General features: G+C 59.1%; 52 protein-coding genes and 1 pseudogene (1 of these 53 cut by a window edge). 31 read left to right on the top strand and 22 right to left on the bottom strand.

Annotation, left to right across the window (positions count from 1 at the left end):
• Both tamB and QLG03_RS24110 read left to right on the top strand, forming a co-directional pair.
• Window positions 1–1767, top strand: the 3' end of a protein-coding gene (tamB, locus tag QLG03_RS24115; RefSeq protein ID WP_233673138.1) for an autotransporter assembly complex protein TamB. Its footprint begins 2010 nt before the window's first position; the window shows 1767 of its 3777 coding nt (coding positions 2011–3777); its start codon lies beyond the left edge, outside the window; it ends in the stop codon at window positions 1765–1767.
• 2 nt (window positions 1768–1769) lie between these two features.
• The gene (locus QLG03_RS24110; RefSeq protein ID WP_002886724.1) at window positions 1770–2114 is read left to right on the top strand and encodes a gamma-glutamylcyclotransferase; all 345 of its coding nucleotides are present in this window, start codon (window positions 1770–1772) and stop codon (window positions 2112–2114) included.
• A 114-nt stretch (window positions 2115–2228) separates the two neighbouring features.
• Here the strand turns inward: QLG03_RS24110 and QLG03_RS24105 are convergent.
• Window positions 2229–2432 (bottom strand): annotated as a pseudogene (locus QLG03_RS24105) (hypothetical protein); the annotation flags it as partial.
• Between the two features lie 74 nt (window positions 2433–2506).
• Window positions 2507–3037, bottom strand: coding sequence for an inorganic diphosphatase (ppa, locus tag QLG03_RS24100; RefSeq protein ID WP_255989739.1), 531 nt, complete (start codon window positions 3035–3037; stop codon window positions 2507–2509).
• 403 nt (window positions 3038–3440) lie between these two features.
• Here ppa and ytfQ point away from each other — a divergent pair, with 403 nt between their 5' ends.
• The 4 genes from ytfQ to yjfF all read left to right on the top strand — a co-directional run bounded on the left by ytfQ (window position 3441) and on the right by yjfF (window position 8044).
• Window positions 3441–4397: a galactofuranose ABC transporter, galactofuranose-binding protein YtfQ gene (gene ytfQ, locus QLG03_RS24095; protein WP_002886769.1), complete on the top strand. Its 957-nt coding sequence runs from the start codon at window positions 3441–3443 to the stop codon at window positions 4395–4397.
• Between the two features lie 123 nt (window positions 4398–4520).
• Entirely contained in the window at window positions 4521–6023 is a 1503-nt protein-coding gene (gene ytfR / locus QLG03_RS24090; RefSeq protein ID WP_008807146.1) for a galactofuranose ABC transporter, ATP-binding protein YtfR, read from the top strand.
• 10 nt (window positions 6024–6033) lie between these two features.
• A complete protein-coding gene (gene ytfT / locus QLG03_RS24085; protein ID WP_023291747.1) occupies window positions 6034–7059 on the top strand; it encodes a galactofuranose ABC transporter, ATP-binding protein YtfT in 1026 nt (341 codons plus the stop codon).
• Window positions 7046–8044 (top strand): galactofuranose ABC transporter, permease protein YjfF, encoded by a 999-nt coding sequence (gene yjfF / locus QLG03_RS24080; RefSeq protein ID WP_002886825.1) that lies wholly within the window; start codon window positions 7046–7048, stop codon window positions 8042–8044. The genes ytfT and yjfF overlap by 14 nt, the downstream gene beginning before the upstream one ends.
• A gap of 44 nt (window positions 8045–8088) precedes the next feature.
• Here the strand turns inward: yjfF and fbp are convergent, their stop codons facing one another.
• Complete coding sequence (fbp, locus tag QLG03_RS24075) at window positions 8089–9087, bottom strand: class 1 fructose-bisphosphatase (protein ID WP_255989738.1); 999 nt, start codon at window positions 9085–9087, stop codon at window positions 8089–8091.
• A 175-nt stretch (window positions 9088–9262) separates the two neighbouring features.
• Here fbp and mpl point away from each other — a divergent pair, with 175 nt between their 5' ends.
• Together mpl and QLG03_RS24065 are read left to right on the top strand one after the other, a co-directional pair.
• A complete protein-coding gene (mpl, locus tag QLG03_RS24070) occupies window positions 9263–10636 on the top strand; it encodes a UDP-N-acetylmuramate:L-alanyl-gamma-D-glutamyl-meso-diaminopimelate ligase (RefSeq protein WP_023291748.1) in 1374 nt (457 codons plus the stop codon).
• A 66-nt stretch (window positions 10637–10702) separates the two neighbouring features.
• Complete coding sequence (locus QLG03_RS24065) at window positions 10703–11230, top strand: GNAT family N-acetyltransferase (RefSeq protein ID WP_048336505.1); 528 nt, start codon at window positions 10703–10705, stop codon at window positions 11228–11230.
• 42 nt (window positions 11231–11272) lie between these two features.
• Here QLG03_RS24065 and QLG03_RS24060 read toward each other — a convergent pair whose 3' ends face one another.
• Both QLG03_RS24060 and yjgA read right to left on the bottom strand, forming a co-directional pair.
• A complete protein-coding gene (locus QLG03_RS24060; RefSeq protein ID WP_110237815.1) occupies window positions 11273–12481 on the bottom strand; it encodes an aldose 1-epimerase family protein in 1209 nt (402 codons plus the stop codon).
• A 641-nt stretch (window positions 12482–13122) separates the two neighbouring features.
• On the bottom strand, window positions 13123–13674 hold the full coding sequence (gene yjgA, locus QLG03_RS24055) for a ribosome biogenesis factor YjgA (RefSeq protein ID WP_004206498.1): 552 nt from the start codon (window positions 13672–13674) through the stop codon (window positions 13123–13125).
• A gap of 95 nt (window positions 13675–13769) precedes the next feature.
• Between yjgA and pmbA the strand changes: the two genes are divergently transcribed.
• The 14 genes from pmbA (at window position 13770) to QLG03_RS23985 (ending at window position 25088) form a co-directional block, all read left to right on the top strand.
• Window positions 13770–15122, top strand: coding sequence for a metalloprotease PmbA (gene pmbA / locus QLG03_RS24050; protein WP_032429082.1), 1353 nt, complete (start codon window positions 13770–13772; stop codon window positions 15120–15122).
• A 36-nt stretch (window positions 15123–15158) separates the two neighbouring features.
• The gene (gene cybC / locus QLG03_RS24045; protein WP_002886893.1) at window positions 15159–15545 is read left to right on the top strand and encodes a cytochrome b562; all 387 of its coding nucleotides are present in this window, start codon (window positions 15159–15161) and stop codon (window positions 15543–15545) included.
• A gap of 288 nt (window positions 15546–15833) precedes the next feature.
• On the top strand, window positions 15834–16172 hold the full coding sequence (locus QLG03_RS24040; RefSeq protein WP_004206500.1) for a PRD domain-containing protein: 339 nt from the start codon (window positions 15834–15836) through the stop codon (window positions 16170–16172).
• A 10-nt stretch (window positions 16173–16182) separates the two neighbouring features.
• Window positions 16183–16545, top strand: a complete 363-nt coding sequence (locus QLG03_RS24035; RefSeq protein ID WP_032454653.1) for an SFCGS family glycine-rich protein — start codon at window positions 16183–16185, stop codon at window positions 16543–16545.
• A gap of 2 nt (window positions 16546–16547) precedes the next feature.
• Window positions 16548–16847, top strand: coding sequence for a DUF4312 family protein (locus tag QLG03_RS24030; RefSeq protein WP_004206503.1), 300 nt, complete (start codon window positions 16548–16550; stop codon window positions 16845–16847).
• A gap of 21 nt (window positions 16848–16868) precedes the next feature.
• Complete coding sequence (locus tag QLG03_RS24025) at window positions 16869–17645, top strand: DUF4311 domain-containing protein (RefSeq protein ID WP_002886897.1); 777 nt, start codon at window positions 16869–16871, stop codon at window positions 17643–17645.
• 13 nt (window positions 17646–17658) lie between these two features.
• Window positions 17659–18303 (top strand): DUF4310 family protein, encoded by a 645-nt coding sequence (locus QLG03_RS24020; RefSeq protein WP_004206504.1) that lies wholly within the window; start codon window positions 17659–17661, stop codon window positions 18301–18303.
• A gap of 112 nt (window positions 18304–18415) precedes the next feature.
• Entirely contained in the window at window positions 18416–19549 is a 1134-nt protein-coding gene (locus QLG03_RS24015; protein WP_255989734.1) for an amidohydrolase/deacetylase family metallohydrolase, read from the top strand.
• A complete protein-coding gene (locus QLG03_RS24010; protein ID WP_282473674.1) occupies window positions 19533–20651 on the top strand; it encodes a DgaE family pyridoxal phosphate-dependent ammonia lyase in 1119 nt (372 codons plus the stop codon). The genes QLG03_RS24015 and QLG03_RS24010 overlap by 17 nt, the downstream gene beginning before the upstream one ends.
• Window positions 20648–21388: a KDGP aldolase family protein gene (locus tag QLG03_RS24005; RefSeq protein ID WP_101995764.1), complete on the top strand. Its 741-nt coding sequence runs from the start codon at window positions 20648–20650 to the stop codon at window positions 21386–21388. The genes QLG03_RS24010 and QLG03_RS24005 overlap by 4 nt, the downstream gene beginning before the upstream one ends.
• A gap of 66 nt (window positions 21389–21454) precedes the next feature.
• Entirely contained in the window at window positions 21455–22606 is a 1152-nt protein-coding gene (locus QLG03_RS24000) for a lactonase family protein (protein ID WP_182962315.1), read from the top strand.
• A 22-nt stretch (window positions 22607–22628) separates the two neighbouring features.
• The gene (locus QLG03_RS23995) at window positions 22629–24539 is read left to right on the top strand and encodes a PRD domain-containing protein (protein ID WP_044525201.1); all 1911 of its coding nucleotides are present in this window, start codon (window positions 22629–22631) and stop codon (window positions 24537–24539) included.
• Between the two features lie 77 nt (window positions 24540–24616).
• Window positions 24617–24859 (top strand): type II toxin-antitoxin system RelB/DinJ family antitoxin, encoded by a 243-nt coding sequence (locus QLG03_RS23990; RefSeq protein WP_023291757.1) that lies wholly within the window; start codon window positions 24617–24619, stop codon window positions 24857–24859.
• The gene (locus QLG03_RS23985) at window positions 24849–25088 is read left to right on the top strand and encodes a type II toxin-antitoxin system RelE/ParE family toxin (RefSeq protein ID WP_023291758.1); all 240 of its coding nucleotides are present in this window, start codon (window positions 24849–24851) and stop codon (window positions 25086–25088) included. The genes QLG03_RS23990 and QLG03_RS23985 overlap by 11 nt, the downstream gene beginning before the upstream one ends.
• Window positions 25089–25136: 48 nt before the next feature.
• Here the strand turns inward: QLG03_RS23985 and nrdG are convergent, their stop codons facing one another.
• From nrdG to treR, 5 genes are all read right to left on the bottom strand, one after another.
• On the bottom strand, window positions 25137–25601 hold the full coding sequence (nrdG, locus tag QLG03_RS23980) for an anaerobic ribonucleoside-triphosphate reductase-activating protein (RefSeq protein ID WP_012969085.1): 465 nt from the start codon (window positions 25599–25601) through the stop codon (window positions 25137–25139).
• A gap of 395 nt (window positions 25602–25996) precedes the next feature.
• Window positions 25997–28135, bottom strand: a complete 2139-nt coding sequence (gene nrdD / locus QLG03_RS23975) for an anaerobic ribonucleoside-triphosphate reductase (protein ID WP_023291759.1) — start codon at window positions 28133–28135, stop codon at window positions 25997–25999.
• A 385-nt stretch (window positions 28136–28520) separates the two neighbouring features.
• Window positions 28521–30176, bottom strand: a complete 1656-nt coding sequence (gene treC / locus QLG03_RS23970; RefSeq protein WP_044525203.1) for an alpha,alpha-phosphotrehalase — start codon at window positions 30174–30176, stop codon at window positions 28521–28523.
• 51 nt (window positions 30177–30227) lie between these two features.
• A complete protein-coding gene (gene treB, locus QLG03_RS23965) occupies window positions 30228–31646 on the bottom strand; it encodes a PTS trehalose transporter subunit IIBC (protein ID WP_023291762.1) in 1419 nt (472 codons plus the stop codon).
• 130 nt (window positions 31647–31776) lie between these two features.
• Window positions 31777–32724 carry a trehalose operon repressor TreR gene (treR, locus tag QLG03_RS23960; RefSeq protein WP_004206520.1) on the bottom strand — a complete coding sequence of 316 codons (948 nt, stop codon included), beginning with the start codon at window positions 32722–32724 and terminating at the stop codon, window positions 31777–31779.
• A gap of 379 nt (window positions 32725–33103) precedes the next feature.
• Here treR and mgtA point away from each other — a divergent pair, with 379 nt between their 5' ends.
• Window positions 33104–35812 (top strand): magnesium-translocating P-type ATPase, encoded by a 2709-nt coding sequence (gene mgtA / locus QLG03_RS23955; protein ID WP_255989729.1) that lies wholly within the window; start codon window positions 33104–33106, stop codon window positions 35810–35812.
• A gap of 73 nt (window positions 35813–35885) precedes the next feature.
• Here mgtA and ridA read toward each other — a convergent pair whose 3' ends face one another.
• The 5 genes from ridA to QLG03_RS23930 form a co-directional block, all read right to left on the bottom strand.
• A complete protein-coding gene (ridA, locus tag QLG03_RS23950; protein ID WP_002886926.1) occupies window positions 35886–36272 on the bottom strand; it encodes a 2-iminobutanoate/2-iminopropanoate deaminase in 387 nt (128 codons plus the stop codon).
• 153 nt (window positions 36273–36425) lie between these two features.
• On the bottom strand, window positions 36426–36887 hold the full coding sequence (gene pyrI, locus QLG03_RS23945; RefSeq protein ID WP_002886927.1) for an aspartate carbamoyltransferase regulatory subunit: 462 nt from the start codon (window positions 36885–36887) through the stop codon (window positions 36426–36428).
• A 13-nt stretch (window positions 36888–36900) separates the two neighbouring features.
• On the bottom strand, window positions 36901–37836 hold the full coding sequence (pyrB, locus tag QLG03_RS23940) for an aspartate carbamoyltransferase (protein WP_004206522.1): 936 nt from the start codon (window positions 37834–37836) through the stop codon (window positions 36901–36903).
• Between the two features lie 2 nt (window positions 37837–37838).
• Window positions 37839–37898: a pyrBI operon leader peptide gene (locus tag QLG03_RS23935; RefSeq protein WP_227650304.1), complete on the bottom strand. Its 60-nt coding sequence runs from the start codon at window positions 37896–37898 to the stop codon at window positions 37839–37841.
• The gene (locus tag QLG03_RS23930; RefSeq protein WP_002886930.1) at window positions 37873–37977 is read right to left on the bottom strand and encodes a pyrBI operon leader peptide; all 105 of its coding nucleotides are present in this window, start codon (window positions 37975–37977) and stop codon (window positions 37873–37875) included. The genes QLG03_RS23935 and QLG03_RS23930 overlap by 26 nt, the downstream gene beginning before the upstream one ends.
• 194 nt (window positions 37978–38171) lie before the next feature.
• Here QLG03_RS23930 and QLG03_RS23925 point away from each other — a divergent pair, with 194 nt between their 5' ends.
• Window positions 38172–38624 carry a YhcH/YjgK/YiaL family protein gene (locus QLG03_RS23925; RefSeq protein ID WP_023291766.1) on the top strand — a complete coding sequence of 151 codons (453 nt, stop codon included), beginning with the start codon at window positions 38172–38174 and terminating at the stop codon, window positions 38622–38624.
• A 69-nt stretch (window positions 38625–38693) separates the two neighbouring features.
• Here the strand turns inward: QLG03_RS23925 and argF are convergent, their stop codons facing one another.
• Complete coding sequence (gene argF / locus QLG03_RS23920) at window positions 38694–39698, bottom strand: ornithine carbamoyltransferase (protein WP_255989727.1); 1005 nt, start codon at window positions 39696–39698, stop codon at window positions 38694–38696.
• Between the two features lie 163 nt (window positions 39699–39861).
• Here argF and rraB point away from each other — a divergent pair, with 163 nt between their 5' ends.
• Window positions 39862–40284, top strand: coding sequence for a ribonuclease E inhibitor RraB (gene rraB / locus QLG03_RS23915; protein ID WP_023291768.1), 423 nt, complete (start codon window positions 39862–39864; stop codon window positions 40282–40284).
• 57 nt (window positions 40285–40341) lie between these two features.
• Window positions 40342–41106 (top strand): tRNA isopentenyl-2-thiomethyl-A-37 hydroxylase MiaE, encoded by a 765-nt coding sequence (miaE, locus tag QLG03_RS23910; protein WP_023291769.1) that lies wholly within the window; start codon window positions 40342–40344, stop codon window positions 41104–41106.
• A 283-nt stretch (window positions 41107–41389) separates the two neighbouring features.
• Here miaE and QLG03_RS23905 read toward each other — a convergent pair whose 3' ends face one another.
• Window positions 41390–41893, bottom strand: a complete 504-nt coding sequence (locus tag QLG03_RS23905) for a GNAT family N-acetyltransferase (RefSeq protein ID WP_023291770.1) — start codon at window positions 41891–41893, stop codon at window positions 41390–41392.
• 186 nt (window positions 41894–42079) lie between these two features.
• Between QLG03_RS23905 and QLG03_RS23900 the strand changes: the two genes are divergently transcribed.
• Window positions 42080–43273 (top strand): DUF898 family protein, encoded by a 1194-nt coding sequence (locus QLG03_RS23900; protein WP_282473673.1) that lies wholly within the window; start codon window positions 42080–42082, stop codon window positions 43271–43273.
• Window positions 43274–43320: 47 nt separating this feature from the next.
• Here QLG03_RS23900 and QLG03_RS23895 read toward each other — a convergent pair whose 3' ends face one another.
• The 3 genes from QLG03_RS23895 to pepA form a co-directional block, all read right to left on the bottom strand.
• Entirely contained in the window at window positions 43321–46176 is a 2856-nt protein-coding gene (locus QLG03_RS23895) for a valine--tRNA ligase (protein WP_044525210.1), read from the bottom strand.
• Window positions 46176–46619 (bottom strand): DNA polymerase III subunit chi, encoded by a 444-nt coding sequence (gene holC / locus QLG03_RS23890; protein ID WP_004206530.1) that lies wholly within the window; start codon window positions 46617–46619, stop codon window positions 46176–46178. The genes QLG03_RS23895 and holC overlap by 1 nt, the downstream gene beginning before the upstream one ends.
• A gap of 121 nt (window positions 46620–46740) precedes the next feature.
• Window positions 46741–48252, bottom strand: coding sequence for a leucyl aminopeptidase (gene pepA, locus QLG03_RS23885; RefSeq protein WP_004206531.1), 1512 nt, complete (start codon window positions 48250–48252; stop codon window positions 46741–46743).
• A gap of 389 nt (window positions 48253–48641) precedes the next feature.
• On the opposite strand from pepA, the gene lptF reads away from it, so the two are divergent.
• The gene (gene lptF / locus QLG03_RS23880) at window positions 48642–49739 is read left to right on the top strand and encodes an LPS export ABC transporter permease LptF (protein WP_023291773.1); all 1098 of its coding nucleotides are present in this window, start codon (window positions 48642–48644) and stop codon (window positions 49737–49739) included.
• Complete coding sequence (gene lptG, locus QLG03_RS23875) at window positions 49739–50821, top strand: LPS export ABC transporter permease LptG (protein WP_002886956.1); 1083 nt, start codon at window positions 49739–49741, stop codon at window positions 50819–50821. The genes lptF and lptG overlap by 1 nt, the downstream gene beginning before the upstream one ends.
• A 50-nt stretch (window positions 50822–50871) precedes the next feature.
• Here the strand turns inward: lptG and QLG03_RS23870 are convergent, their stop codons facing one another.
• Together QLG03_RS23870 and QLG03_RS23865 are read right to left on the bottom strand one after the other, a co-directional pair.
• Window positions 50872–52374 (bottom strand): helicase HerA-like C-terminal domain-containing protein, encoded by a 1503-nt coding sequence (locus QLG03_RS23870; RefSeq protein WP_132136272.1) that lies wholly within the window; start codon window positions 52372–52374, stop codon window positions 50872–50874.
• A gap of 97 nt (window positions 52375–52471) precedes the next feature.
• Complete coding sequence (locus tag QLG03_RS23865; protein WP_132136274.1) at window positions 52472–53293, bottom strand: TIM barrel protein; 822 nt, start codon at window positions 53291–53293, stop codon at window positions 52472–52474.
• A gap of 351 nt (window positions 53294–53644) precedes the next feature.
• Between QLG03_RS23865 and QLG03_RS23860 the strand changes: the two genes are divergently transcribed.
• Together QLG03_RS23860 and iolB are read left to right on the top strand one after the other, a co-directional pair.
• On the top strand, window positions 53645–55150 hold the full coding sequence (locus QLG03_RS23860) for a CoA-acylating methylmalonate-semialdehyde dehydrogenase (protein ID WP_023291776.1): 1506 nt from the start codon (window positions 53645–53647) through the stop codon (window positions 55148–55150).
• A gap of 18 nt (window positions 55151–55168) precedes the next feature.
• Window positions 55169–55978: a 5-deoxy-glucuronate isomerase gene (gene iolB / locus QLG03_RS23855; RefSeq protein ID WP_023291777.1), complete on the top strand. Its 810-nt coding sequence runs from the start codon at window positions 55169–55171 to the stop codon at window positions 55976–55978.
• The last annotated feature ends 186 nt before the right edge of the window (window positions 55979–56164 follow it).

The following is a 56164-nucleotide window of genomic DNA, read 5'->3' as shown; positions in this document are numbered from 1 at the left end:
GATACCCGCTTCCAGACGCCGGTGGGGCCGGTAGCGCTGACGCGCAGTATTGCGCTGGACTACCGTAACCAGGAGCAGAAAATCAGCATCGGGCCACACTGCTGGACCAACCCGAACGCCGAACTCTGCGTGCCTGAGACCATTGACGCGGGCGCCAGCGGGCGGGCGCGGGTGAATCTCAACCGCTTCGACCTGGCGATGCTTAAGCCGTTTATGCCGGAGGCGACCCAGGCCAGCGGCGTGTTTACCGGTAATGCCGATGTCAGCTGGGACACCACCAAAGAGGGGCTGCCGCAGGGCAAAGTGACCCTCAGCGGGCGCAACGTCAAAGTGACCCAGGTGGTCAATGACGCCCCGCTGCCGGTGGCGTTCGATACGCTGAACCTCAGCGCCGATCTGCACAACAATCGCGCGGAGCTGGGCTGGCTTATCCGCCTGACCAACAATGGCCAGCTGGATGGGCAGGTGCAGGTCACCGACCCGCAGGGGCGGCGTAACCTCGGCGGCAACGTCAATATCAGCAACTTCTCGCTGGCGATGATCAACCCGATTTTCGCCCGCGGTGAAAAGGCGGAGGGACGGCTCAATGCCCGTCTGCGCCTGGGCGGCAACGTGAAAAGTCCACAGCTGTTCGGCCAGATGCAGCTAAGCGGGGTGGATATCGACGGCAACTTTATGCCGTTTGATATGCAGCCGAGCCAGCTGGCGATGAACTTCAACGGTACGCGCTCGACCCTGCAGGGGACGGTGAACACCCGTCAGGGGCAAATCGCCCTTAGCGGGAACGCCGACTGGACGCAGATCGATAACTGGCGGGCGCAGATTGCGGCGAAAGGCAGCCGGGTGCGGATCACCGTGCCGCCGATGGTCCGTCTCGATGTATCGCCGGACGTGGTGTTTACCGCCACGCCAAGCCTGTTCAACCTCGATGGCAAGGTGGATGTGCCCTGGGCGCGGATCGTGGTCAACGAGGTGCCGGAGAGCGCGGTCGGCGTGTCGTCGGACGAAGTGATGCTCGACAAAAACCTCAAGCCGATTAAGCAGCAGAGCGCCGGGATCCCGATCAACAGCAACCTGACGATCCACGTCGGCAACAACGTTCGTCTGGAAGCCTTCGGTCTGAAAGCGCGTCTGACCGGCGATCTGAAAGTGGCGCAGGACAAGCAGGGGCTGGGACTCAACGGGCAGATCAATATTCCGGACGGCCGCTTCCACGCCTATGGCCAGGATTTGATTGTGCGCAAAGGGGAGCTGCTGTTCTCCGGTCCGCCGGATCAGCCGTTGCTGAATATCGAAGCGATTCGTAACCCGGATGCCACCGAAGACGACGTGATCGCTGGCGTTCGCGTCACCGGCTCCGCCGATCAGCCGAAAGCGGAGATCTTCTCCGACCCGGTTATGTCCCAGCAGGAAGCGCTGTCTTATCTGCTGCGCGGCCAGGGTTTGAGCAGCGGACAGAGCGATAGCGCCGCGATGACCTCAATGCTTATTGGTATGGGGGTTGCACAAAGTGGTCAGGTTGTGGGTAAAATCGGCGAGACGTTTGGCGTAAGCAATTTGGCGTTGGACACCGAAGGGGTAGGCGACTCTTCCCAGGTGGTGGTCAGCGGCTATGTACTGCCGGGTCTGCAGGTAAAATACGGGGTCGGTATCTTCGATTCCCTGGCGACGCTGACTTTACGTTATCGCCTGATGCCTAAGCTATATGTGGAAGCGGTGTCTGGCATCGACCAGGCGCTCGATTTGCTCTATCAGTTTGAGTTTTAGCAATGCGAATATTTGTTTACGGCAGTTTACGACGCAAACAAGGCAACAGCCACTGGATGACCAACGCCCAGTGGCTGGGCGCTCATAGTGTCGACGATTATCAGCTGTACAGCCTGGGCCACTATCCAGGCGCGGTGCCCGGCGAAGGCACAGTACATGGTGAAGTTTATCGTATTGATGCATCGACGCTGGCCGAACTGGATGCGCTCCGCACCAAGGGGGGCGAGTATGCGCGCCACCTGATTCAGACGCCTTACGGCAGCGCATGGATGTATGTCTATCAACGTTCCGTTGAGGGTTGTACGTTGATAGCGAACGGCAACTGGTTGGATCGCGACCAGTATTAACCACGACAGCGCCACCTTCGGGTGGCGTTGTTTTTTCTGCGCCCGCCTCTTACCAGAGCGGCAGATAATCTCTCGCCAGCCACATCGTGGAAGCCAGCGTCGTCAGCGCGTGGAATAACTGCCGTTGTCCAGGCGGCGGGCGCCAGGATGCAGAGGCTGATGAGTCTTCAGGCGGTCAAAAAGCAAGGGGTCGTTAAAATAGCGTTTATCGGTATAAAAGACATGGTCGCCGGCGATAAGGCGCAGATACCCCTGTTTTTCAGAGGCGGCGGTTGTGAAGCCAGAAAAGTTAAGCGTGAAATAGCGAACGCTTTTCACGGGACACCCTCCATGGTGTTATCGCGGCTATCCGTGCCGCAATCAGGCAGGGTATGACCCTGCCTGAGACAGAATTACTTCTGCTTAGCGCGCTCGAAAGAGGAAACGATTTCAGCTTTCGCCGCTTCTGCGTTGTCCCAACCGTCGACTTTAACCCACTTGCCTTTTTCCAGATCTTTGTAGTGCTCAAAGAAGTGAGTGATCTGGGCTTTCAGCAGTTCCGGCAGGTCGTTCACATCGTTGATGTGATCGTATTCTTTGCTCAGCTTGGTGTGCGGTACCGCAACCAGTTTCGCATCTTCACCGGATTCGTCGGTCATCTTCAGAACGCCAACCGGACGGCAGCGGATCACGGAGCCCGGCTGCAGCGGGTACGGGGTCGGGACCAGCACGTCAACCGGGTCGCCGTCCAGGGACAGGGTGTGGTTGATGTAGCCGTAGTTGCACGGATAGAACATCGCTGTGGACATGAAACGGTCAACGAACAGTGCACCGCTCTCTTTGTCGACTTCGTATTTGATGGGATCTGCGTTCGCCGGGATCTCGATCACGACGTAGATGTCTTCCGGCAGATCTTTGCCCGCAGGTACGTTGAGTAAGCTCATGTCTGTTTCCTTTAAAATGTATGGCAAACAAGTGCTCGGTATTATAGCCAACTCACATCGAATGTCTTCGCTTCTTTTTCCCGATCTCGCCGTGGAGTGCTCTGAATTTTGCGCGCAATAATGGCATGAAAATCCATAAACATAGCCACATCATGAATAAATTTATGTAACCGTTTTCATTGCATGTGATTGATTTATCAAACCGCTTAAAAAAACGTCATAAACCGCAACAGCCGCGCTCCCTGCGAAGCCTTATCGGCTCTCCGCTGGGCAATGGGGCCGTCATTAACATCTCATTTACTTTTTTGAAGTGTGATGTAACGCATTCAGTTACATCACCGATTGTCTATAGTTTGTCCGCAGGTGAGACTTTAACCAACAATAACCCTACGAGGATACCCTTATGTGGAAGCGCTTACTTCTTGTCACAGCAGTTTCCGCAGCTATGTCGTCTATGGCGATAGCTGCCCCGCTAACCGTAGGTTTTTCGCAGGTCGGTTCTGAATCCGGCTGGCGTGCGGCAGAAACCAGCGTCGCGAAAGAGGAAGCCGCCAAGCGCGGTATCACGCTGAAGATCGCCGATGGTCAGCAAAAACAGGAAAACCAGATCAAAGCGGTGCGCTCCTTTATCGCCCAGGGGGTAGACGCGATCTTCATTGCGCCGGTGGTGGCTACCGGCTGGGAGCCGGTGCTGAAAGAGGCGAAAGAGGCCAAAATCCCGGTCTTCCTCCTCGACCGTTCTATTGATGTGAAAGATAAAGATCTCTACATGACCACCGTGACCGCCAACAACGTGCTGGAAGGTCAACTGATTGGCGACTGGCTGGTGAAAACCGTCGACGGTAAGCCGTGTAACGTCGTGGAACTGCAGGGCACCGTCGGGGCCAGCGTGGCCATCGACCGTAAGAAAGGCTTCGCTGACGCCATCGCCAAAGCGTCGAATATCAAAATCATCCGCTCTCAGTCCGGCGACTTCACCCGCAGCAAAGGGAAAGAGGTTATGGAGAGCTTTATCAAGGCTGAGAATAACGGCAAAAACATCTGCATGGTATTCGCTCATAACGACGATATGGCCATCGGCGCCATCCAGGCCATTAAAGAAGCTGGCCTGAAGCCGGGCAAAGATATTCTGACCGGCTCCATCGACGGCGTGCCGGATATCTATAAAGCGATGATCGCCGGTGAAGCCAACGCCAGCGTCGAGCTGACGCCAAATATGGCCGGCCCGGCGTTTGATGCGCTGGAGAAATACAAAAAAGACGGCACCCTGCCGGAGAAGCTGACCATTACCAAATCGACGCTGTATCTGCCGGATACGGCGAAAGAAGAGTTAGAGAAGAAGAAAAATATGGGCTACTGAGTGGATAGCCCCTCATCCCGCCCCTCTCCTCAGCCGGAGAGGGTAACAGGCAGCGTTCCAGCAACCCCGGCAAGCACAGCGCGAGCCGGGGCAACCTGACATCATTTGAAGGTGATATCGATTATGAGCGCCGAGGCACACCAGGAGATCCTTCGCACCGAAGGACTCAGTAAATTCTTCCCCGGCGTTAAGGCGCTGGATAACGTCAACTTTAGCCTGCGGCGCGGCGAAATCATGGCCCTGTTGGGCGAAAACGGCGCCGGGAAATCGACGCTGATCAAAGCGCTTACCGGCGTTTACCATGCCGATCGCGGCACTATCTGGCTGGAAGGCCAGGCCATTTCCCCGAAAAATACCGCCCATGCCCAGCAGCTGGGGATCGGCACTGTCTACCAGGAAGTGAACCTGCTGCCCAATATGTCGGTGGCGGATAACCTGTTCATCGGCCGTGAGCCGCGGCGGTTTGGCCTGCTGCGGCGGAAAGAGATGGAGGCCAGGGCGACGGCGCTGATGGCCTCCTACGGCTTTTCCCTCGATGTGCGCGAGCCGCTGAACCGCTTTTCAGTGGCGATGCAGCAGATCGTCGCTATCTGCCGGGCCATCGACCTGTCGGCCAAGGTGCTGATCCTCGACGAGCCCACCGCCAGCCTCGATACCCAGGAGGTGGAGATGCTGTTTACCCTGATGCGCCAGCTCAGGGATAACGGCGTCAGCCTGATCTTCGTCACCCATTTTCTCGACCAGGTCTATGCGGTCAGCGACCGCATTACCGTGCTGCGCAACGGCAGCTTCGTCGGCTGCCGCGAGACCCGCGAACTGCCGCAGATTGAGCTGGTGAAAATGATGCTGGGCCGCGAACTGGACCACAACGCCCTGCAGCGGGCGGGCCGAACCCTGCTGAGCGATAAGCCGGTGGCGGCATTTGAAGGCTACGGTAAAAAAGGCACCATCGCCCCGTTCGACCTGCAGGTGCGTCCGGGCGAAATCGTTGGCCTCGCCGGCCTGTTGGGTTCCGGCCGCACGGAAACCGCCGAGGTGATCTTCGGTATTAAAACGGCGGACAGCGGGAAGGCGTGGATCAAAGGCAAACCGCAAACCCTGCGTTCTCCGCATCAGGCCTCCTGCCTCGGGATCGGCTTCTGTCCGGAGGATCGCAAAACCGACGGCATTATCGCCGCCGCCTCGGTGCGGGAAAATATCGTCCTCGCTCTGCAGGCGCAGCGCGGCTGGCTGCGGCCGATACCCCGGCGCGAACAGAACGAGATCGCCGAGCGCTTTATTCGCCAGCTGGGGATCCGCACCCCCAGCGCGGAGCAGCCGATCGAGTTTCTCTCCGGCGGCAACCAGCAGAAGGTGCTGCTTTCGCGCTGGCTGCTGACCAAACCGCAGTTCCTGATCCTCGATGAGCCGACCCGCGGCATCGACGTCGGCGCCCATGCGGAAATCATTCGCCTGATTGAAACCCTCTGCGCCGATGGCCTGGCGCTGCTGGTCATCTCCTCTGAACTGGAGGAGCTGGTGGGTTACGCCGATCGGGTCATTATCATGCGCGATCGCCGGCAGGTGGCCGAGATCCCGCTCGCCGAGCTCTCTGTACCGGCGATCATGAACGCAATTGCGGCATAAGGAGTAACCCATGATGCCTCGATCTCTTTCGCAAACCGGCCCGGAGAAGCGACGCTTCACCTGGCCGAAGGGCACCCCGCAGATCATTGCCCTGCTGCTGGTTCTGCTGGTCGACAGCCTGGTGGCGCCCCATTTTTATCAGGTGGTGCTCCAGGATGGCCGCCTGTTTGGCAGCCCAATCGATATTCTCAACCGCGCCGCCCCGGTGGCGCTGCTGGCCATTGGCATGACGCTGGTGATCGCCACCGGCGGCATCGACCTGTCGGTGGGGGCGGTGATGGCGATAGCCGGCGCGACGGCCGCCTCGATGACCGTCGCCGGTCACAGCCTGCCGGTGGTGCTGCTGGCCTCGCTGGCGGCGGGCGCGCTGGCCGGGCTGTGGAACGGCATTCTCGTGGCGGTCCTTAAGATCCAGCCCTTTGTGGCGACGCTGATCCTGATGGTGGCCGGACGCGGGGTGGCGCAGTTGATCACCGCCGGGCAGATCGTCACCTTTGATTCCCCGGCGCTGGCGTGGCTCGGCAGCGGATCGTTCCTCCTGTTTCCGACGCCGGTGATCATCGCCGCCGCGACCCTGCTGCTGTTCTGGCTGTTTACCCGCAAAACGGCGCTGGGCATGTTTATCGAAGCGGTAGGGATCAATATCCGCGCGGCGAAAAACGCCGGCGTCAATACCCGCATCGTGGTGATGCTGGCCTATGTCCTGAGCGGCGTCTGCGCGGCGATCGCCGGGATCATCGTGGCAGCGGACATTCGCGGCGCGGATGCCAATAACGCCGGGCTATGGCTTGAGCTGGACGCCATTCTGGCGGTGGTCATCGGCGGCGCTTCGCTGATGGGCGGGCGCTTCAACCTGCTGCTGTCGGTGGTGGGGGCGCTGATTATCCAGGGAATGAACACCGGGATTTTGCTCTCCGGCTTCCCGCCGGAGCTCAACCAGGTGGTGAAAGCGGTGGTGGTGCTGTGCGTACTGATTGTCCAGTCGCCGCGCTTTATCGGTTTACTGAAAGGGGTACGCGGCCATGATAAAACGTAATTTACCGTTGATGATCACCCTCGCGGTGTTTGTGCTGGGCTATCTCTACTGCCTGACGCAATTCCCCGGCTTTGCCTCGACGCGGGTGATCTGCAATATCCTGACGGATAACGCCTTCCTCGGGATCATCGCCGTGGGCATGACCTTCGTGATCCTCTCCGGCGGGATCGATCTGTCTGTCGGGTCGGTGATCGCCTTTACCGGCGTCTTTCTCGCCAAAGCGATTGGCTTTTGGGGAATATCACCGCTGGTGGCGTTTCCGCTGGTGCTGGTGATGGGCTGCGCCTTCGGCGCGTTTATGGGGCTGCTGATTGACGCCCTGAAGATCCCGGCCTTTATCATCACCCTCGCCGGCATGTTCTTCCTGCGCGGCGTGAGCTATCTGGTGTCAGAGGAGTCGATCCCGATTAACCACCCGGTGTACGACACCCTGTCCGGGCTGGCATGGACCATTCCCGGCGGCGGACGCCTCAGCGCCATGGGGCTGCTGATGCTGCTGGTGGTGGTGGCCGGTATTTTTGTCGCCCACCGCACCCGCTTCGGCAACCAGGTGTATGCCATTGGCGGCAACGCGACGTCGGCGAATTTAATGGGGATTTCCACCCGCAGCGCCACGATCCGTATCTATATGCTCTCCACCGGGCTGGCGACGCTGGCCGGGATCGTCTTTTCCATTTATACCCAGGCGGGCTATGCGCTGGCGGGCGTCGGCGTGGAGCTGGACGCCATTGCCTCGGTGGTGATCGGCGGCACGCTGCTTAGCGGCGGCGTCGGCACTGTGCTGGGAACCCTGTTCGGGGTGGCGATCCAGGGGCTGATTCAGACCTACATCAACTTCGACGGTACCCTCAGCTCATGGTGGACCAAAATCGCCATCGGCATTTTGCTGTTTATCTTTATCGCGCTGCAGCGTGGGCTGACCGTGCTGTGGGAAAACCGGCAGAATGCGGCGGTCACGCGGGTGAGCGGGGCGGGGAGTCGCTAAGAGAGAGGCTCCTCCCGCAGGCGCGGGAGGAGCGGGCAGGGCACTTAGGCGTCCGGGAACGACTTAATAAAGTTCTCGACGTCTTCCACCATGTGGTTGTTGCCGACGAAAAAGGAGCGGCGCTGGTGCAGGCTTTCCGGAACAATATCCAGAATACGCTCTTTACCATCGCTGGCCTTACCGCCCGCCTGTTCGGCGAGGAAGGCCATCGGGTTGCATTCATACAGCAGGCGCAGCTTGCCGTCCGGGTGGCTGGCGGTGCTTGGATAGAGGTAGATGCCGCCTTTCAGCAGGTTGCGGTGGAAGTCCGCCACCAGCGAGCCGATATAGCGTGAGGTATAAGGACGCTGAGTCGCTTTGTCCTCTTCCTGGCAGTACTTAATGTACTTCTTCACGCCCTGCGGGAATTTGATGTAGTTGCCTTCGTTAATGGAGTAGGTATTGCCCTTCTCCGGGAAGCGCATGCGCTCCTGGCACAGACAGAAGACGCCGAGGGACGGGTCGTAGGTGAAGGCGTGGACGCCGCAGCCGGTGGTATACACCAGCATCGTCGAAGAGCCATAGACCACATAGCCCGCTGCCACCTGTTTGTTGCCCGGCTGCAGGAAATCTTCTTCTGTCACCGGCGTGCCAACAGGCGTCACGCGGCGGAAGATAGAGAAGATCGTACCAACAGAGACGTTAACGTCGATGTTAGAGGAGCCATCCAGAGGGTCCATCAGCACCACGTATTTGGCGTGTTCACACCCTTCGAAGACGACAATCTCATCTTCTTCTTCAGAGGCGATCCCGGCAACAATATCGCGTGCTCGCAGTGCGGCTTTTAATTTTTCATTCGCGAACAGATCGAGTTTTTGCTGCACCTCGCCCTGAACGTTTTCAGCACCGCTGGCACCCAGGATATCGACCAGACCGGCCTTGTTGATATCGCGGTGGATGATCTTGGCGCCCAACTTTATTGCTGACAACAAAGCAGTCAGCTCACCGGTGGCGTGGGAGAACTCGTGCTGCTTTTCAACAATAAACTCACCTAACGTTTTCATAACTCGTTCCCTGCATTTTTATGTTGAGTAAAACGAACGCAACAATCTTAACAAAGAATCAAAAAAGTGCGCACTAGTGAATCGCGCCAGCAAAATACAGATTCGCCTGAAATGCATTTCGCCAGGGCCCGGGATATGGGTAAAATGTGCCCCGGATAAGAGAAGGAAATGACGAATGCGCATTCATATTTTAGGAATCTGTGGCACGTTTATGGGGGGCCTGGCCATGCTGGCGCGCTCCCTCGGTCATGAGGTAACGGGGTCGGATGCTAACGTCTATCCGCCGATGAGCACCCTGCTGGAAAACCAGGGGATTGATTTAATTCAGGGCTATGACCCCAGCCAGCTGGAGCCCCGGCCGGACCTGGTGATCATCGGTAACGCCATGACTCGCGGCAACCCGTGCGTTGAAGCGGTGCTGGAAAACAATATTCCCTATATGTCCGGCCCGCAGTGGCTGCACGACTTCGTGCTGCGCGATCGCTGGGTGCTGGCCGTCGCCGGGACCCACGGCAAAACCACCACCGCCGGCATGGCGACCTGGATCCTTGAAGCCTGCGGTTACCAGCCGGGCTTCGTGATCGGCGGCGTGCCGGGCAATTTTGACGTCTCTGCGCGCCTGGGCGACAGCCCGTTCTTCGTCATTGAAGCGGATGAATACGACTGCGCCTTCTTCGACAAGCGCTCCAAATTTGTTCACTACTGCCCGCGGACGCTGATCCTCAACAACCTTGAGTTCGACCACGCGGATATCTTTGACGACCTGAAGGCGATTCAGAAGCAGTTCCACCATCTGGTGCGCATCGTGCCGGGCAAAGGCAAAATTATCCTGCCGGAGAACGACATCAACCTGAAGCAGGTGATGGCGATGGGTTGCTGGAGCGAGCAGGAGCTGGTGGGCGAGCAGGGCCACTGGCAGGCGAAGAAGCTGAACGCTGACGCCTCGCAGTGGGAAGTGCTGTTCGACGGTGAAAAGGTCGGCGAGGTGAAGTGGACGCTGGTCGGCGAGCATAATATGCATAACGGCCTGATGGCCATTGCCGCGGCGCGTCACGTCGGGGTACTGCCGGCGGATGCCGCGAACGCGCTGGGCAGCTTTATCAACGCCCGCCGTCGCCTGGAGCTGCGCGGCGAAGCCAACGGCGTCACCGTGTATGACGATTTCGCTCATCATCCGACGGCCATCCTCGCTACGCTGCAGGCGCTGCGCGGCAAAGTGGGCGGCACCGCGCGCATTCTCGCCGTGCTGGAGCCGCGCTCTAACACCATGAAAATGGGCGTCTGCAAGGACGATCTGGCGCCGTCTCTTGGCCGCGCCGATGAGGTGTTCCTCCTGCAGCCGCAGCATATCCCGTGGCAGGTGGCGGAAGTGGCGGAAGCCTGCGTCCAGCCGGCTCACTGGAGCGCCGACGTCGATACCCTGGCGGAGATGGTGGTCAAAACCGCCCATCCTGGCGACCATATCCTGGTGATGAGCAACGGCGGCTTCGGCGGCATTCATCAAAAGCTGCTGGATAAACTGGCGCAAAAAGCGGCCGCGACAGAGTAACGTCCCGCCTCCGGTCACTGCCCTCCGCGTGAGGGCAGTTTTGTTTTTACCAACAGGGATGGTGTGATGCTTACCCGCGAAAGCGTACTTTCTACCGACTCGCCCCATTTCGCCATGCTGGACGCGCTCTACGCGCGCGCCTTTCCTTGGCACGAGCAGCGCGAAAGCGAGGCCAAGCGTCAGGCGCTGAGCAACGCGCACTACGCGCTGGAGGCGTGGTTCGATGAGGAGGTATTTATCGGCCTCAGCGGCTGCTGGCAGTTTGCCGGCTACTGTTATGTCGAACATTTGGCGATCGACGATACGCTGCGCTCCCGCGGCTATGGTAAACAGCTGCTGGCGCAGATCCTGACGCGCGCGCCGCTGACCATTCTGGAAATCGATCCGCTGAGCAGCGAGATCGCCCATAAACGGCTGCGCTTTTATCAGTCGATGGGATTCCACGCTAACCCCTGGGCGCATCGTCATCCGACCTATCATCAGGGCATCGCGGATCATGAACTGCTGGTGCTGAGCTACCCGCAGCCGATCGATGAGCGACAGTATCAGCAGTTTGCCCGGGATCTCGGGCGCGAGGTGATGGGGCGGGCGTAGCCCGGCGCGGCGTACCGCTCCGGGCGTTCGGCTGGGGTATTTTTACTCTTTGGCGATCGGCGTGTCGTTCTCCGCCACTTTATTGTCGCCCTGAATCTGCGCGATTTTCTGCTCGACGGCGGCCACCTGGGCACTGTCATGCAGCAGGGTGTAGGTCAGATCAAACTGCGCGCTGGCGCCCGGCTGCAGCTGTTTTACGCGTTTTTGCTCGCGTTCAATGGTCACCGGATAGGCGTAGCTGGTCCCCGGCTCGATACCGGTGACATAGCCCTGTTTGACGGTGTCGGTGTTTTTCCACAGTGTCAGGACCGGCAGCTGGCGGGTGTCGAACTGAATGGAGGCTCCTTTATCGCCCGCTTTGTTGATCACGGCGGCCAGCGTCTGGTGATTTTCATCGGCCAGCGGCTGAATATTAAACACCATCTCGTCAAAGTCTTTGGTCGGCCCCTGATAGGTTTGCCAGGTTTTTAATCCGCTCTTAGCGTAATCATTGAACGGGCTGATGCTGGACATCGGGGCGAGGAAACGCGCGCCTTCTTCCAGAATCGGGGTGCCGAAGTTGCTGTGGTAGATGATCTGGTAATCATGCGGATAGTCGGCGTGATTGGTTAAGACATCGTGCAGGCTGAAGCTGTTGCTACCCGGGATATAGCGCAGCTCGGTCATGGTTTGCAGATCGGCTTTTTTGAAGGTGCTCTCTTTCACCAGCCCGCGGACGCGAATTTCATACGGCGCGCTGTCGGCCACCTCTACCTCCACCAGAGAGGCCGGCGTGTTGCCTGCCTTGCCGTGCAGGGTATAAATTTGCCCGTCCGCAGTCACCGGATGGCCGGTCCACTCGTAGCCGCAGCGGACCATCATTTCGTTGAACCCTTCCAGCCAGCCGAGCCCGTTGCGACTCTCCAGGTTGATAAACGCCGGGTTAACAACCTCTTTGACCGGCGAATCCCAACCCATCCGGCTGCCGAAGCCTTCCACTCGCAGCAAGTTCATGCCGCGCGTCGGGCTGAGGGTGATGGTCAGGCCGTCTTTACTGCGAATGGTGAGGATTTTGCTGCCTTCCTGCTTGCCGCCGTGCAGGACTTTCTGCTCAATGCTGAACGCATGGTCTTTCACCTTCAGCTGATCGCTGCCGATCTGCCAGTTTCCTTTATCCATGCCCTCTTCAGCATTCGTCAGCACCCATGTTTTTGCCGCGGCGGAGCCAGAAACCAGCAGAGCGATAGCCGTCAGAACCAGTGTCTTTTTCATTTTCATTCCCTTTTTGCTGAATCGATTGTGTCATTGACGTGTGAAATCTACCGGCATGGGGGTGATTAAAATGTGAAGCGCCTCACCTGGTGAGAAAGTGGCCGTTTTTAAGATGTTAAATGCGATAGGCGTCGTATTATTGTGATAAAACATGCTTAATTATCACCACAATATGTGATCTGCATTGCTTTTAGCTTTAACGATTCAGCTTAAGAGAAGGCAATAAACGACAGTCTCGTTGTGTGGACTTGGGGTTCAGGGGAGGCAGCGGGGAACCCCCTGCTGGCGCAATGCTTGCGTTGAAGAAGGGGAAGGTAGGCCGGATACAGCCTGCCCGGCGGCGCTGCGCTTGCGCGGGCCTACAGAGTTGAGCAACTGTTTGATAACTCAGGTTCAGCAGCCTTCCGTAGGCCGGATAAGGCGTAGCCGCCATCCGGCACAAGGACGGGAACGCGCCGGATACAGCCTGCCCGGCGGCGCTTGCGCGGGCCTGCGGAGTCGAGCAACTGTTTGATAACTCAGGTTCAGCAGCCTTCCGTAGGCCGGATAAGGCATAGCCACCCACCAGACAAAGCGGAGTAGCCCGGATAAGGCGCAGCGCGCCGCCATCCGGGTGACTTGTGCGGCAAAAGCGGCGGGAATTAGCCTTCGTTTTCCGCCAGTTCGCGCAGATACTGGAAGATCAGGCGCGCGGATTTCGGCGGTTTGTTGCCTTCTTTCTCTTTCTTCGCATTGCGGATCAGGGAACGCAGCTGCTGACGGTCAGCATCTGGCCACAGGTTCAGCACTTCAGCTACGGCGTCATCCCCGTCGTCAATCAGTCGGTCACGGATCTGCTCCAGCTTGTGGAACAGCGCAACCTGCTGGTTGTGGCGGTTTTTCAACTTATCCAGCGCCTGACGAATCGGATCGACATCGCGATTGCGCAGCATCTTACCGATAAGCTGCAGCTGGCGGCGGCGACCCTCTTTTTTGATTCGCTGGGCGAGTTCGATGGCGTCGCGCAGGTCAGTATCCAGCGGAATTTTATCCAGCGCGTTTTTCCCCAGGTCAACGAGTTCCGCGCCAAGACGCTTCAGTTCTTCCGCGTCGCGCTTAATTTCACTCTTACTGACCCAGATAATTTCATCGTCTTCATCCTCGATATCATCACCGGGAACGTCGTCGAGCCAGTCTTCGGGCTGCTTTGTCATCTCAGGCTCCTTAAAAAAAGAGGCTAATGTTACCAGTTAAGGCGCGCACTGAAAAACGGTTCTCTGTTAGACTTCAGTTAACTCCTTCTTACATTATGGCATTAGCAATGAAAGTGATCTCTCAAGTTGCCCAGCAACGTAAGACGCTGGAAGAGGCCGTGACCACGGCGCTGGAACTGGCGGCAGGTAAATCCGATGGCGCGGAAGTCTCCGTCAGCAAGACGACGGGCATCGGCGTCAGCACCCGCTATGGCGAAGTGGAGAATGTAGAATTCAATAGCGATGGGGCGTTAGGCATCACGGTTTACCATCAGAACCGCAAGGGCAGCGCCTCTTCCACCGATCTCAGCCCGGACGCCATCGCCCGCACCGTGCAGGCGGCGCTGGATATCGCCCGCTACACCTCCCCGGATCCCTTCGCCGGCGTGGCGGATAAAGAGCTGCTGGCCTTTGACGCCCCGGATCTGGACCTGTTCCACCCGGCGGAGGTCTCCCCGGATGAGGCCATCGAACTGGCCGCCCGCGCAGAGCAAGCGGCGCTGAAGGCCGATAAACGCATCACCAACACCGAAGGCGGCAGCTTTAACAGCCACTACGGCATCAAAGTGTTCGGCAACAGCCATGGCATGCTGCAGAGCTACTGTTCGACTCGCCACTCCCTTTCCAGCTGCGTGATCGCGGAAGATGACGGCGACATGGAACGCGACTACGCCTATACCATTGGCCGGGCGATTGAGGATCTGCAGTCCCCGGAATGGGTCGGGGAAGAGTGCGCCCGCCGCACCCTGTCGCGCCTCGCGCCGCGTAAGCTGTCGACCATGAAGGCGCCGGTGATTTTCGCCAATGAAGTGGCGACCGGGCTGTTTGGCCACCTGGTCGGAGCGATTGCCGGTGGTTCGGTATACCGCAAATCCACCTTCCTGCTCGATTCGCTGGGCAAACAAATTTTGCCGGAGTGGCTGACCATTGAAGAGCATCCGCACCTGCGTAAAGGACTGGCCTCCACGCCGTTCGACAGCGAAGGCGTGCGCACCGAGCGTCGCGATATCGTCAAAGACGGCGTGCTGACCCAGTGGCTGCTGACCAACTACTCCGCCCGCAAGCTGGGGATGAAAAGCACCGGCCACGCCGGCGGCATCCATAACTGGCGCATCAACGGCCGCGGCCTGAGTTTTGCAAAGATGCTTAAAGAGATGGGCACCGGTCTTGTGGTTACCGAACTGATGGGGCAGGGTGTCAGTGGCGTCACTGGCGACTACTCACGCGGCGCATCCGGCTTCTGGGTAGAAAATGGCGAAATTCAATATCCTGTCAGTGAGATCACCATTGCAGGAAATCTGAAAGAAATGTGGCGTAATATCGTGACCATCGGCGATGATATTGAAACGCGCAGCAACATTCAGTGCGGTTCTGTGCTGCTGCCGGAGATGAAAATCGCCGGGCAATAACACCTGTTTGCTTAAATAATAAAAAGGAAGTGAGCAATGCGTAAAAAACTGTTAGCGATGCTGGCTGTCTCTGCTTTTGCGCTCGGTTCAGCCTCGGCCTTCGCCGACCTGGGCGAAGACATGGACACTCTGGCAGAAAATCTGCAAGTGGTACAGAAAACCTCCGACGCCGGCGAGCTGAAAGCGGCGCTGAATAAGATGCGTACCGCCGCGGTTGATGCCCAGAAAGAGACGCCGCCGAAGCTGGAAGGCAAAGCGGCCGACAGCGCTGAGATGAAAGATTACCGTCACGGTCTGGATATTCTGATCGGCCAGATCGACGGCGCGCTGAAGCTGGCGAATGAAGGCAAGGTGAAAGAGGCGCAGGCCGCCGCGGAGGAGTTTAAAACCACCCGCAACACCTACCATAAGAAGTACCGCTAACTGCCGTTTTCGGGAGGCATCAGCCGATGTCTCCCGCCTGAAAGCCTACCGATATCACACTTTTCGATCTCTTTTTCCGGCCTTTCCGCAGCCGCGGGCTGCGCATTCACGCGCATTGTTGTGATACGTCTCACGCCATAATTGCTGTTTTTTCATTTTTCCAGTGAATGTGTGGGGTCGATCACGCCTGCCGTCTCCCTTTCCACTTCGAAGTGGAAAACAACTCGCTACAAACTCCCATCCCCCGGCGCTACTTTGATTCCCAGAGACATCAGCGGGGTATCAGAAGTGAATAACGGAGCGGTAATACACGACGTAGGGGAGCAGGCAGCGCAGACCGAACGCCTGGCTGACAAGATGCTGCAGCAGGTTTTTGCCCTGTTAAGCCGTCACGGCATCGTCCCTAACGACGTTCAGGAGCAAATGCTGACCTCCCACGTGCGGGCGATGGCCCACCGGTCAATCAGCGGGGAACCGCTGCCGGAAGTGGATGCCAGCCTGTTCGAAGAGATTTCACCAGATTCAATGACGTTGGCCCGCGAAGTGGTCGCGCAGTTCGGCAACCTGCCTGATGAAGAGGCCTGGCTGCTCTCCGTCCATTTCGAAGTCGCAAAAGAAAACCTGTAAGGAGCAAAACATGGAACAAATCACCGTAGTTATTGGCGACCGTCTGGGTAAAGGCCAAAAAGTCGCCGCAGGCGCAGAGAAAGCCGGCGCACGTGCAGTGGTCGTCCCTGGCGTTGCTGCCGACATGAAGCTTGGCGACATGATGAAAGCGGAAAACGCCACCTTCGGCATCTCCTTCTGCGGCAGCGGCGGCGCCGGCGCCATCACCGCCCAGACCAAACACGGCTACAAAGCGAAATACGGCATGCGTTCCGTGGAAGAGGGCGTCACCGCCATCAACGAAGGCTGCAACGTGCTGGGCTTCGGCTTTATGGATAAAGAAGAGCTGGGCGAGCGGCTGGTAGAGGCCTGGAAAAAGAAATACGGCGCATAAGTATGAAAGAGCAATTCACCACCACGGTGAGGGTTGCCGGCAAAGGCGAAAGCAAATCACGGGCCTTCGCCGATGCCCTGAACCATGTGCAGGCTGCGGTGATGAAAACGTCATCGCACATTCTGCTGCGTATTGAGCCACAGGACGTGACGGTTGTTCATGCGCGCGAAGCGGTACGAAAAGAGGCCTTCCTGTTTTTCTTTTTGCGCCGTGAACGACGGACCTACAGCGTGGAGCTGGACGTCACCGTCAACGTGACCGCCATCGATCTCGATAAAGTGGATTTCGTCACGCAAACCTGATTGTTAGCAAAGGGTCTGACTATGTTCCTGATAATATTAATAAAATCGCTTATCATCGGCGGCCTGGTCGGCGTCGGCGTGGGCGCCGGAGCGGCACGCATGTTTCATGCCCCTACCACCCAGGGGATGGGGGCGTTTCGAACCCTGGGCGAGCTGAACTCCTGTGAGGGCGATCCGGCTTCCCACTTCTCCTTTGGCCTCGGTTTCTTCTTTAACGCCTGGGCCTCTTCCGTTGCAGCAGGCTCCTTCACCCAGGATGTTGACCACCGCATTATCCCCAACTGGGGCGCGGCGGCGCTGATGCTGAAAAATCGTAACGTCGGCGAAACGCTGCACGATCCGAAAAAAATGGCCATCTCCTGCGGCATCATCGGCATGATCGTCGTCGCCTTCCTTAACCTCACCGCCTCGTCCGTACCGGAAGCGCTGCAGGTGACCGCGGTTAAGGTACTGGTCCCGGCGGCAAACCTGCTGGTGAACACCGTGATGCCGGTGATCTTCTGGCTGGCGGCGATCGACGCCGGTAAAAAATCAGGCTTCTGGGCGACCATCTTCGGCGGCGCGGCGCAGCTGATTATGGGCAACGCCGTACCGGGGCTGGTGCTGGGCATCCTGATCGGCAAAGGCGTTGAAGAGAGCGGCTGGAACCGGGTCACCAAAGTGATGATGGTGGCCATTGTCGCCCTGTTCGTCCTCAGCGGCTTCTTCCGCGGCTTCGACATGAAGATGATCGAATCCTTCCATCTGACCGTGCCGAACTGGCTGGACATGATCCACAACTCACTCAGCGGCAAGTAACGGGAGCCTGATAATGGAACAGAATAAAGGTTTTTGGTATGCCGACTGGTCGTTCCCGATCTTCGTTGGCCTGCTCTCCTCCGGCGTCTTCGCCGGGACCCACATGTACTACCTGTACGGCATCGGCGCCTTTAACGAAGTCGCCTTCGTGGCGATGCTGAAGTCGGGGATTGATACCGGCGTTTACGGCGCGGTGGCCGCGTTTGGCGCCAGCTTCCTGTTCGCCCGCATCATCGAAGGGTCGCTGGTGGGGATCCTCGATATCGGCGGCGCTATTCAGACCGGGATCGGTCTTGGCGTCCCGGCTCTGCTGCTCGGCGCGGGCTTTGTCTTCCCGGTGGCGAACTTCGCCGCCTCGCTGGCAACCGGCCTGATCCTCGGCCTGGCGGTGGGCTACATCATCATTCTGGCGCGTAAGTTCACCATCAACCAGAGCGACTCCACCTACGGCGCCGACGTGATGATGGGGGCCGGGAATGCCTCCGGTCGCTTCCTCGGCCCCTTGATCATCCTCAGCGCAATGACCGCCTCGATTCCTATCGGGATCGGCTCGCTGGTTGGCGCCCTGCTGTTCTACATCTGGCAGAAACCGATCACCGGCGGCGCTATCCTCGGCGCGATGATCCTCGGCTCCATTTTCCCGGTGGCGATTAGCTAATCGCCCGATGGCGCGGCGCTTATCGGGCCTACACGTCAGCGCGATTGGTAGGCCGGATAAGGCGGTACGCCGCCATCCGGCAACAGATACACTCTTTCATCAGGAGATAGCTATGTTTGATTTACTCCTGCGCCGCGCGCGCCTCGTCGACGATACCCTGACTGATATCGCCATTCAGGACGGGAAAATCGCGGCGCTGGGCGAGATTAGCGCGCCCTCCCGCAAAACCCTCGATCTGCAGGGCAACAGCTACGTCAGCGCCGGCTGGATTGACTCCCACGTTCACTGCTACCCGAATTCGCCAATTTATCACGATGAGCCGGACAGCGTCGGTATCGCCACCGGCGTCACCACCGTGATTGATGCCGGCAGCACCGGCGCCGACGATATCGATGAGTTCTATCAACTGACCCGTAAAGCGGCGACGGAAGTCTATGCCCTGCTCAATATCTCCCGCGTCGGGCTGATTGCCCAGAATGAACTGGCCAATATGACCAATATTGACGCCGAGGCGGTGAAGCAGGCGGTGCAGCGTCATCCCGATTTTATCGTTGGTCTGAAGGCGCGGATGAGCAGCAGCGTGGTGGGGGAAAACGGCATTACGCCGCTGGCGCGCGCCAAGGCGATTCAGCAGGAAAACGGCGATCTGCCGCTGATGGTGCACATTGGCAACAATCCGCCGAACCTCGATGAAATCGCCGATCTGCTGAGCCGCGGCGACATCATTACCCACTGCTATAACGGCAAACCGAACCGCATTCTGAATCCTGCCGGCGAACTGCGCAGTTCGATTACTCGCGCCCTGCAGCGCGGCGTGCGCCTCGACGTCGGCCACGGTACCGCCAGCTTCAGCTTTGAAGTGGCGCGCCGGGCGATTGCGCTGGGCATTCTGCCGCACACCATCAGCTCGGATATTTACTGCCGTAACCGCATCGACGGCCCGGTGCGTTCGCTGGCGCTGGTGATGTCGAAATTTCTCGCCATCGGCATGACCCTGCCGCAGGTGATTGCCTGCGTGACCGTCAGCGCTGCCGAGGGGCTGCGCCTGTCGCGTAAAGGGCGGCTGGAAGTGGGTTTCGACGCCGATCTCACGCTATTTCGCCTGGAGCGCCAGCCAACGCTGCTGGTGGATGCCGAAAAAGAGAGCCTCCAGGCAGACAACATTTTGGTGCCGCTGGCCGCGATCCGCGCGGGCAAAGGCTATCTGACCGAACAAGGGAGCGCGGAATATGCCTTCGATTTTTGAAAAATACCATTTAAAACAAGTTATTAACACTTCTGGCCGGATGACGGCGCTGGGCGTTTCCACGCCGCGTCCGGAAGTGGTGGAAGCCGCGATGGCCGGCATGAACCAGTACTTTGAAATGAAAGATCTGGTGAATAAAACCGGCGAGTACATCGCCAGGCTGCTGGACGTGGAAGGGGCGACCGTGGTCTCCTGCGCCTCGGCAGGGATTGCCCAGTCGGTGGCGGCGGTGCTGGTAAAGGACAGCGACTGGCTGCTTGAGAACCTGCACGTCACGCCGATAGAGCATAACGAAATCGTCCTGCCTAAGGGCCACAACGTCAACTTCGGCGCGCCGGTCGGCACCATGGTGGCGCTGGGCGGCGGCAGGCTGGTGGAAGCGGGCTACGCCAACGAATGCTCTGCCGAACAGCTGGCGGCGGCGATCACCCCGCGCACCGCGGCGATCCTCTACATCAAATCCCACCACTGCGTGCAGAAAAGCATGCTCAACGTGGCGCAGGCCGCGGAAGTGGCGCGTCAGCATCATTTACCGCTGATCGTCGACGCGGCGGCGGAGGAAGATCTGCAGGGCTACTACCGCATGGGCGCCGACCTGGTGATCTACAGCGGCGCGAAAGCGATTGAAGGGCCGACCAGCGGGCTGGTGATCGGCAAAACGCAGTATGTCGAGTGGGTTAAACGCCAGTCGATGGGGATTGGCCGGGCGATGAAAGTGGGTAAAGAGGGGATCCTCGGCCTGACCTGCGCCATTGAACACTACCTGACGGCAAGCAAAGAGAGCGGTGAAGAGATGGTGGCGAAGATGACGCCGTTTATCGAACAGCTCAATACCCTCAACGGCGTCACTGCCTGCGTGGTATGGGACAGCGCCGGCCGCGATATCGCCCGCGCCGAAATCAAATTCGACGAAGCGGTGACCGGCGTGAAGACCGGCGATCTGGTTAACGCGCTGAAGCAGGGCGAATACGCCATCTACTTCCGCGGCTATAAAGCGAATGAAGGCATTATCGAAGCCGATGTCCGCAGCGTTGACGCCCAGCAGCTGGAGGTAGTCGCCCGCCGTATCGCGGAAGTTCTGAACAAGGAGAAACAAGCATGAAACTGACCCCAAACTTTTACCGTGACCGCGTGTGCCTGAACGTCCTGGCGGGTAGCAAAGACAACGCCCGGGAAATCTACGACGCGGCGGAAGGTCATGTCCTGGTCGGCGTGCTCTCCAAAAACTACCCGGACGTCGCCAGCGCGGTGGCCGATATGCGCGACTACGCGAAGCTGATTGATAACGCCCTCTCCGTCGGGCTGGGCGCAGGGGATCCGAATCAGTCGGCGATGGTAAGCGAGATTTCGCGCCAGGTGCAGCCGCAGCACGTCAATCAGGTCTTCACCGGCGTGGCCACCAGCCGCGCGCTGCTCGGGCAGAACGAAACGGTGGTCAACGGCCTGGTCTCGCCCACCGGCACCCCGGGTATGGTGAAGATCTCCACCGGCCCGCTGAGCAGCAGCGCGGCGGATGGGATTGTGCCGCTGGAAACCGCCATCGCGCTGTTAAAAGATATGGGCGGCAGCTCCATCAAATACTTCCCGATGGGCGGCCTGAAGCACCGCGACGAGTTCGAGGCGGTGGCCAAAGCCTGCGCCGCGCACGATTTCTGGCTGGAGCCGACCGGCGGTATCGATCTGGAAAACTACAGCGAGATCCTCAAGATCGCCCTCGATGCCGGGGTGAGCAAAATCATCCCGCATATCTACAGCTCGATTATCGATAAGGCCAGCGGCAACACCCGCCCGGCCGATGTTCGCCAGCTGCTGGAGATGACCAAACAGTTAGTGAAGTAGTGCCCTTGCCCCTCGCCCTCAAAGGGTGAGGGGCAGCTTATCCCACTGAACCATCAAGGAGTTGCTATGCCTGTCGCTCGTCATCTGCTTGTCGCTTCACTGTCCCTGTTTGTCGCCGCCGCCGCCGCGCAAACTCACTATGCCTGGGTAGGCACCTATAATCCCAATGGCGAAGGTCTGTACCGCTTTACCGTTGATAGCCAAACCGGCGCGCTACGTGACAGGACGCTGGTGAGCTCGTTGCCGAACGCCGCGCAGCTGACCGTCTCGCGCGATGGCAAGACGCTGTATGCCGCCAGCGAAGTGGAGAAAGGCGTGGTGCAGGCGTGGCGCATTGAGAAGAACGGCGAGCTGACCGCACTCAATCAGGTCGCCTCCGGCGGCGCCGGTCCGGTTTATCTCTCCCTGACGCCGAACGGTAAACAGCTGCTGGTGGCCAACTACGTCAGCGGCAGCATCGCCGTGCTACCGGTGAAAGAAGACGGTAGCCTGGGCGAGGCGGTGGACAGGCATCAGGATGAAGGCCCGGCAGGGGCCGAACGCCCGGCGGCGGCCGTCGAGGGCAGCTTCGCCATCAGCGATCACAATGGCCCGCACGCCCATATGATCGCCGCCGATCCCAGCGGAAAATTTGTTTACTCCACCGATCTGGGGCTGGATCGGATCTATCAGTATCGGCTGGATAGCGCCAGCGGCAAGCTGACGCCGAACGATCCGCCGTTTATCGCCGCCTCGTCGCCGGGAGCCGGCCCGCGCCACTTCGTCTTCACGCCAAAGGGCGACGGTCTGTGGCTGATTAACGAGGAAGCGTCGACGCTGACCTTCTATCATCTGGATCAGCAAAGCGGCCTGCTGCGCGAAGGCAAAACTGTCTCCGCGCTGCCGAAAGAGTATAAGGGCACCAGCTTTGCCGCCGGCCTGGCGCTGAGCAACGACGGCAAACAGCTGTACGTCGCCAATCGTCTGCATAACAGCATCGCCCACTTTACGGTGCAGGCCGACGGCCGCCTGCGCCACCAGGAGGATATCTGGACGCGCGGAGATTACCCCCGCACGCTGACCCTGGATAATCAGGGGCAGTGGCTGTACGTCATGAACCAGCGTAGCGATAATATTACCCGCTTCAGCGTGGCGCCGAAGGATGGCAAATTGACCTTTGTCTCAGACTACACGCCGGTCGGCAGTCCATCGCAGATGGTGATTTCCGCCCAACCCTGAGCCGTAACCACAAGGAACTGACATGCGATTTCCCAACCAACGCCTAGCGCAACTCTTCACCCTGCTGCGGAATGAAACGCTGCCGCAGGATGAGCTGGCGCAACGCCTGTCGGTTTCCACTCGTACCGTGCGCGCCGATATTACCGCCCTGAATGCGCTACTGGCGCAGTATGGCGCGCAGTTTATCCTTAACCGCGGCAGCGGTTATCAGCTGAAAATTGATAACCCGGCGAGCTTCCAGGCGCTGGAGGAGACGGCGCCGAAGGCGCAGCATGTCCCGCGTACCGCCCAGGATCGCATCACTTTCCTGCTGGTGCGTTTTCTGACGTCGGCGTTCTCGATCAAGCTGGAAGACCTGGCGGATGAGTGGTTCGTCAGCCGCGCCACGCTGCAAAACGATATGGTCGAGGTGCGCGAGCGCTTCCAGCGCTATCAGCTAACCCTTGAAACCCGCCCGCGCCACGGCATGAAGCTGTTCGGTAGCGAGGTATCGGTTCGCGCCTGCCTCACCGACCTGCTGTGGGAGCTAACCCAGCAGGGCGGTATCGCGCCGCCGATCGGCGCCGAGGCCTTTGCAGAGGAGGTGCCTGCGCTGCTGGAGCCGGTGCTGCAGGAGACGCTCACGCGCCACCATATTCGTCTCACCGACGTCGGCGAGCGCTTTATCTGCCTGTACGGGGCAGTGGTGGTGCGTCGCGTCAGCGAAGGCTACCCGCTGGCGGATTTTAGTGCTGAAGATGTGGCGCAGAACGTCCGCGATGCCGCGCGCGATCTGGCGGGCGAACTGCAGCGGCTGGCCGGTAAACCTTTATCGCCCGCGGAAGAAGAGTGGCTGTGCGTGCATATCGCCGCCCGTCAGGTACAGGACGTGGACCCGGAAACCATCAGCGCCGACGATGATGAAGCGCTGGTCAACTACATCCTGCGCTACATCAACAGCCAGTATAACTACAACCTGCTGGACGATGCCCAGCTGCACGCCGATCTGCTGACCCACATAAAGACCATGATCACCCGCGTACGCTACCAGATCATGATCCCCAATCCGCTGCTGGATAACATCAAACAGCACTACCCGATGGCCTGGGATATGACCCTCGCCGCGGTCTCCAGCTGGGGCAAATATACTCCGTACACCATCAGCGAAAACGAAATCGGCTTTCTGGTGCTGCATATCGGCGTCGGGCTGGAGCGCCACTACAACATCGGCTACCAGCGTCAGCCGCAGGTGCTGCTGGTGTGCGATACCAGCAATGCGATGGTGCGGATGATCGAGGCGATCCTGCAGCGCAAATATCCGCAGCTGGAGATCGCCGCCACCATTTCCCAGCGCGAATACGAACAGCGGGACGCGATCGAGGCGGATTTTGTTATCTCCACGGTGCGGATCAGCGAAAAAGACAAGCCGGTAGTGACCATCGCGCCGTTCCCCACTGACTATCAACTGGATCAGATCGGCAAGCTGGTGCTGGTGGACCGTACCCGTCCATGGATGCTGAATAAGTACTTCGATGCCGCCCACTTCCGGGTGGTCGATACGCCGATGGATCAGCAAACGCTGTTCGCCGAGCTGTGCCAGCAGCTGCTGGAGGAAGGCTTTGTTGACGCCGAGTTTCATGCTTCGGTGGTGGAGCGTGAAGCGATTGTCAGCACCATGCTCGGCGATGGCATTGCGCTGCCGCACTCCCTGGGGCTACTGGCGAAAAAGACGGTGGTCTATACCGTCATTGCCCCGCAGGGCATCGTCTGGGGTGACGAAACCGCCCATATCATCTTCCTGCTCGCCATCAGCAAGCGCGAGTATGAAGAGGCGATGGCGATCTACGATATTTTCGTGACTTTCCTTCGCGAGCGCGCCATGAGCCGCCTCGCCGCGACCCGCAGCTTCGATGAGTTTAAAACGGTGGCGATGGAGTGCGTCAGCCGGTTTTGAGAGGCGTTTTCCAGATTCGAGTGTAATGCAAATGTAATGCTATAATGCATTACAAAATATCCCTTTCTGGAGGCATAATGGCCACGCTCAACGTTCGACTGGACGATAAACTCAAAAAAGAGGCTTATGCCGTGCTGGAGAAACTCGATATGACGCCAACGGAGGCGGTGCGCCTGCTGTTTCAATACATTGCGGAAAATGGCCGCATGCCAGTGAAAAGTATGACTATCAGCGATAGCGAAGCGGCATTATTACGCACCGTCCGCGAGCGGCTGGAAAACCCGCAGCCGGAGGTGAAGGTGAGTCTGGATGACCTATGAACTGGCGTTTGATCCGCGTGCCTGGCGCGAATGGCAGAAGCTTGGCGAGACGATCAAAAAACAGTTCAAAAATAAGCTCCAGCAGGTTGTGCAGAATCCGCGAATTGCATCGGCCAGTCTGAGTGATTTACCGGATTGCTACAAAATCAAGCTTAAGGCGTCAGGTTATCGGTTGGTGTATCAAGTACGGGATAGTGTGGTGGTGGTTTACGTTATTGCCATTGGCTAAAGAGAGAAAGCGGCCGTTTATCATCAGGCGAATAAACGGCTCTAAACGCTATCGCAAATGATGTACCACCTGGTTGCTGCTGCCGCGCCAGATCAGCGCCGGGTCTTTTAAATCCTGCACAAACTTACCGTCGACCAGCACGTTGATCAGGTTCACCACCTGCATCTGCGCCTCATTCAGCTCATCCAGTTTATAGCCGGTCCAGACCCAGATATCTTTGCCGGGGCATTCGGCACGCACGCGCTGAACCAGTTTGAGGATCTCCGCGACGTTCTGCGGATGCAGCGGATCGCCGCCGGAGAGTGAAATCCCCTGGCGTTTGATGCGGGTATCGTTGAGATCGGCAATGATGCGGTCGGCCATCTCGGCGGTAAACGGCATGCCGGAGTTCACCCGCCAGGTGCTTTTGTTGTAGCAGCCGGGGCACTCATGGACGCAGCCGGAGACAAACAGGGTGCAGCGGGTGCCGGGGCCGTTGACAATATCTACCGGGTAGTACTGATGGTAATTCATTGTTTCCTCTTCTCATTTGCCGATGTAGCGGCGTTGGCTGCGCTCGCTCGCCCGGGTCACTTACTCCAGTAAGCTCCCCGGGACTTACTCGTTTGCCGCCTTGCTACAACGCCAACTGATTTGAGGAAACCCACCTGGCTGTTTGGGATTCCCTCGTTTGCCGCCTTGCTCTGACGCTAATGGCTTTGCGAAAACGGAGGTGCTGTGCATTTGTAAAGGGAACGGCTCCCGGCGTCGCTGCGCTCGCCCGGGCTACGAAAAGCCGCATACGCGGTTGTAGCCCGGATAAGGCGCTTTGCGCCGCGATCCGGGAACGGCGCCTTAGTGGCCAAACGGCTACGGGGCCGGTTCCCTCTCCCCGTTGGGGAGAGGGGGAGGGGCTAAACCAGCTGGAATTAACCGATCTGCCCGTTGCCCAGGTGCTTCACGCGGCGCTTCACTTCTTCCTGCTTGCCGGCGTTGAACGGACGCGCGTCCGGACTGCCGAGGTAGCCGCACACCCGGCGGGTAACGGAAACGCGGGAGGCGTCGTGGTTACCGCATTTCGGGCAGGTAAAGCCCTTGCTGGTGCACTCGAACTCGCCGGTGAAACCGCACTCGTAGCACTCATCGATCGGCGTGTTAGTGCCGTAGTACGGCACATGCTGATAGCTGTAATCCCATACGTCTTCCAGCGCCTTCAGGTTGTGCTGGATGTTTGGGTATTCGCCGTAGCAAATGAAGCCCCCGTTAGCCAGCGGCGGATACGGCGCTTCAAAATCGATCTTGTCGTACGGGTTGACCTTCTTCTCCACGTCGAGGTGGAAGCTGTTGGTGTAGTAACCTTTGTCGGTCACGCCCTCCACCACGCCAAACTCGGCGGTGTCGAGACGGCAGAAGCGGTCGCACAGGTTTTCGCTCGGCGTGCTGTACAGGCTAAAGCCGTAGCCGGTCTCTTCTTTCCACAAATCGACGGCGTCGCGCAGGCGCTGGACGATGGCCACACCCTTCTCGCGCAGCGCCTCGCTGTCGTACATATGCTGGTTGCCGTACAGCGCATTGATAGTTTCATGGATACCGATATAGCCCAGCGAAATCGACGCCCGGCCGTTTTTAAAGATCTCGGAGACGTCGTCGTCGGCTTTCAGCCGCACGCCGCAGGCCCCTTCCATATAGAGGATCGGCGCCACGCGCGCTTTTACCCCTTCCAGGCGGGCAATGCGGGTCATCAGCGCTTTGCGCGCCAGCTGCAGGCGCTCGTCCAGCAGCGCCCAGAAGGCGGCTTCGTCGCCTTTCGCTTCCAAGGCGATGCGCGGCAGGTTGAGGCTGATGACGCCGAGGTTATTGCGCCCATCGTGCACCTGCTCGCCGTTCTCGTTTTCCCACACCCCGAGGAAGCTGCGGCAGCCCATCGGCGTTTTAAACGACCCGGTAACCTTCACCACCTGGTCGTAGTTGAGGATATCCGGGTACATGCGCTTGCTGGCGCACTCCAGCGCCAGCTGTTTGATGTCGTAGTTCGGGTCGCCGAACTTATGGTTCAGGCCGTCACGGATCGCGAACACCAGTTTCGGGAACACCGCGGTCTTACGGTTTTTACCGAGGCCGGCAATGCGGTTGCGCAGAATCGACTGCTGGATCAGCCGCGATTCCCAACTGGTGCCGAGACCGAACCCGAAGGTGACGAACGGCGTCTGGCCGTTGGCGGTATGCAGCGTGTTAACCTCATACTCCAGCGACTGGAAGGCGTCGTAGCACTCTTTTTCGGTACGGGCGCGGGCATAGCCTTCGGCATCCGGGATCTGCCACTCTTCGGCGATTTTACGATGCTTTTTAAAGCTTTCGCTGACGAACGGCGCCAGCACTTCATCGATACGGTTGATGGTGGTGCCGCCGTAAATATGGCTGGCGACCTGGGCGATGATCTGCGCGGTCACCGCCGTGGCGGTAGAGATAGATTTCGGCGGCTCGATCTCCGCGTTGCCCATCTTAAAGCCCTGGGTCAGCATGCCTTTCAGGTCGATCAGCATGCAGTTAAACATCGGGAAGAAGGGCGAGTAATCGAGGTCATGATAGTGGATCATGCCGCGTTCGTGGGCCATCACCACATCGTGAGGCAGCAGGTGCTGCCGGGCGTAGTGCTTGGCGACGATACCGGCCAGCAGGTCGCGCTGGGTCGGGATGACTTTACTGTCCTTGTTGGCGTTTTCGTTGAGCAGCGCGGAGTTGGTCTGCTCGACGAGGCCGCGGATCTCCTGATTGAGGCGGCCGCGCTTCTCACGCTGGCTATCGCGGTCATGGCGATACTCAATGTAGGCGCGCGCCAGCTGCTTATAGGGGCCGGACATCAGCTGGTTTTCCACCGCGGTCTGGATCTCGTTGATGTCGACCTGGGCGCGGCCCTGCATTTGTTGGCTAACGACTTCTGCGACGGTGGCGCAATAGTCTGCGTCATCGACTCCCGCTGCTTTAGCTGCACGCAGAATTGCTTCCTGAATGCGCTCTGACTTGAACGGCACTTTACAGCCATCACGTTTCATCACATGCGGTGTCATGATCACTCCATATATAGAACAGGTTATCCACAGAGGCGGAGGTTATCCCGAAGGCGCTGTACGCTACGGCTCGTGCTGTTTGCCTTCAGATCCGGCCCGTTTTATCCACATCTCATCACCGCCAGACATCGACAAGATATGGTGACATAATAGACGATTAATACAACATGTAGGGCCGGGACGCATTTTAAGTTCTATATGTAGTGATTTGCATCAAAGATGTTTGCGATTTTATTGACCCAGAACAAGGTAAAAAGGTGAGAGTACGGATGATGGGCGCTGGCGATAAATGTAAATTTATCTGGCTGGAAAATAAGCAAAAATGCCTGGCGTTCGCCACCGGCGCCAGGCATGACCTTCTCATTTCGGGAGGGCAGGGGACACCTTACGCCTGCAGCCACCATACCGCTTCGAACGGCCGCAGCGTCAGCCCGGTTGGGCGGGGCGTGGTCTCGGCATAGTTGCTGATGATCATCTTCCACTCGCCCGGGGCGTCCTCAGGCTGCCAGGCCTGCAGGTCGCGGCTCAGGTTGGCGGCGACCACCAGCGTTTGTCCCTGCCACTGACGGCGATAGCACCACAGCGACGGATGGTCAGGAAGGAGATCCTGATAATCGCCCCAGGTCAGCAGCGGCAGGGTTTTACGCAGCGTAATCAGCTGCTGATAGGCATAAAACACCGAATCAGGGTCCGCCAGCGCCGCCTCGACGTTGATCTCCCGGTAGTTATCGCCAAGGCCGATCCACGGTTCGCCATCGCTAAAGCCACCGTTCTCGCCACCATGCCACGGCATCGGCGTGCGGCTGTTGTCGCGCGACTTGCTGGCAAGGATCGCCAGCAGTTCGTCCGGACTTTGCCCCTGCGCCGCACGTTCGATAAACATATTGTGGCTCTCGACGTCGCGATAATCGCTGATGCTGTTGAAGTGCGGATTGGTCATGCCGATCTCTTCGCCCTGATAAATATAGGGCGTGCCCTGCATGCCGTGCAGCACCATCGCCAGCATCTTCGCCGCCGGCACCCGGTACTCGCCTTCGTCGCCAAAGCGCGAGACGATGCGCGGCTGATCGTGATTACACCAGAACAGCGCGTTCCACGCCCGGTTGTGCATCCCCTGCTGCCAGTGGCGGAACAGCGCCTTCAGCGCCACATAGTCCGGGCGGGCGAGGGTCCACTTCTCCCCACCGGGATAATCGACTTTTAAATGGTGGAAGTTAAAGGTCATCGACAGCTCGCGGCCGTCCAGCGCGGCGTACTGCTGGCAGTGTTCCAGCGAGGTGGAAGACATCTCGCCGACGGTCATCAGATGACGCGGCGTGAAGACATCGCGGCTCATCTCCTGCAGGAACTCATGCACCCGCGGGCCGTCGGTGTAGAAGCGGCGGCCATCCCCGTCCGCATCGCAGGGAAAGGCCTGATCCTTCGAGATCAGGTTGACCACGTCGAGGCGCAGGCCGTCGACGCCGCGGTCGGCCCAGAATTCGCAGACCTTTTTCAGCTCGGCGCGCACCGCCGGGTTCTCCCAGTTGAGATCCGCCTGCTCAATGGCGAACAGGTGCAGATAATACTGACCGCTGTCGGCATGCCACTGCCAGGCGTTGCCGCCAAACTTGGAGCGCCAGTTGTTCGGCAGGGCGTCCGGTTCGCCGTCGCGCCAGATATAGAACTGACGGTAGGGGCTCTCCTTATTCAGCGACTGACGGAACCACTCGTGTTCGGTCGAGGTATGGTTCAGCACCATATCCAGCACGATGCGGATCCCGCGGGCCTTCGCTTCCGCCACCAGGGCGTCAAAATCGGCCATCGTGCCGTAGGAGGGATCGATGGCGGTGTAGTTTGCCACGTCGTAGCCGTTATCCACCTGCGGTGAAACGTAGAACGGCGTCAGCCAGATGGCGTCGACCCCAAGCTTTTGCAGATAGTCGAGGCGGGAGGTGACGCCGCGCAGGTCGCCGGTGCCGCTGCCGGTGGTATCCTGAAAACTCTTCGGATAGATTTGATAAATAACGCCGTTTTGCCACCAGTGGGGGAGATGATTCATAGTACTTTCCTGCTGCAACGAGGGGCGCCAAAGGCGCCCCGAAAGAAGAAGTTAGACAATCTGCAAGGTGCCCTGACGGTACTTGCGCTGATACACCACGGTGGTGAGGATAATCGGCACCACCACCGCGATGGCCATCGCCATGGCGTACACCTGCCAGTAGCTCGGCTGGATGGAGAGGATCCCCGGCAGGCCGCCGACGCCGATGCCGTTCGCCAGCACGCCGTTCAGGCCGCACAGCAGGCCGGCGAGGCCGGAGCCGATCATTGCGCACAGCATCGGGAAGCGGTACTTCAGGTTGATACCGTACATTGCCGGCTCGGTGACCCCGAGATAGGCGGAGATCGCCGCCGGTACTGAGATTTCACGTTCATTCTGCTTGCGGCTGGCGATGATGATGCCGACCACCGCCGACGCCTGGGCAATGTTGGACAGCGCAATCAGCGGCCACACCGGGGTCCCGCCCATGCTCTGGATCATCTGCATATCGATGGCGAGGGTGGTCTGATGGACGCCGGTAATCACCAGCGGCGCGTAGAGGAAGCCAAACAGCGCGGCGCCGATCGGCGCGAAGCTGCCGGTTAACAGATGGCGCACTGCGAAGGCCACGCCGTCGCCGATCAGGCGGCCGAACGGACCGATAATGGCGTGCGCGAGGAATACCGCGAGGATCAGCGAGCAGACCGGCACAATGACCAGATAGAGGTAGTCAGGCACAATGCGCTTGAGGCGCGTCTCGATAAAGCCTAAGGTCAGGCCCGCCAGCAGGGCCGGGATGACCTGCGCCTGGTAGCCGACTTTAGCAATGGTAAACAGGCCGAAGTTCCACACCTCCGGCACCTGCTGGCCGAGGAGATAGGCGTTCATCAGCTGCGGAGACACCAGGGTCACGCCCAGGACGATCCCAAGGATCGGCGTACCGCCCATCTTCTTCACCGCTGACCAGCAGATCCCCACCGGCAGATAGAAGAAGATCGCCTCGCCAATCAGCCACAGGAAGTCATAGATGGTTTTCAGCGACGGGTGCATCTGGGCCAGCGTCTGGCCATTGCTCATGGGTAAGTCGCCGATGACGTTGCGGAAACCGAGGATCAGACCGCCGCTGATCAGCGCTGGCAGCAGCGGGAAGAAGATCTCGGCGAAGTGCGAGATCAGCTGTTCATGCCACTTCATATTTTGCCGCGCGGCCTGTTTGACCTGCTCTTTATCGGCGGAAGTCTGACCGGTGGTCGCCAGCAGGGCCTTGTAGTAATCACCCACCTCGGTGCCGATGACCACCTGGAACTGACCGGCGTTAGTGAAGCATCCCTTCACCATGCGCAGCTGCTCAATCTCTTTTGGTCTGGCGATGGCCGGGTCGTTCAGCACAAAGCGCAAACGGGTAATACAGTGGCTGACGGTGGCGATATTGCCGCGCCCGCCCACCAGTTCGATCAGTTTATCGATGTCCTGCTGGTTTACTTTGCTCATGATGAAGCCTCAAAAACAGAGGGGAGAGATGCCGTTTTTACCTTGAGGGCATCCTAACCGTTCCGCTTGATTTGCAAAATGGGAACGTTCCCGAAACCCGGCGACGATCACATAAATCGCCCGAACGAGATTAATTGAGGGCGGCGGGAATGACGATCTGGCGGGGATCGACGCTGCCGGCGATCTGCTCGATCAACTGCCGGGCGGCCCGGCGTCCGGACTCGGCATAGCCAGGATCGACGGTCAATATTTCCGGGTGGAGAAACTTCATCAGCGGCGTGCTGCCGACGCTGGCGAGCTGCAGCGCATCGCGGCCCTGCTGCTGGAGATATTTGCTGGCGCCGAGGGCGAGGGTATCGGTGGCGCACACCAGGGCGCTGGTCTCGGCCGTCAGCACGCTGGCGACGGTGTCATACCCCTGCTTCATGCCCAGCCCCGGCAGGGCGGCGGTCGGCGTCAGGCGATGCTTTTTACAGAAGGCGAGGTAGGCGAGATGGCGGCGTTCGCCGGTGGTGACGTCGCTGTGCGGTACGCCAAGGAAGCTGATGTGGCGATGCCCGCGCTCGTAGAGCCGCTGCATCAGCAGCGTGATGGCCCCCTCGTCGTCATAGCACACCGAGGCGAAGCCGGGGGCGTCGCGGGCCATCAGCACCAGGGTGTCGCGCCAGGGAGCGAGCATCGCCTCGTCGATGCCGGTAAAACCGAACAGCACCACGCCGTCAATATTACGCCGGGCGAGCATGCCGAGATGCTCCTCCACCAGCCCAGGGGAGAACTGACTCTCCATCATAATCGGGTCGTAACCCTGCTCATAAAAGGCGGGCAGCATGGTCTGCACGGCGAGGTTTTCCGACAGCGAATCGAGACGGGTGACGATAATCGCCACCACTTTATCGCTCTGGCCGCGCATGGCGCGGGCGGAGCGGGAGGGCGAGAAACCGTGCTGCTGCATCACCGCTTCGACGCGCTCGCGGGTCCGTTCGCTGACCCCGCTCTCGTTGTTGAGGACGCGGGATACCGTTGATTTCCCTACGCCGCTTAAGCGCGCGATATCTTTGATGGTCAGCCGGTTCTGCATGCGGAATTCTCGTCAGGGTGGGTAGAAGTGAGCCTAATGCTACTCAACCAAACCGCAATGAGCAAAGTCTGGTTTACGTTCGGTTTAGTTGCGCGGGTTTATCATCGCCATTATTGCCACACAATCCTCAACGAGGGCGCTATAATCCGCGCCGTTTAAATTCACTTACCGGAGATAGTTATGGACCCCGATCCCACTCCTCATCCTCGATGGAGCAACCTTTCTTTCCGGTAAGCCTGTTTAACACTGCTTTACCGGAAAGCGTAAAGCAGTGACGTCCTTGATGTCCCTGCCATAAAAATAACATGCCTGACAGGTAGGTTTTGCTACGCCCGTCGGCAACGCTGCGTTCGCTTGCGCGAGCGCGGAGGGACTGTTTATGCTGAAAAATTATACCCGGCAGCTGTTCGCACAGCTTAGCCGCCATCTGCCACGCCGTTTAGTCCAGCGCGATCCGCTGCCGGACGCCCGCCATCTGGCGAGCGGCCCCATTCCTGAGTCGCTGGGCAAACAGTGCCTGGACGTGGCGGCGATGGACGACCAGGAGATCTGGCGCGCCTTTGACAGCCACCCTGAAGGGCTCAATGAAGGCGAAGTGGCGGCGAAAATCCTTAAACACGGCGACAACCAGATCCCGGCGCAGAAGCCCTCGCCGTGGTGGGTGCATCTGTGGACCTGCTACCGCAACCCGTTCAATCTGCTGCTGACGGTGCTCGGCATCGTCTCCTATTCCACCGAAGATCTGTTCGCCGCCGGGGTGATCGCCCTGATGGTGGGGATCTCGACGCTGCTCAACTTCATCCAGGAGGCGCGCTCGACCAAAGCGGCGGATGCGCTGAAGGCGATGGTGAGCAATACCGCCACCGTGCTGCGGGTGGTCAACGAGCAGGGGGAGAGCTGCTGGCTGGAGCTGCCTATCGACCAGCTGGTGCCGGGCGACATCATCCGGCTGTCGGCGGGGGACATGATCCCGGCGGACCTGCGTATCCTGCAGGCGCGGGATCTGTTCGTCGCCCAGGCCTCGCTGACCGGCGAATCGCTGCCGGTGGAGAAAGTGGCCCACAGCCGCGATCCGCTGCAGCAGAACCCGCTGGAGTGCGACACCCTGTGCTTTATGGGCACCAACGTGGTGAGCGGCTCGGCGCAGGCCATCGTCTTCGCCACCGGCGGCCACACTTGGTTTGGTCAACTGGCCGGCCGCGTCAGCGAGCAGGAGAGCGAGCCGAACGCCTTCCAGAAAGGCATCAGCCGGGTGAGTATGCTGCTGATCCGCTTTATGCTGGTGATGGCCCCGGTGGTGCTGCTGATCAATGGCTACACCAAAGGCGACTGGTGGGAGGCGGCGCTGTTCGCGCTGTCGGTGGCGGTCGGCCTGACGCCGGAGATGCTGCCGATGATCGTCACCTCGACGCTGGCGCGCGGGGCGGTAAAGCTGTCGAAGCAAAAGGTCATCGTGAAGCACCTCGACGCCATTCAGAACTTTGGCGCGATGGACATCCTCTGCACCGATAAAACCGGCACCCTGACTCAGGATAAGATTGTGCTGGAGAACCATACCGACGTCTCCGGCAAGGTCAGCGAGCGCGTACTGCATGCCGCCTGGCTGAACAGCCACTACCAGACCGGGTTGAAAAATCTGCTCGACACCGCGGTGCTGGAGGGCGTTGAGCTGGAGGCCGCCCGTGGGCTGGCGGCGCGCTGGCAGAAAGTGGATGAGATCCCCTTCGATTTCGAACGCCGCCGCATGTCGGTGGTGGTGAAAGAGGAGGACGCCGCGCATCAGCTGATCTGCAAAGGGGCGCTGCAGGAGATCCTCAACGTCTCAACCCAGGTGCGCTACAACGGCGATATCGTGCCGCTGGACGACACCATGCTGCGCCGCATCCGCCGGGTCACTGACACCCTCAACCGGCAAGGGCTGCGGGTGGTGGCGGTGGCGACCAGGTACCTGCCGGCCCGCGAAGGCGACTACCAGCGCGCCGATGAGTCGGACCTGATCCTTGAAGGCTACATCGCCTTCCTCGATCCGCCGAAAGAGACCACCGCCCCGGCGCTGAAAGCGTTAAAAGCCAGCGGCATCACGGTGAAGATCCTCACCGGCGACAGCGAGCTGGTGGCGGCGAAGGTGTGCCATGAAGTGGGGCTGGATGCCGGCGAAGTGGTGATTGGCAGCCAGATTGAAGCCATGAGCGACGACGAGCTGGCGGCGCTGGCGAAACGCACCACGCTCTTCGCCCGCCTGGCGCCGCTGCATAAGGAGCGCATCGTGACGCTGCTGAAACGCGAAGGCCACGTGGTGGGCTTTATGGGCGACGGCATCAACGACGCCCCGGCGCTGCGCGCGGCGGACATCGGCATCTCGGTCGACGGCGCGGTGGATATCGCCCGCGAGGCGGCGGATATCATTCTGCTGGAGAAAAGCCTGATGGTGCTGGAGGAGGGGGTGATCGAAGGCCGCCGCACTTTCGCCAACATGCTTAAGTACATCAAAATGACCGCCAGCTCCAACTTCGGCAATGTCTTCAGCGTGCTGGTGGCCAGCGCCTTCCTGCCGTTTCTGCCGATGCTGCCGCTGCACCTGTTGATTCAGAACCTGCTGTACGATGTCTCCCAGGTGGCGATCCCGTTCGATAATGTCGACGATGAACAGATCCGCAAGCCGCAGCGCTGGAACCCGGCCGACCTCGGACGCTTTATGGTCTTCTTCGGCCCGATCAGCTCGATTTTCGACATCCTCACCTTCGGCCTGATGTGGTGGGTGTTCCACGCCAATACCGTGGAGATGCAGACCCTGTTCCAGTCCGGCTGGTTTATTGAAGGGCTGCTGTCGCAAACGCTGATCGTGCACATGATCCGCACCCGGCGCATTCCGTTCGTCCAGAGCCGCGCCGCCTGGCCGCTGTTCGCCATGACCCTGGTGGTGATGGCGGTGGGGATCGCGCTGCCGTTCTCGCCGCTGGCGGGCTATCTGCAGCTGCAGGCCCTGCCGCTGAGCTACTTCCCATGGCTGGTGGCGATCCTGGCGGGCTATATGGTGCTGACCCAAACGGTCAAAGGCTTCTACAGCCGCCGCTACGGCTGGCAGTGAGGGGAAGGTTTGCGGATGATCCACGTAAAAAAGGCAGCCTGCGGGCTGCCTTTTTTCATGCCGGAGTTCGCGATCAGCGACGCACGGCGATGGCTTCGATCTCGATCTTCACGTCTTTCGGCAGACGCGCCACTTCAACGCAGGAGCGCGCCGGGAAGGTGGCGTTGTGCTCGGTGAAGAACGCTTCGTATGTGGCGTTAACGGTAGCGAAATCGTTGAGATCTTTGACGAAAACGGTGGTCTTGACGATATCGCCGACGGTGAGGCCTGCGGCTTCAACGATGGCTTTCACGTTGTTCAGCGACTGGCGCGCCTGCGCGGATACGTCTTCCGGAACGCTGCCGGTTTTCGGGTCGACCGGGATCTGGCCAGAGGTGATGATCATGCTGCCCAGGTCAACGCCCTGAACGTAGGGGCCAATCGCTGCTGGTGCATTTTCCGTCGCAATAGTTTTGCTCATGTTATCTCCAGATGAACTGAGTAATGTTACGCAAAATCATTCAGGTGGCCGCCAGGCGGTAAGCGCTGTGCCGCCGGGCGCAGACGCCGCCCGAAGGACGAAGCGTAGGGTGGTAGCCATTATAGGGAGGCCTACCACCAATACCAACCGCATTTAGTTGGCCAGCACCACATAATGAGAAAACTCTTTTTCGCAGTATTTACATTTGAGTGCGATGTCATCAGCGCGTTTTTTCACTGCAAAACTGGAAGAAACCGGTTCGGCGTGGCTGATACAGTTGCTGTTCGGGCACACCAGCACGCTGTCGATGCGATCCGGCAGGCTCGGGCGGGATTTGCCCACCACTTCGTAATCATCAATGCGGTTTACCGTCGCCTGCGGGGCGTACAGCGACAGCTGGTTAACCTGCTCGTCGGTCAGGAAGGTGTTCTCGATTTTAATCAAATCTTTGCGGCCCATCTCGCCGGAGGGCAGGTTCAGGCCGATGGTGATGCGCTGGTCGGTTTCGGTCAGTTTGAACAGGGTGAGCAGCTTAAAGCCGACCTGCGCCGGAATGTGGTCGATCACGGTGCCGCGTTTGATCGCTTCTACCTGCAGTTTATTGTCGTGTGTCATCTCTCATTTCCCCTTACAGTGCCAGCTCGCTATTCAGTACCAGTGCCAGTAACGCCTGGCGGGCGAAGATGCCGTTACCGGCCTGCTGGAAGTACCAGGCGTGCGGCGTTTTATCGACATCGGTGGTGATTTCGTCAATGCGCGGCAGCGGGTGCAGCACCTTCATATTGGCGCGCGCCCCTTCGAGGTCGGCGGCGCGCAGGACGAACTGCGCTTTGACGTTGGCGTATTCCGACGGATCCAGACGCTCTTTCTGCACGCGGGTCATGTAGAGAATATCCACTTCCGCCATCACGTCGTCGATGGCGCTATGCAGGCTCCAGGCGATACCTTTTTCATCCAGCATATCGAGGATGTACTGCGGCATGGCCAGCGCGTCCGGGGCGATAAAGTAGAAGCGGTTGCCGCTGAATTTGGCCAGCGCCTGGGTCAGGGAGTGGACGGTACGGCCATACTTCAGATCGCCGACCATCGCCACGTTGAGGTTTTCGAGGCGGCCCTGGGTCTCCTGAATGGTGAACAGGTCGAGCAGGGTCTGGGTCGGGTGCTGGTTGGCGCCGTCGCCGGCGTTCAGTACCGGCACGCCGCCGGAGAATTCGGTTGCCAGGCGGGCGGCGCCCTCCTGCGGATGACGCATCACGATGGCGTCAACGTAGGTGCTGATGACGGAGATGGTATCCGCCAGCGTTTCCCCTTTTTTGCCCAGCGAGGTGTTGGCGCTGTCGGAGAAGCCGACCACGCTGGCCCCCAGGCGGTGCATCGAGGTTTCAAAAGAGAGGCGGGTGCGGGTCGAGGCTTCAAAGAAACAGCTGGCGATAACCTTATGCTTCAGCAGCTCGGGTTGTGGATTAGCTTTCAGCTTTGCCGCCGTCGCCAGCACCAGTTCGAGGTCTTCGCGGCTGAGATCGTTTATGGAAATGATATGTTTTTGATATAGCGGGTTAGCCATGCTTATCTCCTGACGCCTGGGCAAAAAAAAAGCCCCTTAAATAAGGGGCTTCGGGAATCCAATGAGCAACGGAAAGAAAAACGGCAGGCCAGCGTCTGCATTGAGACGCGCTAAGACAGAATGTCGTACGCAATTGGCCATGCTTCCTCCCGGCAAAACGACTGGCATTATACGCAGACCGTTATGACGATCAAGCGATTCATTCACAAACAGGTAATCGTTTGCCTGCAGAAAAGTGCGCCAGCGCAAAGAACCGTGAAACTGCACTGGTATGGCAGCGACGATGGGGGTATAAAACGCAAAAATGAAATATTGTTTTATATTTGAGGTAAGCGATGATTATTGGCAATATCCACCATCTGCAGCCATGGCTGCCTGCCGCGCTGCGCGAGGCTATCGAACACGTTATCGCCCATGTCAGCGAGGCGACGCCGCTGGGTAAACATGATATCGACGGCAACAACCTGTTTTATCTGATTTCCGAAGACACCACCGAGCCGCAGGCCGCGCGTCGCGCGGAATACCATGCCCGCTATCTCGATATCCAGATTGTGCTCCGCGGCAGCGAGGGGATGACCTTCAGCACCCTGCCGGCAGGAGAGCCGCAGACCGACTGGCTGGCGGAGAAAGACATCGCTTTCCTGGCGGAGGGGGCGCAGGAGCAAACGGTGATCCTTAACGAAGGGGACTTTGTGGTGTTTTATCCCGGCGAAGTGCATAAACCGCTGTGCGCCGTGGGCGCCCCGGCGAAGGTGCGCAAAGCGGTGGTGAAGATGCTGATGGCGTGACAAAGCGCCCTGACGAGCGGTATCCCGGATACGCGCCGAGCGATCCGGGATTTGACGGCGAGCGAAGGATTATTTGCTCAGCGTCGCCACCATCACCGCTTTGATGGTGTGCATCCGGTTTTCCGCCTGGTCGAAGACCACGCTTGCCGCCGACTCAAACACCTCGTCAGTCACCTCCATGCCGCCGTGCAGGCCGTATTCGGCAGCCATCTGTTTGCCCAGCGTGGTCTGGTCATCATGGAACGCCGGCAGGCAGTGGAGGAATTTGACCCGCGGGTTGCCGGTCAGCGCCAGCATCGCACTGTTAACCTGATAGTCGCGCAGCAGGGCGATACGTTCGGCCCATTTTTCCTTCGCCTCGCCCATTGAGACCCAGACGTCGGTATAGATAAAATCGGCGCCTTGCACCCCCGCGGCGATATCTTCCGTCAGGGTGATGTTACCGCCCTGCTGTTTCGCCAGCGCGGTACAGGTTTCCACCAGCGCGGCCTCCGGCCAGCAGGCCGAGGGCGCCACCAGGCGCAGATCCAGACCGGTCAGCGCCGCGGCTTCCAGCATCGAATTACCCATGTTGTTGCGCGCGTCGCCGGCGTAGACCAGCGTCATCTGGTTAAAGGCTTTGCCCGGCAGGTGCTCTTTCATGGTCAGCAGGTCCGCCAGCAGCTGGGTAGGGTGGAACTCGTTGGTGAGGCCGTTCCACACCGGCACGCCGGCGTATTGCGCCAGGGTCTCCACCACTTCCTGGCCGTGGCCGCGGTACTGAATGCCGTCGTACATCCGTCCGAGCACGCGGGCGGTGTCCTTGATCGACTCTTTATGGCCAATCTGGCTGCCGCTGGGCCCCAGGTAGGTCACGCGGGCGCCCTGATCGTATGCGGCAACTTCGAAAGAGCATCGTGTACGGGTTGAGTCTTTTTCGAAGATGAGCGCGATGTTTTTCCCTGCCAGTTTCTGGACTTCGATACCGTTTTTCTTATCGGCTTTCAGCTTTGCCGCCAGCTCGAGCAGGGCGGTGATTTCTGCAGGCGTAAAATCGAGTAACTTTAAAAAATGCTTCTGGTAAAACGCAGACATGGTTCCCTCACCTGGCATAGGCCACTAATTGAATTAAAATTCAATTTATATGTATGAATATTCATTTTCAAGTCTGTGATCGAAATCTTTCACTGAGAAGTGGAGGCAATGACGGCGGTATGTGACAATAGGGATAACTGCCGCACATTATGAGGAACGAGCCATGGCAAACCCGGAACACCTGGAAGAACAGCGTGAAGAGACGCGTCTGATTATCGAAGAGCTGCTGGAAGATGGCAGCGATCCGGACGCACTGTACACGATTGAGCATCACCTCTCTGCAGACGATTTCGAAACCCTGGAGAAAGTGGCGGTGGAAGCGTTTAAGCTGGGCTATGAAGTGACCGAGCCCGAAGAGCTGGAAGTGGAAGAGGGTGAAGTGGTCATCTGCTGCGATATTCTGAGCGAATGCGCCCTGAACGCAGAACTGATCGATGCCCAGGTGGAACAGCTGATGACGCTGGCAGAAAAATTTGACGTCGAGTATGACGGTTGGGGCACCTACTATGAGGACCCGAACGGTGAAGAAGACGGCGAGGATGACGAAGATTTTGTCGATGAAGACGACGATGGTGTTCGTCACTAAGTCGCAGAAGATGTAGATGATACGGCGGCGCCAGCCGCCGTATAGCAAGGAACTTCCATGGATTACCCGCAGATACTCTCCCCGATTATCAACTTCCTGCACTGCCCGACGCCGCAGGCGTGGATTGACGAAGCCCGCAAGCCGGAAAACCTGCCGCTGCTGCTGACCGACCATATGGTGTGCGAACTGAAAGCGGCGCAGAACGCCATGCTGCTGGTGCGTCGCTACGTCGCGGATAAAGCCGACGCCGACGAGCTGCTGGCCTGCCTGAAACCGTATGAAGACTTCACCTACCGCCGGGGGCCAGAGCCGGATTTTGTCGCCCTGCATAAACGGATCAACAAAAGCGCCATGCCGCAGACCGACGACCCGTGGGGCCGTCAGCTGCTGGACAGCATGATTTTGCTGATTAAAGAGGAGCTGCATCACTTCTGGCAGGTGCGGGAGATGATGCTGGCGCGCGATATCCCCTACGTCAAAATCACCGCCAGCAACTATGCCCGCGGCATGCGACGGGAGGTGCGCTCACATGAGCCGGTGATGCTGATCGATAAGCTTATCTGCGGCGCCTATATCGAGGCCCGCTCCTGCGAGCGCTTTGCGGCGCTGGCGCCGTGGCTGGACGACGATCTGCAGAAGTTCTATCTGTCGCTGCTGCGCTCGGAAGCGCGTCACTATCAGGACTACCTGGATCTGGCGCAGAAGATTGCCGGAGAAGATATCAGCGAACGGGTCCGCCAGCTCGGCGAGGCGGAAGCGGCGCTGATCCTCCGTCCGGAGGCCGAATTCCGCTTTCACAGCGGCGTGCCGGCGGCGGCGTAGCCCACGCTGTTCGGCTCCCGTCGCTCCGGTCGCCACTCACGCCGGCAGTCTCAGTAGCCATGGGGGGAGAGATAGCGTTGAGAGCTTCAGCTCGCCATGGTATGGGCCGTAGGTCGGGTAAGGCGTTAGCCGCCACCCGACAAAAAAACGGCACCGCGAGCACGGGTAAGGTGCAAGCGGTGCCATCCGGGACATGCCCCGGCTCGCGCTACGCTTAGCCGGGCTACCGAACTGTAGCCCCGGTAAGCGTAGCGCTACCGGGGACGCCTGCGATATCGAGGCGTTACAGCATTTTCAACATCCGCACTTCGCAGTCCACGTGGCCGGTGCAGCCCAGCGGACCGTCAATATGTTCGAAGCCAAGATGCTCATATAAGCCGATCGCCTCCGTCAGGAAGGCAGTGGTTTCCAGATAGCAGCGTTTAAAGCCCTGCTCGCGGGCGTAGTCGAGCGCCAGCAGCGCCAGCTTCTTCGCCAGCCCCTGGCCGCGGGCGCTGGTCATGAAATACATTTTCTGCAGCTCGCAGATATCCGGCTCGCTGCAGGCGAGCGGCGCGACACCGCCGCCGCCAACCACTTCTCCCTCTTTCTCCACCACCCAGTAGGCGGAGCCCGGCTGGCTATACAGCTCATACAGTTCATCGAGATTCGGGTCGGCGACCGTATAGCCTTTATCGGCGGTCAGGCCATATTCTGCGGATACCTGGCGGATGACGGCCGCTATCGCAGCGTTATCCTGTACCGCGATACGGCGTAATGTAAAGGTCTGTGGCGCGGCAAGATTCATAGAATCACTCAATTTTAGCTTAAATAACCATACATTTCTTTAATACCATTATTCGTTTACAGGCGCAAGGTGCGCGTGAAATGTATTGCCGGGAAAATTCAAAAATAATATATTCTGCTCGCTTAATGCCGATGCGCATTATTTATTATTTTTATATATGGTTTAAAGTACAAGGACGACTTTTTTATGAGTATGATTTCAGGGCAATTGCAGCGTTCTGGCCATTCTTTTATTTTTCATGGTCAGGCCGGGCGCTATTTTATTATTTGTCTGGTTAATATTATTTTTTCTGTAATAACTTGTGGATTATTTATTCCATGGGCATGGGTACGGAGTCGCCGTTATCTTTGTGAGAATATGGAGGTTAATGGCGCCCGCTTTGCCTATCACGGGCGCGGTATCACGATTTTACTCAGCTGGCTATTGATATTTGTCGTGCTGGTTTTACTCAGCTTAGCGCTTGCCATTTTCTCTCCCGGTAGCGAAGGGCTGGAGACGCTGGCATTTCTTATCCTGCTGCCGGTAATGATAATTAAGGGGTTAAGCTACCATGCGACGATGACCTCTTTCACGAATATTCGCTTTGTGGTTCAGTGTCATCTGCTGCGCGGATGGTGGATTATGCTCGGCTTACCTTTGCTGATATACGTGCTAACAGCGGTGGTGTTCGCCATGCTGGGAAGTCGGCTTTTTTACAAGGGCCTAAATAGCATGCTGCTGGGGATCGTTGTTCTGCTTTTGCTGGCGCTAGTTATTATGGCAATAACCAGCGGTGTGGTTTACAGCCACTGGCTTGATCTCATCGGCAAAGGCGCAACCTTTGGCAAAAATAAATTTAATATTTATGTGAGTACTAAGCGTTGTGTGGTGATTTTTTTATGGGCAACGGCTATTTTGTTGCCGTTTATCGTCATTTTTATTGGCTTTTTATTTTCCGCATTCGCTCAACTGCTGACGGGCTGTATGTTTGGTCTGTGCAGTGAAGGTTCGGCACTGTTTATGGCATTGCGGCATCTTGGGGCGATATTAGGGGGATATATATTCCTCACTATCGGTATCGTGTTATCCATGGCATACCTTCGTGTGGCTTTACGTAATCACGCGATGAATAACCTGGTGCTGGGGGACAGCGTTCATTTTCGTTCCACCCTGACGTTTTTCGGTCTTGCTCCGCGTTTACTGGCGTTGACGTTTCTCACGCCGCTGACGCTGGGGCTGGCCTATCCCTGGTTCAAGATTGATTTGCTACGCTATATTGCTGAAAACACGACGATGGTCGGTGAGTTAGATTCGCTCGATCTGCAGCCGGCGGCACCACCGCAGCCGACGGTATCTGACAAACTATGCGGCGGTTTTTTTCCGATGCCGCCGTTCCTGTAATGTAAAAAGGCCGGAGCAAGCTCCGGCCTTTTTTCTATCGCGAGCAATTACAGCGCGGCGATCACCGCCTGCTGCTCAATCAGCTTCGCTTTCGCTTCCGCGTAGCCTTCCAGCTTCTCGCGCTCTTTGGCGATCACCGCTTCCGGCGCGCGGGCGACAAAGCCTTCGTTAGCCAGCTTGCTTTCGATGCGGCCAATTTCGCCTTCGATTTTGGCCACTTCTTTCGCCAGGCGCGCCAGCTCATCTTCTTTATTGATGAGGCCCGCCATCGGGATCAGCAGCTCGGCGCCGTCGACGATCTTGGTCACGGAGACCGGACCTTTATCATCGGCAGGCAGCACGGTAATGCTTTCCAGACGCGCCAGATTCAGCAGGAAGCTGCGGTTGTCGTTCACGCGACGCTCGGCCTCTTTGCTGCAGCCGCGCAGCAGCAGTTCCAGCGGTTTGCCCGGGGCGATGTTCATTTCCGCACGGATGTTACGTACGGCGACGATCGCCTGCTTCAGCCATTCGGTGTCGGCCAGCGCCGCGTCATCCACCTGAGAGGCATCATACTGCGGGAACGGCTGCAGCATGATGGTGTCGGCGGTGATCCCGCAGATGACCTTCACGCGCTGCCAGATGGTCTCGGTGATGAACGGAATGATCGGATGCGCCAGGCGCAGCAGACCTTCCAGCACGGTCACCAGCGTATGGCGAGTGCCGCGCAGTTCCGCTTCGCTGCCGCCGTTCATCACCGGCTTGGTCAGTTCCAGGTACCAGTCGCAGAACTGGTTCCAGGTGAACTCGTACAGGATGCCGGCGGCGATATCGAAGCGGAAGTTATCCAGCGCTTCGCGATACGCTTTGACGGTGTGGTTGAATTCCGCGAGGATCCAGCGGTCGGCCAGGGAGAGCACCCTCTCGCCGCCGTTGAAGCCGCAATCCTGATCTTCGGTGTTCATCAGCACGAAGCGGCTGGCGTTCCACAGCTTGTTACAGAAGTTACGGTAACCTTCCAGACGCTTCATATCCCAGTTGATGTCGCGGCCGGTAGAGGCCAGCGCCGCCAGGGTGAAGCGCAGGGCGTCGGTGCCGTGCGGCTCGATGCCGTTCGGGAACTGTTTCTCGGTGCGCTTACGGATTTTCTCCGCCAGCTGCGGCTGCATCATGTTGCCGGTACGTTTCTCCAGCAGCTCCGGCAGGGTGATGCCGTCAACCATATCCAGCGGGTCGATAACGTTACCCTTGGATTTGGACATCTTCTGGCCTTCGTCATCGCGGATCAGACCGGTCATGTAGACGGTCTTAAACGGCACCTGCGGTTTACCGTTTTCATCTTTGATGAAGTGCATGGTCATCATGATCATGCGGGCGATCCAGAAGAAGATGATGTCGAAGCCGGAGACCATCACGCTGGTCGGGTGGAACTGACGCAGGGCGTCGGTGTTTTCCGGCCAGCCGAGAGTGGAGAAGGTCCACAGCGCGGAGGAGAACCAGGTATCCAGCACGTCTTCGTCCTGGCGCAGCGCCACGTCGGCGCCGAGGTTATTTTCCTGGCGTACTTCGTCTTCGGTGCGGCCCACGTAAACGTTGCCGTCGTTGTCGTACCATGCCGGGATGCGGTGACCCCACCACAGCTGACGGGAGATACACCAGTCCTGAATGTCGCGCATCCAGGAGAAGTACATGTTTTCGTACTGCTTCGGCACGAACTGAATGTCGCCGTTTTCAACGGCTTCCACCGCCGGCTTGGCCAGCACGTCCGCGCGCACGTACCACTGGTCGGTCAGCATCGGTTCGATAACCACGCCGCCGCGGTCGCCGTAAGGGACGGTCAGGTCGTGCGGTTTGATCTCTTCCAGCAGGCCGAGGGCGTCAACCGCCGCAACGACGGCTTTACGCGCCGCGAAGCGTTCCAGTTTCTGGAACTCCGCCGGGATCTCGCTGGAGTAGACGTCGGATTCATTGCCTTTGGTGTCGTACACTTCCGCGCTTTCGCGGATGTCGCCGTCAAAGGTCAGGATGTTGATCATCGGCAGCTGGTGACGACGACCCACTTCGTAGTCGTTAAAGTCGTGCGCCGGGGTGATCTTCACGCAGCCGGTGCCTTTCTCCATGTCGGCGTGTTCGTCGCCCACGATCGGGATGCGGCGGTTAACCAGCGGCAGCACCACGAATTTGCCAATCAGATCTTTGTAACGCGGATCTTCCGGGTTAACGGCCACGCCGGTATCGCCCAGCAGGGTTTCCGGACGGGTGGTGGCGACCACCAGGTAGTCTTTACCGTCAGCGGTTTTCGCGCCATCGGCCAGCGGGTAGCGGATATGCCACATGGAGCCTTTCGATTCGCGGTTTTCCACTTCGAGGTCGGAAATGGCGGTGCGCAGTTTCGGGTCCCAGTTAACCAGGCGTTTGCCGCGGTAGATCAGGTCTTCCTTATACAGGCGAACGAAGACTTCTTTCACGGCATTGGAAAGGCCTTCGTCCATGGTGAAGCGCTCGCGTTCCCAGTCAACGGAGTTGCCGAGACGGCGCATCTGACGGGTAATGGTGCCGCCGGATTCCGCTTTCCACTGCCAGATTTTGTCGATAAAGGCATCGCGGCCGTAGTCGTGACGGGTTTTCCCTTCTTCAGCGGCAATCTTACGCTCAACCACCATCTGGGTAGCGATACCCGCGTGGTCGGTCCCCGCCTGCCACAGGGTGTTTTTGCCCTGCATGCGCTGGTAGCGAATCATGGTATCCATGATGGTTTGCTGGAAGGCATGACCCATATGCAAACTGCCGGTGACGTTCGGCGGCGGGATCATGATGCAGAAGCTCTCCTGGCTTTCATCACCATTCGGTTTGAAATAGCCCTGCTTTTCCCAGTGCTCGTAAAGCGGCTGTTCGATATCTTGTGGGTTGTATGTCTTTTCCATTATTTCCAGGTTGCCGTGTTCAGGTTGAAACCAGCCATGCGGTACGCCTTATAGCGTTCGCGCGCCAGTTGTTTCAGATTTTCTTCGTAAGGGACAAAGTCTATCACTTCTGTGAAAGCGGTGGCAAAATCTGCAAAGTTAAGCCGCAGGCTGATCAGAATGTCCCGCGGGCTGCTGTTGCGCTTTTGCGGCCAGGCAATCTCTACCGGCGCGCCGCCTCGCGGGCCTTCGCCCGCCAGATTGTGCGGCACAAAGCTCTCCGGTGGTCGCGACCACAGCGCCTCATCGAGACGAATCGCCTGCTGCTCATCTTCACAGGCGATCAGGACGCGCTTGCCGTTGCGCCAACGTTCTGCGGCAATGTCACACACCAGCTGCTCGACGGCGCTCAGGCCATCGACGGTGTCTTCGTTGTCCAGAAGATAGAACGTTGCGTTTTTCATATATGGGGCTTCTTGTTGTGGATTTAAATGTAAAGCCGGGCGGCGCTACGCTTACCCGGCTTACAAACGGCATCTTTCCGTAGGCCCGGTAAGCGTAGCGCCACCGGGCATCAGACGGCAATCACTCTTCGCCGTTAAAACCCGCGCGATTGAGCAGGAACTGCGACAGCAGCGCGACCGGACGACCGGTGGCGCCTTTGGCCTTACCGGAGCGCCAGGCGGTGCCGGCGATGTCGAGGTGCGCCCAGTTGTACTTGCGGGTGAAGCGCGACAGGAAGCAGCCGGCGGTGATCGCGCCGCCAGGACGGCCGCCAATATTCGCCATATCGGCAAAGTTGGATTCCAGCTGATCCTGGAACTCGTCGGCCAGCGGCAGACGCCATGCGCGGTCGCCCGCCAGTTCAGAGGCGCCGATCAGCTCATGGGCCAGCGGGTTATGGTTCGACATCAGGCCGGTGATGTGATGGCCGAGGGCAATCACGCAGGCGCCGGTCAGCGTCGCGACATCGATAACCGCTTCCGGCTCGAAGCGCTCAACGTAGGTCAGCACGTCGCACAGCACCAGGCGGCCTTCGGCGTCGGTGTTGAGCACTTCCACCGTCTGGCCGGACATGGTGGTCAGAACATCGCCCGGACGATAAGCGCGACCGCCAGGCATGTTTTCACAGCCCGCCAGCACGCCGATCACGTTCAGCGGCAGCTGCAGCTCAGCAACCATCCGCATCACGCCGTACACCGCCGCGGCGCCGCACATGTCGTACTTCATCTCGTCCATGCCTTCGGCCGGCTTGATGGAGATACCGCCGGAATCGAAGGTCAGGCCTTTACCGACCAGCACGATAGGGCGCGCGTCTTCCGACGGGTTGCCTTTATACTCGATAACCGACATCAGCGACTCGTTCTGCGAACCGTTGCCGACGGCGAGGTAGGCGTTCATTCCCAGCTCGCGCATCTGCTGTTCGCCGATCACCCGGGTGATAACGTTTTTGCTATAGGTATCGGCCAGCTGGCGCGCCTGGGAGGCCAGATAGGCGGCGTTACAGATGTTCGGCGGCATGTTGCCGAGATCTTTCGCCGCTTTGATGCCGGCGGCGATCGCCAGCCCGTGCTGAATGGCGCGTTCGCCGCTGGTCAGCTCGCGACGGGTCGGCACGTTAAAGACCATTTTACGCAGCGGGCGACGCGGCTCGCTTTTGTTGGTCTTCAGCTGGTCGAAGCTGTACAGCGTCTCTTTGGCGGTTTCCACCGCCTGGCGAACTTTCCAGTAGTTGTTACGACCCTTGACGTGCAGCTCGGTCAGGAAGCAGACTGCCTCCATTGAACCGGTATCATTCAGGGTATTGATGGTTTTCTGGATGACCTGCTTGTACTGACGCTCATCCAGTTCGCGCTCTTTGCCGCAGCCAATCAGCAGAATGCGCTCAGACAGAATGTTCGGCACATGGTGCAGCAATAACGTCTGGCCAGGTTTGCCTTCCAGCTCGCCGCGACGCAGCAGGGCGCTGATGTAGCCGTCGCTGATTTTATCGAGTTGTTCGGCGATGGGGGAGAGGCGACGTGGTTCAAAGACGCCGACCACGATACAGGCGCTCCGCTGCTTCTCCGGGCTACCGCTTTTTACACTGAACTCCATGCACTATGCTCCTGAATCTTAAAGACAACAGTGGTGGCTACGGCTATACTCGTCGCCTTTCAAGTTGCAGATGCGCCGGCTGCGCCTGCTTACCCTGACGTGGCACATTGTGCGCGCCAGGGGCCACAGCCCTGCTGCCTTCTTACAACTCGAAATCCATTGAGTATATAATTGCAAGCTTTCGTAACTCATGTCCGCTGTTGCGGTGACTTCGTGTTAATCTTAACGTTAATAAGGCCTGGGTTCGTCAGAAAAGATCCTGACATGCAGAACCGATGAGTCATTTAATCTTAGCGACGTTTTCGACGACCAAAGAGAATAAATGACGTTTAAGCCATGAAACAAGCAATTTTCCTGCACTAAAACGGGTTTTTACGGGCGTATTTATAGTGATAATCATAAGATATCTGGTTCGTGAGACGCTGAAAAGCCAGTTGGCGATCCTATTCATCCTGTTACTGATTTTCTTTTGCCAGAAATTAGTCAGGATCCTCGGCGCTGCGGTGGATGGCGATATCCCAACCAATCTGGTGCTCTCGCTGCTGGGGCTCGGCATCCCGGAGATGGCGCAGCTTATCCTGCCGTTAAGTCTGTTCCTTGGCCTGCTGATGACCCTCGGCAAGCTGTACACCGAAAGCGAAATTACGGTGATGCACGCCTGCGGCCTGAGTAAAGCCGTATTGATCAAGGCGGCGATGATCCTCGCGCTGTTCACCGGCGCGGTGGCGGCGGTCAACGTGATGTGGGCAGGGCCGTGGTCGTCGCGCCATCAGGATGAAGTGCTGGCGGAAGCCAAGGCCAACCCCGGCATGGCCGCGCTGGCCCAGGGCCAGTTCCAGCAGGCCAGCGATGGTAACGCGGTCATGTTTATCGAGAGCGTGAACGGCAACCGCTTCCATGACGTCTTCCTTGCCCAGCTGCGCCCGAAAGGCAACGCGCGCCCCTCCGTGGTGGTGGCGGATTCCGGCGAGCTGTCGCAGCAGAAAGACGGTTCGCAGGTGGTGACCCTCAATAAGGGCACCCGCTTTGAAGGCACCGCGATGCTGCGCGACTTCCGCATCACCGACTTCAATAACTATCAGGCCATTATCGGCCACCAGGCGGTGGCCGCCGATCCGGACGACACCGAACAGATGGATATGCGCACCCTGTGGCAGACCCACACCGATCGTGCGCGCGCCGAACTGCACTGGCGCTTCACGCTGGTGGCGACGGTCTTCATTATGGCGCTGATGGTGGTGCCGCTCAGCGTGGTCAACCCGCGCCAGGGCCGCGTGCTGTCGATGCTGCCGGCGATGCTGCTCTACCTGGTGTTCTTCCTGCTGCAGACCTCGATTAAGTCGAACGGCGGCAAAGGCAAAATGGACCCGGCTATCTGGATGTGGGCGATTAACCTGCTCTATTTTGCGCTGGCGGTGCTGTTAAACCTGTGGGACACGGTGCCGATGCGCCGCTTCCGCGCCCGTTTTAATAAAGGAGCGGCCTGATGCAGGCGTTTGGCGTACTTGACCGTTATATCGGTAAGACGATTTTCAACACCATCATGATGACCCTGTTCATGCTGGTGTCGCTCTCCGGCATTATCAAGTTTGTCGATCAGCTGAAAAAGTCCGGGCAGGGTAGTTACGATGCGCTGGGCGCTGGCCTCTACACCATCCTCAGCGTGCCGAAAGACATCCAGATCTTCTTCCCGATGGCCGCGCTGCTTGGCGCGCTGCTGGGGCTGGGGATGCTGGCCCAGCGCAGCGAGCTGGTGGTGATGCAGGCGTCCGGTTTCACCCGGCTGCAGGTGGCGCTGGCGGTGATGAAAACCGCGATCCCGCTGGTGCTGTTGACCATGGCGATCGGCGAGTGGGTGGCGCCGCAGGGCGAACAGATGGCGCGCAACTACCGCGCTCAGCAGATGTACGGCGGTTCGCTGCTTTCCACCCAGCAGGGACTGTGGGCGAAAGATGGCCATAACTTTGTCTATATCGAACGGGTAAAAGGTAACGATGAGCTGGGGGGCGTCAGCATTTATGCCTTCAACCCGGAGCGTCGTTTACAGTCGGTGCGCTATGCCGCCTCGGCAAAATTCGATAGCGAGAATAAAGTGTGGCGCCTGTCGCAGGTGGATGAATCCGATCTGACCGATCCGAAGCAGGTGACCGGGTCGCAGATGGTGAGCGGCACCTGGAAAACCAACCTGACGCCGGACAAGCTCGGCGTGGTAGCCCTGGATCCGGACGCGCTGTCGATCAGCGGGCTGCACAACTATGTGAAATACCTGAAGTCCAGCGGCCAGGATCCGGGACGCTACCAGCTCAATATGTGGAGCAAAATCTTCCAGCCGCTGTCGGTGGCGGTGATGATGCTGATGGCGCTGTCGTTTATCTTTGGCCCGCTGCGTAGCGTGCCGATGGGCGTCAGGGTGGTGACCGGGATTAGCTTCGGCTTTATCTTCTACGTGCTGGATCAGATTTTCGGCCCGCTGACCCTGGTGTACGGCATACCGCCGATCATCGGCGCCCTGTTGCCAAGCGCCAGCTTCTTCCTGATAAGCCTCTGGCTGATGATGCGCAAGGCCTAGCGGACTCGGCTACGGAACGTAAGCCCCCTCAACGATGAGGGGGCTTTTTTTTAGCGCTTGCGGCCGCCCAGCAGACTGCCCAGCATGCCGCGGACGATCTGATTGGTGACCTGGCGAACCGCGCTTTTCGCTGCGGTCTGCACGATACCGTCGCGTTTGCCGCCGCGCGGGCCGGTGCTGCCGAACAGGATATCTTTCAGGCCGCCGAGCAGCCCATCGTCTTCCCCGCTCTGCTGACCCTTCGCCGGCGGAGTAGACTGCTGTTCCGTGGCGACCTGGACCCCTTGCTGCAGCATCTCGAAGGCCGACTCGCGGTCCACCTCTTCTTCATACTTGCCGTACAGCGGCGAGTGATTCAGCAGGCCATTGCGCTCATCATCGCTGACCGGCCCCATTCGCGAGCAGGGGGCGATAACCATCGCCCGCTCGACCACCGAGGGGCTGCCTTTCTCATCGAGGAAGGAGATCAGCGCCTCGCCGGTGCCCAGCTCCTGGATCGCCTGCTCGGTACTGAAGGCCGGGTTGGCGCGCATGGTCTGGGCGGCGGTTTTCACCGCTTTCTGATCCTTCGGCGTAAAGGCGCGCAGCGCGTGCTGTACGCGGTTGCCCAGCTGGCCGAGCACGGCGTCGGGTATATCCGCCGGGTTCTGCGAGACAAAATAGACGCCGACGCCCTTGGAGCGAATAAGACGGATCACCTGTTCGATTTTATCCAGCAGCACCTGCGGCGCATCGTTGAACAGCAGATGCGCCTCATCGAAGAAGAACACCAGTTTGGGCTTGTCGAGATCGCCCGCCTCCGGTAGGCGCTCGTACAGCTCGGAGAGCATCCACAGCAGGCTGGCGGCGTAGAGCTTCGGCATCTGGTAGAGCTTTTCAGCGCTGAGGATATTGATCACCCCTTTGCCGCTGGCATCGACGCGCATCCAGTCGGCAATATCCAGCATCGGCTCGCCGAAGAAGTGCCCGGCGCCCTGTTGCTCCAGGGTCAACAGTCCGCGCTGGATGGCGCCGACCGAGGCGCTGCTGATATTGCCATACTGGTTCTGGAAAGATTTGGCGTTGTCGCCGATAAACTGGGTGATGGCGCGGAGGTCTTTGAAGTCGAGCAGCAGCAGACCGCGGTCGTCCGCGATGCGGAAAATAATGTTCAGCACGCCGCTCTGCACCTCATTGAGATTGAGCAGGCGCGCCAGCAGCAGGGGGCCAAGATCGGAGACCGTCGCCCGAACCGGGTGGCCCTTCTCGCCAAAGATATCCCAGAGCACCACCGGGTTGGCGTGCGGCTCCCAGTCGCTGACGCCGATCTTCTCCAGCCGCGCCTGCAGTTTCTCTGAGCTCTGCCCCGCGGCGGCAATGCCGGTCAGGTCGCCCTTGACGTCCGCCATAAATACCGGCACGCCAATTTCCGAGAACGACTCAGCCAGCTTTTGCAGGGTGACGGTTTTACCGGTGCCGGTCGCACCGGTGATCAGCCCATGGCGGTTGGCCATCGCGGGCAACAAATAGAGCGCGTTATCCAGCGTGCGCGCAATCAACAGGGGTGAGCTCATGATCGATTCCTCCATTTATCCTGCGACGATTATAGGCAACCTCGTCGTTCGGCGTTGGGGAAATCGTCACGCGCCGCGCACGCTGTCGCGAGAGGCCTCAGGCGCAGTGGCGTTGGATAAGCGCAATGCTCTGCTCAATTTCGCGCTCGATATCCGCTTCGCTCCACTGCGCCAGCTCGGGAGCGAAGGGTTCAAAAGCGTATACCCCCTGATAGCCGCGGGCTTCCAGCGCTTTAACCTGCTCGCAGGTGCCGAGGCGATCCTGCGGCGTCAGCATGATGCGCTCGGCATCGGTGAGCTGCTCGCGCGGACGGGTATCGTCCACCCCGGAGAGGTGCACCAGACCGATATCCGCCACCTCCACCTGGCTGAACTCGTCCGCCGCCTGCGGGTAGAGATGGTGATGGAAGGTGTCGATCAGCAGCTTAAACGGCACGCGGGCGTCATGGATCAGCGTCTGCGCCTGGTGCGCCGATCGCAGTGAGCTTTGCGGGAAGCCCAGCGGCTCCACCAGGCCGTGGATGCCGTAGAAGGCGAACAGCGGCGCCAGGTCGCGCAGGGCGCTCAGAGTGTCGCTGGCCGGCACCTCGGTGCCGTCGTTGAGCGGGCAGAGCACCAGCGATTTGGCGCCGATGGCCTGGGCCTCTTTCAGCAGCGACTCGGTCAGCTGCCGCACCTCTTCGCTACGGCGGTTAAAGGGATAGACCGCGTTAATCGTCAGGATCTCGATGTGGTAACGCGCCGCCAGCTCGCGCACCTGCTGATGGCTCAGATCGTCGGTCACTTTCCCGCTGGGTAAATCGTTGCGCAGCTCGACTTTATTCAGGCCCAGACGGTTCACCAGACGGAAAAACGCTTCAATGCTGAGCGCTGGCGCGATTTTGCGGTTAATACAAAAACGTTGCATTGCGATGGCCATAGGACACTCCTGACGGAAGAGGGTTGGGTTCGTTCAATTGGCTAACAGTCAAAACGTTTATTCCAAAATAAGCAAGAATGAAAATGATGATTGTTTGAGCTGCCTCGCAAAATATTCCCGGCTGCCGCGGCGGGAGCGACCGGGACCGGGAGCCAGGTATCGCGAGGCGGCGCGGCTCGATGGGGGAAGCGCGTAAGCGATGCGTGAGCGCAAAATGCGACTGTTATCACCAAAATGAAATTTCATTTCACAACAACGTTGAAATATAAATTTCACTTTACTACGGTTATAGCACAGCAGAATCAGCGACGGGCCGGCGTGCGCTGGCCCTCTTCACTATGAGGCGAGAACATGACGATCACAGGAAACTTTATTGGCGGGAAAACCGTTATCAGCAGCAGCAACGAAACGATGCCGGTGTACGATCCGGCGACGGGCAAAGCGGTGCGCGAAGTCACGGTATCGACCGCGCAGGAAGTCTCTGAGGCGATTCAGGTTGCTCGCGATGCGTTTGACAGCTGGTCTCGCACCACGCCGCTGCGCCGCGCCCGCGTGCTGTTCAACTTTAAAATGTTGCTGGAACAGCACGTGGAAGAGCTGGCGGGGATCATCGTCAGCGAGCACGGCAAAGTGTGGTCGGATGCGCTGGGCGAGCTGACCCGCGGCATGGAAGTGGTCGAATTCGCCTGCGGGATCCCGCACCTGATTAAAGGCGAATACTCCTCTGACGTCGGCACCGGCGTCGACAGCTACTCGTTGATGCAGCCGCTGGGCGTGGTGGCCGGGATCACCCCGTTCAACTTCCCGGCGATGGTGCCGATGTGGATGTTCCCGCTGGCGCTGGCCTGCGGCAACAGCTTCGTCCTCAAGCCGCCGGCGCTGGCGCCGACGGCCGCCGTGCGTCTGGCAGAGCTGCTGAAAGAGGCCGGTCTGCCGGACGGCGTGTTTAACGTCGTGCACTGCAGCAATGAAGATGCCGAGCAGCTGTACACTGACCCGCGCATTGCGGCGGTGAGCTTCGTCGGCTCCTCCGGCGTGGCGGAGTATATCTATAAGACCGCCAGCGCCCACGGCAAGCGCGTGCAGGCCTTCGGCGCCGCCAAAAACCACGCGATAGTGATGCCGGATGCCGATCTCGACGCCACCGTTAACGCCATTATGGGCGGCGCCTTCGGTTCCGCAGGCGAGCGCTGCATGGCGCTGCCGGTGGTGGTGGCGGTGGGAGATGAAACCGCCGACAAACTGATCGCTCGCCTGAAGCCGCTGGTGGAAGCGCTGAAAGTGGGCCCGGGCTGCATGCGCGGCCAGGAAGAGAACGAGATGGGGCCGGTGGTGTCTGATACTCACCAGAAAAAAGTGCTCGGCTATATTGATAAAGGCGAAAGCGAAGGGGCAAAACTGGTGGTCGATGGCCGCAAACTGCGCGTGCCGGGCTACGACGCGGGCTATTATATCGGCGGCACCCTGTTCGATCACGTCACCCCGGAGATGACCATCTGGCGCGAAGAGATCTTTGGCCCGGTGCTGGGGATTGTGCGCGCGGCGGACTATGACAGCGCCCTCGAACTGGTCAACAGCCACGAGTTTGGCAACGGCAGCGCCGTCTTCACCAGCAACGGCCACACCGCGCGTGAATTCGTCCACGACGTGCAGGCGGGGATGGTCGGGGTGAACGTGCCGGTCCCGGTGCCGATGGCGTTCCACAGCTTCGGCGGCTGGAAGCGCTCAGTGTTTGGCGCGCTGAACGTCCACGGGCCGGACGGCGTGCGCTTCTACACGCGCATGAAGACCGCCACCGTACGCTGGCCGGCAGGGCAGCAGACCGTATCTGAATTCAGCATGCCGACGTTAGGTTAATCGGCGAAGGAGAGCGCCATGTCGTTACTGGCTAAATCGCGAAAAGAGGGACAGATCCAGCATATTACGCCGCAAAGCGCCGGTTGGCGCTATATCGGCTTCGATGTCTGGATGTTGAAAAAAGGGCAGACTGTGACGCTGGAGAGCGGCGATCGCGAGCTGTGCCTGGTGCTGGTCGCTGGCCTGGCGTCGGTGAAAACGCAGCAGGCCGATTTCCCGAATCTCGGTAAACGGATGTCGCCGTTTGAACGTACCCCGCCGTGGTCGGTATACGTGCCGCCGCAGGATCGGGTCGAGGTGACCGCCGATTCCGATCTGGAGCTGGCGGTGTGCAGCGCGCCGGGCAAAGGCAGCTTCCCGGCACGCCTGATTCGGCCGGAAGACGTCGGCGTGGAGCACCGCGGGAAAGGGCGCAACCAGCGCCGGGTGCATAACATTCTGCCGGACAGCGCCGAGGCGGATTGCCTGCTGGTGGTCGAGGTCTACACCGACGAAGGGGCCACCAGCTCGTGGCCGTCGCATAAGCACGATACCGCCCAGCCGGGCAAAGAGACGCAGCTGGAAGAGACCTACTATCACCGCTTCGATCCGCCGCAGGGCTTTGCCTTCCAGCGGGTCTACACCGACGACCGCAGCCTGGACGCCTGCATGGCGCCCTATAACCACGATGTGGTGATGGTGCCGCGCGGTTACCATCCGGTGGCGGCGATTGCCGGTTACGACAGCTATTATCTGAACGTCATGGCCGGGCCGGATCGGAAATGGCTGTTCACCTGGGAAGAGGACCACGCCTGGATCAACACCCCGGAATATCCGCGCCACGACTAACGTGACGCGCAGACGCCGATAAAAAAGTCCGGTTAGCGATGCTAACCGGCCTTCTTGTCTATGGGCTGCGGGTGTTTTTTAGCGAAAGGCTCCGCGGAATCCCACTCCCAGGCCCGGCAAGCGCAGCGCCGCCGGGCAGGACACCTCTGGCGCCATACCCGTCTTGTGCCGGATGGCGCTACGCTT

Source organism: Klebsiella sp. V115_8, assembly GCF_029967715.1.
GTDB classification, from domain to species: Bacteria; Pseudomonadota; Gammaproteobacteria; order Enterobacterales; family Enterobacteriaceae; genus Klebsiella; species Klebsiella quasipneumoniae.
The sequence above is the reverse complement of the archived record's forward strand: the minus strand, read 5'-3'. Positions and strand labels throughout refer to the sequence as shown.

What these genes read in the sequence shown, in the direction of transcription:
- QLG03_RS24110 (WP_002886724.1), top strand. Translation starts at nt 1,770, where the DNA reads ATGCGAATATTTGTTTACGGCAGTTTACGACGCAAACAAGGCAACAGC.
- ppa (WP_255989739.1), bottom strand. Translation starts at nt 3,037, where the DNA reads ATGAGCTTACTCAACGTACCTGCGGGCAAAGATCTGCCGGAAGACATC.
- ytfQ (WP_002886769.1), top strand. Translation starts at nt 3,441, where the DNA reads ATGTGGAAGCGCTTACTTCTTGTCACAGCAGTTTCCGCAGCTATGTCG.
- ytfR (WP_008807146.1), top strand. Translation starts at nt 4,521, where the DNA reads ATGAGCGCCGAGGCACACCAGGAGATCCTTCGCACCGAAGGACTCAGT.
- ytfT (WP_023291747.1), top strand. Translation starts at nt 6,034, where the DNA reads ATGATGCCTCGATCTCTTTCGCAAACCGGCCCGGAGAAGCGACGCTTC.
- yjfF (WP_002886825.1), top strand. Translation starts at nt 7,046, where the DNA reads ATGATAAAACGTAATTTACCGTTGATGATCACCCTCGCGGTGTTTGTG.
- fbp (WP_255989738.1), bottom strand. Translation starts at nt 9,087, where the DNA reads ATGAAAACGTTAGGTGAGTTTATTGTTGAAAAGCAGCACGAGTTCTCC.
- mpl (WP_023291748.1), top strand. Translation starts at nt 9,263, where the DNA reads ATGCGCATTCATATTTTAGGAATCTGTGGCACGTTTATGGGGGGCCTG.
- QLG03_RS24065 (WP_048336505.1), top strand. Translation starts at nt 10,703, where the DNA reads ATGCTTACCCGCGAAAGCGTACTTTCTACCGACTCGCCCCATTTCGCC.
- QLG03_RS24060 (WP_110237815.1), bottom strand. Translation starts at nt 12,481, where the DNA reads ATGAAAAAGACACTGGTTCTGACGGCTATCGCTCTGCTGGTTTCTGGC.
- yjgA (WP_004206498.1), bottom strand. Translation starts at nt 13,674, where the DNA reads ATGACAAAGCAGCCCGAAGACTGGCTCGACGACGTTCCCGGTGATGAT.
- pmbA (WP_032429082.1), top strand. Translation starts at nt 13,770, where the DNA reads ATGGCATTAGCAATGAAAGTGATCTCTCAAGTTGCCCAGCAACGTAAG.
- cybC (WP_002886893.1), top strand. Translation starts at nt 15,159, where the DNA reads ATGCGTAAAAAACTGTTAGCGATGCTGGCTGTCTCTGCTTTTGCGCTC.
- QLG03_RS24035 (WP_032454653.1), top strand. Translation starts at nt 16,183, where the DNA reads ATGGAACAAATCACCGTAGTTATTGGCGACCGTCTGGGTAAAGGCCAA.
- QLG03_RS24030 (WP_004206503.1), top strand. Translation starts at nt 16,548, where the DNA reads ATGAAAGAGCAATTCACCACCACGGTGAGGGTTGCCGGCAAAGGCGAA.
- QLG03_RS24025 (WP_002886897.1), top strand. Translation starts at nt 16,869, where the DNA reads ATGTTCCTGATAATATTAATAAAATCGCTTATCATCGGCGGCCTGGTC.
- QLG03_RS24020 (WP_004206504.1), top strand. Translation starts at nt 17,659, where the DNA reads ATGGAACAGAATAAAGGTTTTTGGTATGCCGACTGGTCGTTCCCGATC.
- QLG03_RS24015 (WP_255989734.1), top strand. Translation starts at nt 18,416, where the DNA reads ATGTTTGATTTACTCCTGCGCCGCGCGCGCCTCGTCGACGATACCCTG.
- QLG03_RS24010 (WP_282473674.1), top strand. Translation starts at nt 19,533, where the DNA reads ATGCCTTCGATTTTTGAAAAATACCATTTAAAACAAGTTATTAACACT.
- QLG03_RS24005 (WP_101995764.1), top strand. Translation starts at nt 20,648, where the DNA reads ATGAAACTGACCCCAAACTTTTACCGTGACCGCGTGTGCCTGAACGTC.
- QLG03_RS24000 (WP_182962315.1), top strand. Translation starts at nt 21,455, where the DNA reads ATGCCTGTCGCTCGTCATCTGCTTGTCGCTTCACTGTCCCTGTTTGTC.
- QLG03_RS23995 (WP_044525201.1), top strand. Translation starts at nt 22,629, where the DNA reads ATGCGATTTCCCAACCAACGCCTAGCGCAACTCTTCACCCTGCTGCGG.
- QLG03_RS23990 (WP_023291757.1), top strand. Translation starts at nt 24,617, where the DNA reads ATGGCCACGCTCAACGTTCGACTGGACGATAAACTCAAAAAAGAGGCT.
- QLG03_RS23985 (WP_023291758.1), top strand. Translation starts at nt 24,849, where the DNA reads ATGACCTATGAACTGGCGTTTGATCCGCGTGCCTGGCGCGAATGGCAG.
- nrdG (WP_012969085.1), bottom strand. Translation starts at nt 25,601, where the DNA reads ATGAATTACCATCAGTACTACCCGGTAGATATTGTCAACGGCCCCGGC.
- nrdD (WP_023291759.1), bottom strand. Translation starts at nt 28,135, where the DNA reads ATGACACCGCATGTGATGAAACGTGATGGCTGTAAAGTGCCGTTCAAG.
- treC (WP_044525203.1), bottom strand. Translation starts at nt 30,176, where the DNA reads ATGAATCATCTCCCCCACTGGTGGCAAAACGGCGTTATTTATCAAATC.
- treB (WP_023291762.1), bottom strand. Translation starts at nt 31,646, where the DNA reads ATGAGCAAAGTAAACCAGCAGGACATCGATAAACTGATCGAACTGGTG.
- treR (WP_004206520.1), bottom strand. Translation starts at nt 32,724, where the DNA reads ATGCAGAACCGGCTGACCATCAAAGATATCGCGCGCTTAAGCGGCGTA.
- mgtA (WP_255989729.1), top strand. Translation starts at nt 33,104, where the DNA reads ATGCTGAAAAATTATACCCGGCAGCTGTTCGCACAGCTTAGCCGCCAT.
- ridA (WP_002886926.1), bottom strand. Translation starts at nt 36,272, where the DNA reads ATGAGCAAAACTATTGCGACGGAAAATGCACCAGCAGCGATTGGCCCC.
- pyrI (WP_002886927.1), bottom strand. Translation starts at nt 36,887, where the DNA reads ATGACACACGACAATAAACTGCAGGTAGAAGCGATCAAACGCGGCACC.
- pyrB (WP_004206522.1), bottom strand. Translation starts at nt 37,836, where the DNA reads ATGGCTAACCCGCTATATCAAAAACATATCATTTCCATAAACGATCTC.
- QLG03_RS23930 (WP_002886930.1), bottom strand. Translation starts at nt 37,977, where the DNA reads ATGGCCAATTGCGTACGACATTCTGTCTTAGCGCGTCTCAATGCAGAC.
- QLG03_RS23925 (WP_023291766.1), top strand. Translation starts at nt 38,172, where the DNA reads ATGATTATTGGCAATATCCACCATCTGCAGCCATGGCTGCCTGCCGCG.
- argF (WP_255989727.1), bottom strand. Translation starts at nt 39,698, where the DNA reads ATGTCTGCGTTTTACCAGAAGCATTTTTTAAAGTTACTCGATTTTACG.
- rraB (WP_023291768.1), top strand. Translation starts at nt 39,862, where the DNA reads ATGGCAAACCCGGAACACCTGGAAGAACAGCGTGAAGAGACGCGTCTG.
- miaE (WP_023291769.1), top strand. Translation starts at nt 40,342, where the DNA reads ATGGATTACCCGCAGATACTCTCCCCGATTATCAACTTCCTGCACTGC.
- QLG03_RS23905 (WP_023291770.1), bottom strand. Translation starts at nt 41,893, where the DNA reads ATGAATCTTGCCGCGCCACAGACCTTTACATTACGCCGTATCGCGGTA.
- QLG03_RS23900 (WP_282473673.1), top strand. Translation starts at nt 42,080, where the DNA reads ATGAGTATGATTTCAGGGCAATTGCAGCGTTCTGGCCATTCTTTTATT.
- QLG03_RS23895 (WP_044525210.1), bottom strand. Translation starts at nt 46,176, where the DNA reads ATGGAAAAGACATACAACCCACAAGATATCGAACAGCCGCTTTACGAG.
- holC (WP_004206530.1), bottom strand. Translation starts at nt 46,619, where the DNA reads ATGAAAAACGCAACGTTCTATCTTCTGGACAACGAAGACACCGTCGAT.
- pepA (WP_004206531.1), bottom strand. Translation starts at nt 48,252, where the DNA reads ATGGAGTTCAGTGTAAAAAGCGGTAGCCCGGAGAAGCAGCGGAGCGCC.
- lptG (WP_002886956.1), top strand. Translation starts at nt 49,739, where the DNA reads ATGCAGGCGTTTGGCGTACTTGACCGTTATATCGGTAAGACGATTTTC.
- QLG03_RS23870 (WP_132136272.1), bottom strand. Translation starts at nt 52,374, where the DNA reads ATGAGCTCACCCCTGTTGATTGCGCGCACGCTGGATAACGCGCTCTAT.
- QLG03_RS23865 (WP_132136274.1), bottom strand. Translation starts at nt 53,293, where the DNA reads ATGGCCATCGCAATGCAACGTTTTTGTATTAACCGCAAAATCGCGCCA.
- QLG03_RS23860 (WP_023291776.1), top strand. Translation starts at nt 53,645, where the DNA reads ATGACGATCACAGGAAACTTTATTGGCGGGAAAACCGTTATCAGCAGC.
- iolB (WP_023291777.1), top strand. Translation starts at nt 55,169, where the DNA reads ATGTCGTTACTGGCTAAATCGCGAAAAGAGGGACAGATCCAGCATATT.